We start from the raw sequence: 57671 nt of genomic DNA, 5'->3' as shown, positions 1-57671 counted from the left end.
AGTGAAATATCAAGCCTCTCTTCAGACTCATCCCAATCTAACGTGCACTCGACACCGCCACGTGCTAACAGCGGGCCCGCTGTTCCTTTCTTCCATCGGGTAGGCAGCGCAGGCAAAATATAAAGCTCCCCAGGAATTGAAAAGAGCAGCATCTCCTGGATGGCTGAAGTCCAGCCCATATTCGCATCGATCTGCACGGGCGCCCAATCCATATCGACACCGATTCCCATACTACGCCAGTCATTATGCAGGGTAATCAGATTGTTCATGACACAAGAGCGGCTCAAAGTCTCCAGACATGCAAGAGCTGAATCGCCTTGGCCCATACGGGCGTAATTGTTCGCCATATGCGCAAGCGACCAACCCGACTGTTCTTTAAGTCCAATAACCAAACGTTTCTCGATCGATTTGACGAAGGCTTTGAAGAGAACAGGATCTTTGTCCCGTGACACCTCGTTGCCTGGAAACACAGGGTATACATGGGATTCGTGACGGTGATGGTCATTATCTTCAAAGAAGGGATGCATCCATTCTCTGACAGCTCCATCTTCGGTGATCTGATATGGCGGAATTCGATCAAGCATCTCCCGCCATCTCGGAATGTCTTCCGTGTACATCCCAGCAGACTGGGCCCCTTCAATGAGGTGTGTCAGCAGTTCCTTGGCAATCGCAAAGTCCATCGTCGCATTCATGGTCGTGCCCATCGACATACCAGGTCCTTTCCAATAATTCCCGGGTGTATTCTCTGGTGAATTGGACGGGGAACTCATCAAATATCCGTCTTCATCCATCGTAAAAAAGTCTTCATAAAATAAAACAGCTTCTCGCATGAACGGCAGAGCCCGATCTTGCAGAAATTCCATATCACCGGTATGCAAATAATAATCATAATAATGTTGGCTAACCCACCCTGCCCCTCCGGTCCAATGAATGATGTGCGAAGAGGTATGCTTTAAAAGCCCCGAGCCGGGCACGCTTGGAGCGGGGATAAAGATTCCCCGACAGCCGTATAGCCGTCTTGCGTTGACACGGAAATCCTCCATCAGCGTTTCCATGTAGTTAAAAACCGCAAGCAGCAGTTCAGTCATGTTGCCTGACAATGCCTGCCAATAGATCATTTGCAGGTTTTCATTAACCATGTGAAACGCCCACACTGCATCATAATCACCGCACCACAAGCCGTATAAATGGCAGGGCTGACCCTCTGCACGTGAACTAGAGATCAGCAAATATCGTCCGTATGCCCACATTTTCTCCATAAGAGCATCCGGTGTCTCCCCTTGATAGGCTTGCAACAGAAGTTCCTCATTGGATAACTCCCGTGAAGCCGCATATAAGTCAAACTCCATCGACCTAAACAAGCGTCCATGCTCTGTTACGTGTCTGGAAAGCAAAGATTCATAACAAGAAGGAAGGAAGCTCAGCTCCTCTTTTAATCTGCGCCATTCATTGTTCCTTTTCCCATGAGTAAATAGCTTGACAATGACCAGAACAGAATCCGCTTCCTTCACAGTTAAACCAGCATGCCCAACTCCGGTTTGTCCGCCCCGGTTGATGACGCGAGCCACACCGCCGAAATCGTTCCCATCCGTATTTTGCGCTGCATAATAGATCGTATCTCCGGTACACTTCATTTCCTCGGAGTCGGGAAACACAATGCCTGGTTTCCGAAAGTCTCGTTGATCATGAAGCTGCATGCATAACCTCGCTTCAATGGTTTGCGGACCCGATTTACGAATTTCTAACACGACTGTATCATCTGTTCGGGATACAAACAGCCTCCGCTCATACTTGGTGTCTCCGTCTGTCCACACTACCGAAACTTCCCCCGTCTCCATCTGAAGCGATCGCTTGTAGGAACGAAATGCTTGGCAAAGAGGCATGAATATTTTCAGATCTCCTAACGGAAGCGGGAATGCCAGCTTGGGACTGTAGCCCTGCTCTTTAAGAGAATCAGGCAGCAATTTGTCAGCCTCGGATGCTTGACCTTCATTCAGCAAGCGACGCACCTCTGGCAATCGATCGCTAACATCCGGCAATGGCAAGGTTACACCGCCCCACCACAGGTTTTCATGGTTGAGCAAAATCGTCTCTTCATAAACCCCTCCATAGACAGCCGCACCCATCCTTCCGTTACCGGAAGGCAGTGCTTCCCTCCACAAAGAACGCCACCAAGACGCTGGATAGTTCATGGAGATGAGATGTTTCGTATTCATGTATTCGGCCCCTCCCTTGTCTATATGCATAAAGACCCTCTTCCTTAGAAAGAAACACACTGAATCGGCGAACTCACTAAACATCCACGTTCATCAGTGATTTGAATAAAATAAGCGCAGGTTCCATCTTCTAGGATGGCATGAATGTGATTAAAGTCGCTATCGATGTATGCTGGTTTGTTGAACCACTCCACCTCAAACCAGTTTGATGTGTCGAAAGAATAGCACAGTTCAGCCTTCATCACGGGAAGTTCTGAAGTAAACTCAACTTTTACATGAGTCTCGTTAACCTCTTGCCGCAAAACCTGAGGCAGCGCTTGACCTTCACGCGTTATTTGATCCGCGAACACATAAATTTCTTGCGGCTTCCATCCCGCTTTATGCGAATGTCTCAGACCGAAGTGAATGCTGAGACTCGATTGATTCACACACCTCTGCGCCGCTTGATACGACCTGCTGAACAAGTGAAGCGGAAAATGAGGATCGTGGCTCCAGTTTACCCAAAGCATCGGAATTGAAATACGATCGAAATAGGCCGACGGGTCCCATAATTGTTTCGTCTTACGGGCATACTCAGGGGGCATCTTGGCAAAACTTTCACCATATTGATTATTTGCCTCGAATAAATATCCACATCCATAGACAGGTATGGCAAACGATAACCGGTTATCCACTCCAGCAACGAGACTGGCGACGATTCCTCCCCATGAAATTCCGTTAACACCGATTTTATCTTTGTCAAGGATATCGAAGGAACGCAGAAAAGAGTGGGCAAGAATAACATCGGCAACAGCATGATACATCCATTGATCTTCCATTGGCAGCGCGAAGTCCGCGAATTCTCCATGCCGGGACGGACCGCTCCAATCGTGTCCTGACCATACGCCATCACTATTCTTCAGGGTAGCCACGTGCCCTTCAAGATCCATAGCAATAGCTGCATATCCCCTATCCACCCACATCCGCACCCATTCTTTGAATGCCGTGCCTCCTCCTCCATGCACTAAGACTATTCCAGGGACCTTGGCATCCAAAGTTGACTCGGGTATCGCGTAATAGGCAAAAATGCGAGTTGCCCGTCCTTGATAAGACAGACCTTCATAAAATATCCCCTTTATATCGCCTTCGTCCATGTCAGGAACAGGAAACACCCTGGGCGATTGATAAAGGGTTGCAAGATTCCATGGCAGAGAATGATTACTGTCGTTCCGTTTATTAGGTTCCATTCGATCTCCCCTTCCCCTGCGTAATCTTATTAACGAGCTTTCAACATTAACTTCGTCGAGCTCAGCCCAACCGATGTTCCAGTTACGGTAATCTCTCCGGAAATCGCCCCAGCTTGAATTAATACAAGACAATACCCGTTAAAGACTCGACGACGATTTGCTTTGTCTGGCTCATGGCTGCTAGGATTGCCATTTCCAACTCCCAAAATTTTTCCGGCTCCCTCCACAGCAAAAACCACTTCATGATCTGCGATTGGAACAACACAGCCGCGCTCATCACGAATCGATACTTTAACTAGGGCTACGTCCATTCCATCTGCATGAATCTCCATTCGATCAGGCTCCATATGAATGATATATGGAGTGCCAGCTGTTCGAACTTTTTTTACAGCGAAATTAACGCCTTCCTTGTAGGCAGTTGCGACAAGCTCGCCAGGTTCATAAGGGACCTTCCACTCCAAATGTCCGGCTCTGACCATTGGCTTAACGCCAAGGCTTCGTCCGTTCAACGTAAGTTCTACACGATCACCATTGGTATATACCCATACATCCACCCATTCGCCAACTTTTCCTTCCCAATTCCAATGCGGCAAGAGATGAACCATTGGCTCTTCCGTCCAGACAGATTTGAGATAATAGTAAACATCTTTCGGAAATCCACATATATCCATAATCCCAAAATGAGAATGAATGCAGGGCCATCTGTACGGGGAAGGTTCTCCCCTGTAATCGAAACCCGTCCAAAGAAAAATGCCGGTCAAAAATGGATGTTCAAGAAGGTCGTTCCAAGCCTTCTCCACCGTACATGACCATGAAGGCATATATAGGCCTTCATACGCTGGACAATATCCATGTTCCCTGTCGATCTCGTAGATGCCACGGGTCGTTGTGCTGCTAGCGCTCTCGCTTCCTATCATGATTCGTGACGGGTAGGTCAGATGATCCGTTATATCCTGATTATTTCTCTGACCGTAATTGTAGCCTACAATATCCACTTGCTCACTGTATCCCTCACCATTCCAGCCGTGATTCATAGCCGCAAGTGTAGGTCGAGTCGGATCCAGTTTGCGAGTAACATTGTGAAGCGAGCGAAGTATTCGCGCGCCCATGCGTTTTCCTTCCAGTATCTCTTCGTTTTCCATGCACCACAGGATAATCGAGGGATGATTGCGATCCCTCAAAATCATGCTCTGCAGATCGGCAATCCCGCTTGGCGAGCTATCCAGCTTGCGGTTCTCATCGATGACCATCATACCCAGTCTGTCGCAAATATCGAGCAATTCCGGAGTTGGCGGATGATGAGCGCTCCGGTACGCATTGCAACCCATTTCTTTCAGCAATTGAATCTTATATTCGATTACCCGATCTGGCAGCGCAACTCCGACGCCTGCGAAATCCTGATGATTGCAGGTGCCTTTAATCAGCGTCGTTTTTCCGTTTATTAGAAAACCGTCTCTTGTAAATGCAATCGTACGAATCCCGAAAGCCGACTCATACGTATCAACGATGTCGCCGCCTATGGACACTTCCGTAATCAGTTTATACATGTGCGGATGCTCTGGGGACCACTGCTTGGGATTGTTTACGGATAAAAACTGCTCGGTCTCTCTCTGATCAAGCCATGAAATGTTAAGCTTGTCGGAGATGGAAGCGATAATTTCACCTTCAGCATTCACAATTGTCGATTTGAGTTCGCATTCCCGCACTTCTTCGTATTCGTTTTGCAAGACGGTGCGGATAACAACATCCGCTGTCTGCTCCGTAACATGAGGCGTTGTCACGTAAGTACCCCAATGGGCTACGTGAATCCGATCCGTTTTCTGCAGCCAAGTATGCCGGTAAATGCCCCCGCCTTCATACCACCAGCCCTCATACCTTGCGGCATCCACCTTAACCACAATGACATTATTGCCTTCATCACCGTAACGGAGAACATCCGAAATATCATAATGAATACCCGTATATCCGCTCTCATGCGTCCCTAGCAGATGTCCGTTTAGCCATACAGTGCTTACACCCATAACCCCATCGAAATGAATGCTCATCTTCTTGCCAAAGTCCTGCGAAGAAATAGCGAACATTTTCCGGTAAAAACCGACGCCCGTCGGCAAATAGCCGTGGCTGCCCGGTCGGCTTCCGAGATTCGGGTCGTTCACGAAATTCCCTTCCACGACCCAGTCATGAGGTAGATTTACTCTGCTCCAATCCTTCGGAATTGCTATTTCTGCTGTCTCCCTGTCAACGTAAGCGATTTCAAGCCATTCCCCTTCTTCCCGCTTTCCACTGTCCGTAATACCTCCCGTCATCCCTGCTTTTACAGCATATTTTACCGGCAAGTCACCCTTGTGAAAAAACCAATCCTTGTCGAAAAGTTCTCTGACCCTCGATTGTTGATATCCCATTCATCCGCCTCTTCCTTAAAGGTTTACAGTTATCATATAACTTTATTAATAATTATATAATCGAAACAAACCTTCAACAATCAAAGGATATTTATGATAATATAACGATATTAATATTTTCTTAGAGTGGGTGATTAAGATAAAGAATTTTTTCTGGAATGTACTAACCGACATAGACTTTCATTTGCCCCTCTATATTGTCTCCACTGGATACTGGGCTCATCAGCCTCAGGTGGTAAGAAAAGAAGGATATAAGGGATTTCAATGGTTTCAATGCTTGGGTGGCCAAGGCATGCTGGAAATCGAAGGAAGGACCATCTCGCTATCCAAAGGTCAGGGAATGATTCTGTATCCAGGTATCCCTCACCGCTATTTTCCTATTATGGAGCCTTGGACGGTGCAATGGGTAGAATTTAACGGGAACTTTGCAGCGCCTTTCCTTCAATCTTTGGACTTCCACGAATCCACTGTATTTTTCATCACGAAACCTGAGATTTTCCAGGCACGAATCAATGAAATTAATCATTTGTTCAGCATCCGGAAACATGGATCGAGCTACGATGGCTCGCAGCTCCTTTACGGCTTGCTTCTGGATCTGTTTCGATATCATTCCTCTTCGGATACCCGCTCCAATCATGAGCAGTATGAGCACTTAAAACCGGTGATCGACTTTATAGAAAATCATTTTGACCAGCCGATTACGTTGCAAAATTTGGCGAATCAATTAGCCGTTACGCCTCATTATATGTGCGTCCTCTTTCAGCAAACGATTGGTGCAAGACCTTTTGAATACATCAATCGTTTTCGGATCCAAAGAGCAAAAGAGTATCTTCAGCAATTCCCTGAATGGGAAATCCAAACGATTACAAGGAAAGTCGGCTTTGAAAGCCCTAGTTATTTCATTAAAGTATTCAAAAAAAACGAGGGAATCACGCCGAATGATTTTAGAAAAATGCATACAATCAGGTAAGTCATTGGTTCTCTCGTCGTGCCATCTTAAAAAGACGGGCAAAGACCCCAGCTCTCTAAAGAGGACTGGGGCCTTATTTGTATGGATTATGATTTGATTGAGAACCGATCGAGAGCACATATCGCCCTTTTATCCTTACTATTTATCAATTCTCTGATAAAACCGCTCTCCACTATTGGGATTAAACCATACTTGCTGTTGGACACCAGTAGTTGGATCCATAAATATTTCATCGGTTTTCTGAAAACCGGATGGAGGCTGAGATGTTCGCTGCATCAAACGTCTGCGACGATAGATCCACGTACCCATTACAGCGATAATGACTACTAACAATTGGATGCCGAAGTATATGCTCATGAAATAGGACATAGCTAAATTTTTTGAGCCACAACCGCAGTACCGTAAGCGACGATCTCAGACATCGTTTGGCCGATTTCACCTGAATCAAAACGCATCATCACGATGGCATTCGCCCCCATTGCATGCGCATTTGAATCATACGGTCTATAGCAGCCTTACGAGCGTCTTCAATCATTTCCGTGTACTCCTTTATTTCACCTCCAAATATGCTGCGCAAAGAAGCAGTTATATTCCCCCCAATCCCGCGACTTCTTACTGTAACACCAAATGTTTGGCCTAATACTTTATCAATGTGATAGCCAGCAATATTTTCAGTCGTGACAACAAGCATGATGGTCCCTCCTCAGTCATTCTGCACTGAACATAGCATGATATGAGCAGAATTGTCAAAACATTGCGTCAACGATTACAACCGTTCGAAATAGCCTCCGATTTTATTCGTACTCCATGGTAACGACGCCGGCATACCGAGATACGTTTTCCTTTGTAACTTCCAACGTATTCACTGCGGTCGTCCGCTGTCCCTCTGCCTTTATGAACTTGTCTACCCTAGCGAAAACAATCCTTCCTAAAATGCCCAATGCTTTGGTACTGTAATGCATCGGAATCGCAACCGTCGCTTGCAATTGACGCATCACTTGAACAGCCTCTGCCCCATCGAGCGTCATTCTTCCTCCAATCGGAACTATGAGAACGTCCACTTTGCCGATTTCCTTCACTTGCTCCTCGCTCAACAGATGCCCCAGATCACCGCAGTGACAAATCGTCAGTCCATCCATCCGGAAGCGAAAAATAATATTGGGACCTTTTTTCTTCCCATTCACCTTGTCATGAAAAGTCTTGAACCCGGTAATACTCACATCGCCGCGGCTGTATTCCCTTGGCTCATTAACAAGCAAGTAGTCGCCTGATGCAGCCTCAATTTTATTGTGATCGGCATGATCATGCGTGACAACGACAATATCCGATTCAACCGGGACCGGCATGCGGTAACCAAGAAATTTATAGTAGGGATCGATGAGGACCCGCGTTCCGGCCTCCGACGTCAGTAAAAACGCAGAGTGACCAAACCATTTTATACGCATAATAAACACGCTCCTCTCATTTAACTAGCTATTACGTCGACTAATCGAGTACAAGTTGGAAAACCTCTCACATCATGAGCTTCTCCTTATTGCTGAGCTTCTTGTATACGTTAAAATAAACCCATACCGCATTCATCAGCAACAATGCACTGGTGATGAGAAATACATATTGAACACCAAACCAGGCTGCCACTTGTCCGCCTAGAACGGAACCTCCGAATACGCCTAAATACCCTGCTGACATGGCAAATCCAAAAACTCTACCTGTCAGGGGAGCCGGTGTTATTTTCTTAATCAGAACATTAACGGAAGGAGTCAACCCTGCCGCCGTTAATCCCAATAAGAAGCGAAGGCCCATTAACTGCCAAGGATTGCTCACGAAAGCTTGCGGTATAAAAATAATTCCTGCCGCTACAAGGGACACCAGCATGACTTTATGGACCCCAATTTTGTCAGATAACTTCCCTAGTCTTGGCGCCGCAATGATGTTGGCCAGCCCCGAAGCCGAGAAGGTTATTCCGGCCATTAGAGCAATATGACTGGAATCATGGGATAGGTGGGTAATATAAACAGTAATAATCGGTTCTACGGAATATAAAGCCACTGTTAATACAAAAAAGGTCACAAACATGGTAATCGTTAAACCGCATCCACCAATCGATCTAAATCTCGCACACAGAGTCCTCTCTATATCGAACTGCATCAATTATTAGTCCAACTCTTTGATGAAATGACAGCAACCGGGCAGAACCAGCTTAACAGCGTGTTCAAAGCTGATATGCTGTTGATCGCTTTAAGCAGCGAATCCTACTCCTTTCAAAGAGAGGAGCGCGGCTACTCGCTCGAAATGTTTTTGGAACAAATCTGGTTAACATTCAATTCACAACAATAAGTATGCCTACTCGTTTATTGTTCTTTAAACAATAAGGTTTAGACTGACTTGCTCCAAAAAAAGCGGCAGTCCCGGACATGTAAGAAATGTCCGAGACTGCCTCAGTTTAATGTGTTTTCTTGTCGTCATTTCCAATGTATTTGAATCGCTCAGGCCAGTTTGTATCTTCCGTATGTTTCAGGAATCGTTCAACCGCCAATCGTTTCACAAATCCAGCGAAAGCCATTCCATTCAGGACGCTTTCCTTCATAAGCCGATTCACTAATTTCAATTGCTTGTTTAATAAAATTCACATGATAACGTTCAATCTTCTCCTGTCGATCCGTGTAGCCAATATCCGTATGCAAATGATGAAGAACTTACATTTCCCAAGTTTTTTTGGGGTATGTCATTTCAAATCATCTCCTCTTTAGGCCAAATTTTGCTTAGCTATTATCAGATTCCAAATGCCTTTCATGGTGCAAGTCATCGTATCCGTTTGAATAAGCATGTCCATCGGCAGGTTTAAGGCAAGTGCAAGGGCAGGTTTAAATAATGGCATACTCTTACTGATTTGTCCGCCTATCACAATGGCATCCGGCTGAAATTGTTCCACGAACAGCAGCAGCGCACGTCCCAGCGCCTCGCCAAAATCGCTAAAAACCTGAACGGCTATTGGATCTCCGGCTTCTGCAAGCTCGCTTATTCCTTTGACGTCCAGTCTCTCTGCCTCCAAGCCTAATCGAGCAAATATTCGTAATATACCACGGCGAGAGAAATAATCGTCGAAGATACTGTCTTCATAAGGCACGTGATACAGATAGCCCTCCAACGGGATTCCCTGACCACCTTTAGTGACAATTTGCCCCTGATTAATAAAAGCAGACCCTAATCCGGTGCCTAATGTCAGAGCGATTAGCTTATTTACTCCTAACGATTTATATACAGCAGCTGCGCCTAATCCGAATATGCGAGCATCATTTTCAAATACAATTAAAAAATCGTTCGAAAACCGTTTAACCAATTGAGCATCTGCGGTAATAAAAGCTTGAATTGCCTCTTTCATATTTACACCGTAGATGGCGTCAAATTTCCCTATTCCCTGCATATAGCTGACTCCGGTTTCGTAATCAAACGGCCCAGGAAAGGCATATCCAATGCCTGAGAACTGATCTGCTTCTTCTGTAACGGTGTCCGCGAGCTCGCGGATCATATCATAGAAGTGTGCAAGCACCACATTCTTTGCTTCACCTGAGCGCGCAGGAAACTCCCTTTCACTTCCTTTAAGAGGCGTTCCGTTTGTAGTCAGTAAAACTGCTTTCACGAACGTACCCCCTATGTCAAATGCCATTACGTACTGTCGATTCATAGTTATCTTCACATCCATTCTAAGCGGAACCATTAGCGTACATATGCCTTCACTGTAGCCAATTTCAAACTTAAACCTTGAACTGCGGGGCGAATCGTATAAGGACCCACCGCAGCCGGAACGATGAATGTTTCTGCGTAATGGACAATAAAAGGCTCAAACTCACCAGTCGGACTCTCCACAACAACTTCTTCTCCCTCGACCAAGTTCAACATATGAACTTTTCCTTGTGTATGATGCGGTACCGTACCTTCGAACCAATGTCTCCTCGTTTCAATAAACTCAAGCTCATGCAGTCCGGTCTGTTCCTCTACCCAGCCTTCTCCTTCATCTACTGTTCGAATACAATTAACCAATTCCTTCTGCACCCATTCCGTCGTCCGATCCCATCGGATATTGCATTTGCCGTGTTCAATATGAATGGGACGAGGTCTCCGTCTAATCCTAAGCGATCCCAATCCCACAATTTAAAAGTAAAAATGTACGGTGTCGCACTGATTTCAAGCACCATCCCATTGCTGCCTGAACAATGAATTGTCCCTGCAGGAATGAGGAAATGATCATGTTTTTTAGCCGGAAATTGATTAATGTACGTATCAGCCGGAAAAGAAGACCCACCTTCCTGAGCCGCTGCTAGGTCGCGAATCATAGCATCCGGGTTAATTCCTTCCTTTAACCCTAAGTAAACGACAGCACCGGGCTCCACATCGAGCATGTAATAACTTTCATCTTGCGTGTAACTCATTCCGAACGTTTCACGAATATAATCCGTGAGCGGATGGACTTGCAAACTTAAGGGTTGACCGCCAATAGTATCCAGAAAATCAAAGCGAATCGGGAACTCTGTTCCGAAACGGGCATAAATCGCTTCTCCCATTAATGCAATCGGTTCAAACATCACCAGATTAATAGCCGGCAGCTCGATCCTTATAGCGCCATATTGGAAATACAGGCTGTTCTCCTCAGGCACACCATCAAAGCCCCAAGCATGCGGGTGACTTTTTTTCTCAAGACCTATATTCTTTTCTAACCATCGACCTCCCCAAACACCGGGATCAAAATAAGGCACTAACCGAAACGGCCTCTTGGTCGTTTGTTTGAAGCCATCGAACAAAGCTTCTCCCGTTATCATTTTGGATTATTCTTCATATTGGTGTCTAAGTAATAGTCCGCGTTTGGCAGTACGATACGCTTCAATCGATCCGCTGCACGCCATTCAATAAAAAAGCCGCGTTTATATTTCAGCAAAACATCCTCACTCTGATTATTCGTTAACCAATTGCCAAACTCTTGACTCCTGTAACGCTGTTGAATTTCCCACCGAGCCATATCGGCATAGATCAAAACATCAGCTTCCCCTACCAGCGATGCTCCCGTCCCAATGATCAGAATTACGCCTTCTTCTTGGGCACTAATTTCTTTGCGCATAGACTCAAGCCTTTCTTCTTCATAGAAATCCTGAATCTTAAATGGAGCCATATATCCAAATACTCTATCTTCCGTAAGGTACCGTTCCAACAACGTATGAATCTTAGCGGCATCTTTCACAGCTTGTTCGGAGTAAAAAATACGAGCAAGTGAAAGGCAAGAACTTAACCCTGTTACAATTTCACCTATACGTACGGCTGGATAACATTCAATTGAAATGACACATCGCTTGCTTTCTTTTGTTTTTATGTGAAGCTGCTTGGCAATATTTTCGTAGCCTGACCAAGCAGTCTGATCCCATCCCTTAATATCTACCGTCGGTTCTTTATCATAGCGAACATTCATGTTTATCCCCCTTTTTGATACTAGTATAATCCATATCATTCAAGCTGTATTTGAACAGGCGCGCCATTTTTTTGTCTTATCCGGACATAAAAAAACAAGCATCCATGATCATTCGGAATGCTTGTTCTTTCTTGGGTAAGCTGGGAAATTCCCTCTGCGATAGATGCCCGGAGGAATGCCCATTTTCTCTGTGAACACACGTGTAAAATAATGGACCGTCTTAAATCCTGTCTGCGCGGCTATTTCGGCGATCGAGAGCGAAGTCCTATCCATCAACTCTCTGGCTTTCTGAACACGTTTTTCCTGTAAGAAATGGGAGAAGGTCTGACCTGTTTCAGAAGAAAACAATCGCCCCAGATGCCTCTCTGAGATATGAAGATTTGCGGATAAGCTATGCATTGTTAAATGTTGATCCAAGTTATCTTCTATAAATAGCTTGGCCTGCTTCATCAACAAAGAACTGCTTTCCCGCTGCATCGATTTAGTTCCTAGGCTCAAACGGCTAATAAAACAATACGGGATCGAGTTCAGCAGCGAGCATGCCAACCTTTTAACATCTGCATCATCTGCCTTGATTGCGGCATCGGCTTCCTGCACCAAAGCTCTCCAAAGCAGGGCCGTAGTTTGATCCGTTGTCTCATAAACCACAGAGGATTCATTTTCAAGCAAAAGTGAGAAATCACGTTTCCGCTCATCCGAACATTGCTGCTTCAATTCAAAGGCCACGTATAGTAAATACATGCCATTTCCACTTCGAATTTGATGAAATGTCCCCGGTCTGGAGTAGAATATCGTGCCTTCCTTCAAAGGAAACACACTGCCTCTCTCTATATATGCCCCCTCGCCGCTAAGCACATAACAAACCTCGTAAAAGGAATGTTTATGTATAGAATTGTCATAATGCTCGGGTTGAATCCCCCAGTAATAAACAGAAAACGCTGCATCCTCAACCTCATGTAAAGTTACATATTGATTCAGGTATTTGCTGGCATTTTTAGCATTCCATTTGCTCATTATGTTGAACCTCTCTTGTTAGCGCATGTTTATATGTGACCCTATGTCTGGAGTACACTGTTTCTTACTCATTTTCCTTTTAAATGCTTCACGTGCTTCATCACCTGAGATACTTTGCCAAAATGTTCATGAATCTCTAGATACGCCTCGTATAGCCTTGAATAGACGACCTCATGCTCAGGAATTGGTATAAATGTTTCTTCCTTCAACCGAGCCATATGCAGTGCCGCTTGCTGAATCGTTTCATACCCTCCAACTGAGTCCCCTGCTGCAACAGCTGCAAACATAGCTGCGCCAACAGCAGGCGTCAGCATCGTATCCGATAACCGAATAGACATATTGGTGACATCCGCATAAATTTGCATGAGCAGCTTATTCTTTTGTGGAAGTCCCCCGCACGCATATAATTCACTGATTTCAAGACCGCCCCGGCGAAACGTGTCAATGATCGTCCGTGTACCAAACGCGGTTGCTTCCAGTAACGCTCTGTATATCTCCTCCGGCTTCGTACTTAGTGTAAGACCCAAAATTAAACCGGAGAGGTCCGCATCCATCAACACGGAACGATTGCCATTCAACCAGTCGAGTGCCAGAAGACCAGACTGTCCAGGTGAAAGTAGGGAAGCTTTCTCTTCCAGTTTGTTATGTATCGAAACACCCTCTACCGCTGCTTCCTGCAGCATGGCGGCCGGAATAGCCTGTTCAACGAACCAGGCAAAAATATCACCAACTGCGGATTGACCAGCTTCATACCCGTAATAACCAGGTATAATACCGTCCTTTACCACTCCGCATATACCTTCCATCACATGCTCTTCCTCCGAGAGCAGCATGTGGCAGGAGGACGTTCCCATGACCATCACCATTTTGCCAGGTGTTACAACACCAACAGCGGGCACTGCTGCATGGGCATCCACATTCCCTATGGCTACAGCGATCCCAGGAAGAAGCCCCATTTGCTCCGCTAGTGGAGCCAGCAAGCACCCAGCCTTGTCGCCGAGTGGGATGATAGGGCCCCGCAGCTTCGTCTCATAAATATCACCGAAATCAGGGTGCAGCTCCGTCAGGAACTCCTTAGATGGATAACCTTGCTTGTCATGCCAGTTTGATTTGTAGCCTGCTGCGCAGCTGTTTCGGGCTAGCTGACCGGTCATCTGCATGACAACCCAATCACTAGCCTCAAGGAACAAGTCTGAGGCCTGATAAATGTCAGGAGCGTCATGCAAAATTTCCAGGCTTTTGGGAAGCATCCATTCCGAGGAAATCTTGCCCCCATACCTTTTTAACCATGCTTCGCCTTTTGCTTGAGCCAAATTATTTATTTGAGTAGCTTCGGTCTGTGCGGCATGATGCTTCCAGAGTTTCACCCACGCATGAGGATGGTACTTCCACTCATCCTGCAAGCAAAGCGGATTAAAATGACCATCCACAGGCAGCATCGTGCAAGCTGTGAAGTCAATACCTATCCCGATAATCTGGTCAGCTTGAACACCGCTTTGAGTTAATACCGCTGGTACGGATTGGCGCAGCACCTCCAGATAATCATCCGGATGCTGTAGTGCCCAATCCAGTTCTAACCGTATATTACCGCTTGGGAGCATCTGATCTATGACACCATGAGGGTAGGGTGTTACATGAACAGCCTTCTCTGTGCCATCTTGAATATTTACCAATACAGCTCTTCCAGACTCTGTCCCATAGTCGACGCCGATCGTATAAAGTTGTTTATCCATACAATTATAATCTTCCTCCCTGTTCATTGTTACTGGATTCGTCCATCCATTGGATAACAGGTCGATATATGATATTTTGCGGCGGATAGAGTTGTAAATCCGTTTCCTGAAGTCTTTTTAAAAGAAGATCACCCGTTCGTTGTCCCATTTCATAGGGTTGTTGGCTTGCATAAACAATGCCTGGATTGTGCAGAAGTAATGCGGCATCAACAACACCATACGAAGCCAACATCATGTCATCAGGCAGCTTGATCCCATATTGAATAAGCCCTTGCAAAGCCCCGAAGGACATTTTGTTATTGAAAGAGATGATCGCAGTGGGTTGGTAGGGATTCTGCATGAAATATTCGACAGCCTTACATCCCCCATCCACTGAAAATTCTCCGTCAAATACTAGCTGTTCTTCAACCGGTAAACCTGCATCAGCAATCGCCTGTAAAAAACCTTGATAACGACCTGCTCCAGTACTAACATCCAGAAAACCATTAATTGCACCGATGCGTCTATGGCCTTTGTTTAAAACGCTTTGAGTAAGTTCATAAGCCACCTGAAAATTATCTTCAGCTACGATATCCAGCATCCCATCCAAACCACCAGGCAGTCTGTCAAGCAGAATAACCGGCGTGCCGAATTGTGCCATTTTCAGGATTCGTTCATCGTTCCCTCCAGCGCTTGCCAGAATTAGGGCATCTACCCGTTTCTCCTGAAGAAGATGAAGGAGTTCTTCTTCCTTCTGTGGATCCTCATCAGAACTTGCAAAAAGCAGATTGTAGCCTTCCCCATGCACACTGTCCTCAATGCCCTTAGACACAGTCATGAAAAATGGATTAGAAATATCAGGAATAATAACCCCGATTGTTTTCGTCTTATCTTGCTTTAAACTTCTTGCCACAGCATTCGGCTGGTAGTGCAGCTTATCGACTGCCGCCATGACCAATACCTTTACATCCTCACTGACGAATCCACTTCCCGTTAATGCTCTCGACACCGTTGCAGTTGAGACACCTGCTTCTTTGGCGACTTGCTTGATCGTTGTCTTCATTGGGTGTCGACAATCTCCTCTACACGGAAAAATCTGTTCAAGAATGATTAATGTAATCGATTACGTAATCGATTACATTAGTATCATACTTATATTAGGCAGCTATTGTCAATATGTAGAATTCTTAAAGTCAAAGATCATATCTCCACATAATACCATCGGGTCCTTCCCATAAAAAATTAGCAGCTTCTTTGCGTCGTCAATGACAACTCCGCCCTCGGACCAAATATCGTCTAACCAATCTCTACGATCATCCTAGGAGTTCAATACAACCAAACAAGGCTGTCCTGGGAAGAATGCTCTTCTTTGGGACAGCCTTGCTATATAAATTTAACATACATTCCATTGCAGAGAGAGTCTCTTCGCCTTATTATAGTTCTACTTTTTAGCTGCGGCGGAACCGGGATCATATTTTACCGTCTTCTTGATCGTATCGCTCATTTTGCCAAAATTATTGCCTGCCTTGATCTCAATGGGATTCTCCCCTGCGACCAGATTGATCGTTTGGGAAATGCTGCCCTGACCGACAGATTGGCCGTTAATATAAATCGTTGGACTCGGATCATTAGTATCCTTGGCACTGACAGAGATCGTAATCGAGCTGTTTTTCGTTGTCTCCGGTATAGGACCGTGAGTTAAGGTTGGGATCGGCATACTGTACATCACTTTTTGCCTAATGATCTCAGACGATTTGCCGCCGCGGTTCACTCCCGTAATATCAAATAGATTCTCGCCGTCATGGAGCATCACTGTAGTATCGACTGCACCATTGGATATGTATTGTCCATTGACATACATTTTTACATTCAGGCCATTTTTTGCAGTTCCCTTGACGGTTGCTTTCAAGGCGAGATTCATCGTAGGTGATTTCTCCGGCAGTGGTTCGACGACAATTATGGGTGGAGGACCAAAGCTGGCCATCCAATTCATCATCGGGTTCCAAAAAACAAACAGCAGAATAATAATAAAAGGAGCTGCGATAAGTCCGTTCCTCACAAGCCTCCGTTTATTACGAACGAAAAAACGAACAAATTTCCCCGATTGCTTCAGCTTGATCGTCCGGAACAATACAGCAAAGGACTCATTGTTTATCGCAAGCAGCTTTTGCCGCACGAGTTTGTCCTTAAAGGCGCGCGTATCGCGCAGTTGAAAATATTTGCTAATCGAAGCTTTATAGTGCGGATTAATGCCACCCTTAAGGTCCAAGAATCTGCTGTCTGAGGCCGACCATATTATAAAGTCATGTACCCTGTCGGTTTCAACGCTGCTGCCCCTTATAAATTCAAGTAGTCCCTCATAATTGTACGCTAACGAATGGTACAAGCCCTGTTCGGCCTGTGGCTTATAAAAAGCAAGCGGAATGGAGCTAAATCGGGTAAGGTCGATGCGGTCGGCCAACAGCCTTTTGATCGACTCCTGCACATTTTCCAGTTCCACAGGTCCGAGGCCTCGCAGTGCTTCCACCGCATCATTCTCCTCACCCGGACGCAGCATAAGCACACAATAAAGGATACCAATAAGAATTAACAGCTGTTTCTTGCTTTTATCCGCATGCCTGTACAAGTCCTCATCCAAAGGATCGACAACAAAACCAAGAGCAATGACATCTTCATAGCTTAACTGAGCTAAATTCAGTTCTTCCAGCAACTTTAGCTTGATTTCCAGCTTCAATTGATTGCAGAAATCTTCATAACGCTTTTTGCCGTAAAGCGAAGGCAGCTCTGCAAAGTAGCCGTGCAGAGAGACAGCCGCTTCAATTCGTTTACGCGTATCCCTTTGCAGTAATTGATTGCTTTTTTTCAGTACCTCATTGGTAAAAAAGCGCTGGAGCGATACATTCTCAGACTCCGTCAGCCAAAAACCGACCTCTTTCTTAAGCTGATCTACGGAGCTGACCTGCTTCATCCGATAGATGACATACTGCTCGGCTGTAGCAGCGGATTGCTTTTGCAGCTCTTTCATGACCAGCCCAAACAGGGAACTCTGCTGGAGAAGCAGATCGAACAGTGGTGCCGCCTTTTCTATTCCTTCTCCGGTACGTGCTGCCACCCGGTTCAAAAAGATCATGAAGCATTGAATGAGCAGCGCCTGTTCACCTTCTTCGGCGAGTGCGTAATAAGCAATCAGGCTTTTAAAGTAGTCTGCAGTTGGCAAACCCTCCACATCCGACACATCCTTACGCAGCAATCGTATGAACAGCTCCTTGAACCGTGGCTTTTGCCGCACCGTACCCTTATCCAAATACATCAAAAGAGAGTTCATCGTGCCTGCACGGTTCTTCTCGTACAGCCCATCGTTTCCCTGCTCGATCTCATACAATGTGCCCAACTGATAATACGTCGGTATCGCCAGCGCTACTGGCTCCACCGCTCCTTGCAGCGCTTGTTCGCAGAAGTCGAACAGCTCATCCAGTCGTCCCTTATCGTTGCGGAATTTCCATATCCAGTCTAATAAGGGATGATCCTGACCCGGAAGCTCTGAATTCACGAATCTTTGATTTGCAAAATCGAACACATAGTCCTTTTCGATCCGACGATCCGGCAAACGAAGTCCACCTTGCTCCACAAAAACGATATGTATGTTTTGCTTGGCCTCCGGCTCGCTGTTAAAGGTCATAAAACCGAGCTGACGACGGAACGCATAAGGCACGCAGCGGTAGATGATTTCAAGCAGCCGCTTCGCCTTCTCGGCGCTTTCCGATACGTCAGATGCCAAAACGATATAAACTTTCCTTTTGTTGGTGGCAGACGACATAATCGTATAGATAAGTTGTTGGAACAGCCGAGAATCGATCCCTTGCTCTGCAAGCAGTCTGTCCTGCTCTTCCTGCCTATAGACCGGGTCAAAATCAATATCTTCCAGCTCAGGGATCGACTTGCCGTCGCGAATATCATAGCTGCTGCGGAAACCGCGAATGCAGAACAGCCGGTTCGGTTCGCGCAGGAAGGGCTCCTGCAGCTCTTTGGGAATGATGAATTGATGTGTGAATGAGGCGCTGCGCTGTCCCGTGAAATCCGTCCCTATATAGACATTACGTCCGATCACGAGCTCACCGCTATCGGCATGAAACACAAGCAGCGTCTTCGGATACAGCTCGCTGTTCGACTCGTCCCTCGCAAGAAGCTCCTGGGGAGCTTTGTATACGCAATACGGATGCAAGACAGATTTAATGAAGGCGTTATCCAAGCCCTGGGATTTGGCCACCGTATCGAAGCCTTCGCTTGTTCGGAAGATCCCTTCCCGGTCTCTTGTAAAATATTGCTGCTGAATTTTATTATGCGCCGTCACGTAGCATCTCTCCTGACTACGTAATCCAGCTGGTGAAGCAGCCAAATGAAGGGCTCATCGACACGAATCGGATTGATGACATTGGTTACTTGTTTGTTTATGGGATTAGTCCCAAGCGCAGACACGGCAAAATACGCCGTATTCGTAAAGTAAACGTCTATCGCATCCTTGAACGGCCGATCCACTCTTTCGATAAACCGGCTGATTTCCCCATTGATGTTCTGAAATTCCGTTTGATTCAAATAACCCTTATGAACGACATTGCGAAATACATTGCTGTTCGGTTGAATATATTCGCTATCTTCTTCCTTCAAATATTGCAGCATGTCGCTCTTCGTAAGCACGATAGCCGTTGGGATATCCGTCTTGCTGTTATGCTGATGCGCAATGAAATTTTCAAATAAACTGATTACAACCTCGCGCGGCTCATCATATCGATTGGCGAATTCGCCCTCCTCTTCCCCCAGGTTAAGATGAATTCGGTCTCGAATCGTGCGAATTTGCAGCGGATCGACCAGGAACAGTATACCGGAGGAATTTTTAATATGCGCAGCATAAATGTCCAGATAATCTCGTTCCACCATACCTTCACCCGCCACATCAAAAAAGACGAGCATCAAAGGAGCCTGCTCCGGGTCTTTGAACACAAACTGGAAGATAAACGGCTCCTGCTGCTCGTTCGGGTTTGTGGACTGAAGCATACTGCCTCTCTCGAAGATAGGCTCATGATAATTTTGCCGGTATTTTTGGCTGATTTCAGCGCTTAGCGGCATGCAGGCCGCATTGAAGTTCGAAGCGGTCGTCTGTTGCAGCGTATGAATTAACGAGGTCATGTAGACGGATTTACCTACCTGAGATGCGCCCACAATAGAAATGATGTTGCTCGGCACCTTGCCGGAGGAAATCGGAAGCTCGTTGTGGCAATTCGGACACAGCCGCCGTTTGGTCGTTTCACCATAACGATCGGATACGGCTATCAGCACATTGTGCGAATAATGCTTGTAATCGTCGGGAATCGTGTCCGGATCGATCACCGCCTCCACATCAACCTCAGACAAATGAAATTTCCGTCGCCAATCGTTCAGCCTGCGGTCCTCTTGAAGCATAAACTCATCATCATTGTCTTTGGTGTGATTGGCCCGGAATACCACCTCTTCCGGCTCGAATTTGCTGAAACAAAACGGACAAACGATGCTGTAATAAGGGGGCCTTTCCTTGACAGGCGGTTTTTTTTCAAACAAGCTTTTGATATAACCTAGCATGTGGTTCCCTCCTTAGCGTTTTCGAAGAAAACTTAATTCGTAAAGCGAGCTTGACCTTTGCGTAAGCTCAAGCCTCAAGTATAAGCTCATATTGCTCACCGAATTGCCGGTTATCCGTAAAAAACAGGCGGAGATAATCTTTCTTCCCGATCTGTATCTCAGGCAGCACGCAGCGACCAATGGAAAAATCATTCATGAACGGATAGACGATACCGTCATCCTTGTTTACTGGGATCGCTCCTTCCTTCTTCACGTAGCAGAGCGCTTCCTTTGGCACCGCGATTTCGCTGAATAGCTGAATGCGGGCCGTTTTATATTTGCTGAACAGCTTGCTGCCATATTTAATCGAACAACGTATTTGGGCTCGTCCTCCACTAACACGAATGATATTATCCGCATCGGTCTGTTGGTATGCCGTTAACGCGCCGTTCAGCCGGATGCATGGAAATATTCGGTAACCGTGCGCCCCGATATAGCCAACGCGCTCCCTATAGCCACCCTTCGCCTTGTACTCTTCCCTGGTAAACAGTTTGAGCTGATGGGAATCCAGAAGCTGTGGAGACTGCTCCGCTCCATAATCGAAGCTATACATATATACATAATCGACATCCTTTGGCCACTGCCAGGTCAACATGCATTCCCCGTCATGAAGCTGGCATTCTACCTTGCGGATGCGATAAAATTCGTTCGGTTCTTCCCACTGGAGCCGCATTGAATGATCCTCCCTCCGTCTGTATTTCGCTCGCTAACGGAATCGCTTGCCGACAGGTCCGTTGCCGCGGCTGCCGAATCGGCTCTGTTCCTTCTCAGTACGCGCTCTTCTGCCACGGTTCAGGCCAGAGTGCCCATTCGTATCCTGGTGAACCGCCACAATCAAGGTAGATAAGGACAGCACGAACGCGAGGAGCAAATCAGCGATCGCGCGATAGAGGGAAGGGAAGGCCGCTCCTTGAATCCCCGTCTCTATGATAATACCCGCTAGCAGCCCCGCTACCGTACCTCCGATAGAGAAACTGGAAGCCAGGTACCGATTGTCGAAAACAATCCCCAGCGACAAGCCAAGCAGCGTTCCAACCAGCATGATCAGCACTACTCGCAACAAACCGTGGTAACCGTCGGACGACGACGCTCCAGTACGCTCATTCATCAAATGCCGGTGATGCTCCTGCGAATAAATTTGATTAAATGCATCCGTGATCCGGTCTGCGTGCTGCACGTCGTAATACGTGCCACCTGTTTCATCCGCAATCCGCTGTAGCAGTTGTCTCCCCTCTTCTTGCGTGGAGTCAATGCCAATCGTATGCACTCGAACCTGCTCTTGAACATAAGGAGCAAGCACCTTTGCTGTATCGACATCGCTGTATCCGTCGGAGATTAAGATAACCGCTGCGCTTCGGCCAGATCTGCCTACCTTCTTCAAATGCTCCATAGCCGCATTCAATGCTTTGCCGATATCCGTCCCTCCGTGAGGCTCATATGTCGCCCTCAGCTTGGACGTGAGTTCATCCTTGACGCCCGAACTAATCAGTTGAGTCAGCGGAAAGATCGGCTGCGTCTCATCATTGAACGTAAACAGAGCCACCCGCTTTCTGCTGTCCATTTTGGCAATTAATGACTGTGCAGCCTGAATGCTTTGCTTTCCCGGATCCGTATCGTTCATACTCTCAGACATATCCAGCAAAAGCACATAATCTTGCGGCTTATCATTCTTGCCTGGAGAAAATCCATATACGAATTGAAACAGCATCCCAGCTGCGAACAGCAACACCAAAGTACCAGGAACCAGAAGCTTCCAGCCGTCGCTTGCATAGCGGAGCCTCCAATTGTTCCCGTTCAGCTTAGGTGAGATCATCTCTGCAAGGAGACAGCATAAGCCGACAATCAGAGCGAACTGACCGAAATACAATCCCATCAGCAGCGTCTCATTCATCGTCCCTTCCCAGCGCGCCAATACCCACTCTCCTGTGAAAAAGCCGATACAACCGCCGACTAAACTAAATATCGTCAGCAGCCCGTTCCATTTTCGCTGTTTCACCGTCTCCCCCTCTTTCTGCATGGCAAAGCCTTCCTATATCCTATCCCTGTCTGGTAAGTCGATTGAATGAAACTGGTACCCATTCTGAACATACGTATCGTAATACAACTTGCCGTTTCGGTAATACATGAGGTCCTCCAGACGAAAGCCTCCCATCAGATTGAGCTTTTCGATCCCGTTTAGCTTCTTCTCGTGGATACAGCCGAGCTTGTAAGTCCGGCTACCATGATCGACGGAGAAAGCATACTGAATGAATTCACTTTGATAATCGCCGAATATATATTTCTCTTCATAACGGTGTCGGTGAGTGGAACGATAGACATCAGCACGGATCGCAGCCTCGTTCTCCAAGGTGGCATATAAATCGCGGAACAAATCCTCCTTGGAAAGTACCTCGCGGTTATCATAGTTTGCAACCACATTCGCCCGCTTCAACAGCTCGTCTTCGAAGGTTCGGTTGAACAACCGATGAGCGAACACATCCTTGCGCGCGGCCATTATCAGCTTATGAATAAGCTTCTCTTCACCCTTCACCAGCAGTTCCGAAAGATTGCCAAGACAACGGTCATCCCAATAAAACTGGAGGCCGTAGCGCTCTTCAAGCTCCGAAACGATTTCCTTTACCCCTTGTTCGTAGAACTCATTAATGTTTCGGCCCAGATAATCGTTCGTATGAGAGATGCTGCTCCGACTCGTATCGCGGAGCAGCATCTCCAGTTGATGAAATCGCTCCACGAATGGTACCATCTGCGCATGCAGCTCTTCCAGCTTGCTTATGTACTGGGCCACCAGCCGCTGTTTCATATCAAGATACAGCAATTCCAGCTTTATACCGTAGACCTCATCGACGACGTGACGAACGATATGTTTCACCGGGATCTGGTTCGTTAACCGGCTCCACAAGGTCGCTTGGCCGAACGATTGCACTTCGACGCGTTCGTCGTATTTCTGCTTCAGCTCCTCCCGGCATTGCTCCAGAAGCGCCGCCGTTTCCTTAGCTTGCTGACGCAGCTCGCTCATCACGCCGTTCTCTTGCGTATCCGCCGTCCATGCGCTGCCGCAGAGGAAGCCGTAAGACGGATTGTCCAGGATTCGCTGCCGGAAGCGCCGCTCCAGCTCACGCGCCATGTCTCGCTGCATAAGTGTCGATTCTACCCGATGAACGACATTCGTTTCAAAAAACGACTGCGCGTTGCCGCCGAATAAAGCCGCTTCGGCTTCACGAAGCGTCATCGACCTAAGCTGAGCAGATGACAACGGATGATACAGCATGCCATACATCCCTTCCACCGCTTTCGCGGGCTCAGTCATCAGATCTTCGACCAGGCGTGCGGAGCGTTCGGCTTCCAGTTCGAGCTCGTGAAGCACGTCTTGACTCTCTACGCTGGTACGGTTATCCTTCAGCCGCTGTAAAGCAAATCGATACCAATGATAGAGCACCGTCAACGCAATTGCCTGATCCGGACGCTTCACCGTGGACAGTCCGGCTGATGCATAGCATCGTCCATCTGTATCGGGCGGTATCATATTTTGCTTGAACTGCTGGTTGTTGTAGGCCCCGTGCTGCGGATCGAGCTCATTTAAAGCCCTCCGGTTTTTGAGCAAATTAAGACTGCTGATCAATTCATAAGTGCCCTGCATCCCGCTATCCGCAAAAATTCCTCTTTCGTCTTTGTTGCCCAGAAAGTAAACCATATCGAACAGCGGCGCAGGACCGTGTTGAACCGGCATACGGATGCCTTCCCCGGTCACCTGCAGATTAGCATCGAAGCGGTAGCTTCGGTCCTGATACTGATCGGCTTCCCGCAAAAAGCTGACTCCGAGCGAAGAGGAGAAGGCATAAGTCTCCGCGACCTGCTTCTCCTCCAAAAGCCCGTACAGATCGATCATCACCGAACGAAAATGTTCCCCAAAGACCGATTTCACCAGCACCGTCAATTCAGGAAGCAGTACGTTGCAAGGATCATCCAGCTCCGTTACGACGGCTATGTTCAAGCGCTGCATATGCGAATACATTCGGCCGAATTCAGCGATATGGCTGTTCATTCTGCGCAAAGTGACATTCAACTCCAGCAACTTCGACTCATCCTTGTAAAACTGCTTGTAGATATCGGAGCGCAGGCTCTTCTTGTCTCCTTGCACAGAAGGCAGCGTCCATCCATACTGGTTTTCAGTCATCTCGACAGGTTTGGTACCAACATGCAAATAGACGACACCTGCGCTGTTAGTCCACTTCTTGCGGTTTAACGCCGCCACTTCCATTAAAGCCTCCACCGACTGATCGCCAAGGAAAAGGAACACAAGCGGATGGTTGATGCTGCGCAGCTCATCGCCGTCATTGCCCGTGTTGTCCATTTCCGCTGCATAATCATTTGCGAACGAGAGCAGCTGTTCCCGCATGCCTCCTTACACCTCTTTCCTTCGCTTCGCCATTATTTCAGGCTTTTCACCATATCATTCACTTTGACCGCTACTTGTTTGTAGAAGCGGTACATGTCTTCTCCGTTCTCCCATTCGACATGGTCGTAATCCAGAGCAGTCTTCGCCTCCTGATAATTGTCCGCCATCTCACGCAGCTTCGCAACCAATTCGCCGATCTCGGCGGAAGCCGTTAGCTGTTGTATCCGCTTGGCGGATTTTCGTTGTAGCAGAGCCCGTTTCTTTTCGTCCAGCTCGCGGATTTGACTGTAAATCTCATACTCGACGAACTTATTCACCTGCATCAGATTAACGAAGGCATCCCAAGGATCTTCTTCCGCATCATGATCGTAGACGTACAAAGCTCCTTTTTTGCTAATCGTGCCCGTATACATCGTCTCGATGAACAACTGCATCAGCTTTTCCTCATCTTTTTGAGCACTGAGCAGCTTCTCCAGCTCTTCGATCTTCCGAACGAGCTGATCGTATTTGCGGCCTTCTTCCTTCACACGTTTCAGCAGTTCCGGCGAGCGGATGAGATTTTCCTTAGCCAGCTCTTCGTTCACGCTGCCGAAAATATCCTTTGTGCTTTCAACGGGAAGCCCCTGCTGAACGAATGCCTTGAGCTCATTTACACAGCGTTGCACTTCCCCCAGATTCGGCCTTTGTGAGCTGAGCTGCATGTTGAACGAATCCAGATGCTTCTGCAGGTCAAAAGACTTCGTAAAGTTGCATTCATAGCGGTTGATCGTACCGCTGTCTTCGCCTTTTAACCGGATGACACGGTATTCAAGCAGCTTTTCGAACAGCGTCCGAACTTCGGCATTGTATTTTTTAACGCGCGTATTGTCGTACGTATCACCCCAGGACTTTTCGGGAATCGGAGACGGCAAGTAGGTCCAATTGATTTTGTCCGTCTGCACCAGATGACGGCCGATCCCTTCCGGCTCGAGAATGGTGTTCTCGTAGCTCGTCTCATACACCTTGAGCGGCGTATACAAAAACAGCGGAATCCCGTTCTGAGTATTCAACCAGAAGATCCGGTTCTTCACTTCACTTTCCTTGATCGTGAAACGAGAATTGGCAATCGCATTGTCTTGGAAATTGCGGATGCCCTTAAAGATACTAGGCGCCTTGACCGGAACAGACACGAAGCCCCACGACGGGAAGTTGAAGTGCCCTGAGCTGTTGCTCAAATGAAAGACCGGCTTTGCTTCCTCGTAGAGGCGGTTGGCAATGTTCTGCTCCACCAGCTTTTCTATTGAATCGTCCTGACCATACTTGATGAGGAGAAACTCCTCCATCGACTTCGTGATCAGATCGCCGAAATGGTCGCTCAAAAACTCTGAAATTGCACTAATGACATCCACTTCCTGCTCCTTGATCCACTGATTCGATTTAAGCAGCAGCTCGTTCGTAAAATCACGGATCAGGTCATTCACATTTTTCTCGTCGGTCACTTCCCCGATTAGCTTGGCCATGTCCGGCACACTGACGACATTCCAGTAATAGGTCCGGTTCCCTTTATGATCGACCTCTTCCTCACCGTTCGTAAGAATATCGCCGTTTTTCTCAAAAATTTTATTGAGCTCGTTGAGCAGCTCTGTAAATACCTGATATATCCGGGAGTTTTCCTGATTGATAAGGTTGTACAAATCCTCGTAAAACTCGACCATCTGTTCCATCCGCTCGCGGTCGGCGTGCAGTAAAGACTCCTGGATTTTGGCTTCGATGTACGCATCCTTCTTCTTGTCCTTGGAAATGAACGCGCTTCTTGCTTCATTCATTTTCAGCTCCGAATTTTCTTCGGCCGATTCAATATCGCGAGGAATGCGGTAAATGCTTTCCTTAAGCGATTCGATATACGAAGATATCAGCTTGAGCAAGCAGAAGCCTTTGTCCTGCAAAATAATTCGCGAGACGTAGAACGGTCCTTGCTCGGGATTCCGGAAAATTTTGGTTACCTGTTCGGAGAACAGCTCCTTCTTCACTCCAGGCAGTTGCTTGCGGCATTTGATATATTCCTCTCGCGCTTTGGACAGGAAGCTTTGCTCCAGCTCAGTGTCGATGTTGATTGTCTGCTGCTTCACCACGTTACTGTAGCTCAACCGCTCGCTGTTCTGATAGCCGGGAATCGGCTCAGGGACGCGTTCACCAAATTCTCTGTGGACAGAGTCAGGGTCGATGCCGAGCTTGTGAGCAAGCTTCTCCACTTCTTCCTGGGACGGACCAGCATGGAACATTTTTTCCATCCGTTGAAACATTTTGAAAGCCAGGTAGGTGGTCATTTCCTCGATAGGCAATACGGCTGACGATGCGCCCAAAATATTGTATTGATAGTTGGCCGCATAGGCCTTTGGCATCTGATTAATATTAGTGCGGATGTTGCTTATATAGTCATGGATCGCGAACTCCTCTCCTGAGCTCTTGTCTTCGCTCGCCATGAAGTTCGTGATGTTCTCTGCCGTTACGTTCATGCAGTAATCATAAGCATTTTCGAGCAGCTTGCCCTCCAGGTTCGTGGCGGATATGAGATGGGCCAGATTGAAAGGCGGCATCGGCGAGTTGACGTTCAGGATGCTGGCATATTGCTGCCGGAACCGCTCGCCGCGCTCGTCGACGTTCATCCAGTAATCAAGCTCTTTGAGCGCTGCATAGCCGTTCTTCTTGATATATTCACGGGAATGCTCGGACAGACTCTTGTTCGCCAGGTTCACATCCGGAGTGAACAGATAGCCGAGCAGATTGACTTTGTCGACGCCTGCCGAGCCGAAGTCGCGTTCGATAATGCCCCGCACGATATAGGCGATGTCCAGAAAACAGCCGCTGCCCGTACCGCCGGACAAACCGGTCAACAGGAACACCATAAGCTTCTTGTTCGTACCGACTGACAGTGTCTTGATCTTACGTTCGATCGTCTGCACAACCTGCACGATCTTCGTAAACAGCAGCAGCCGGCCCGCCTGCCTGACTCCTGAGGCGCCATTGATCCCATCCGTAATGGTAAGCTCCGGCGAAAGCCATTCCTTGATGTAAGACTCGAGCACGCTGCGGTTTTGCAGCACGCTGCCGACTTCCGGGTTCGACAACAGTACGAATTCTGTTAGCGGATCGAGGCCGACGCCTTTATATTTCTTATTGCGATCATGCTCGTTCGTCTCCAGAGCAAGAAACTCAACATTGTTCGGCTTCTCTTTCTTTTTCTTCGTAAAAGGATCTTCCGGAAGCTTGAACCGGCGGTTAATCTGATATTTCAAGCGGAGCAGCGCATCGATCCCGGTACCGCCTAGGCCGATGATCAGCATCGGGTTGTCGATCGCATCGACCCGAATTTTATCGCTGATAATACCGCCGCCTAAAGAAACATCCAATTGTTGTATATGCTCTCTGACCACTGCTTTCATGTGTACTTCCTCCGTTAAGGTTATTTTATATATTCCAGCGAAATCGATTTATTTACGTTTTGAAGCGAAATTTTGATTCGATCGTTGTTCTTCAATTCCTTGCCCTTCACAGCATCAAACACGCGGCCGCCTTTCTCGATCACACAGCCCGATTCGTTGAGCAGAAGCACGGTATCCCCTGCCCCTGGCTTAAACACGATCTTCTGCGTCTCTGCGAATTCAGGAGCGAGCTGCAGAAGTTGATGAAGCTGGAATTTGCCTTTAAACGCAGTCAGCTTCTTGTATTGAGGCGTTGTCCGTTCTCCGGTGTCCTCATCCTTGATTTCGACAACAAGCTGTCCTACAAAGCCTTTGTTCACTTTTTTCCAGTAAGTTAAGGCATACAAAGCTGCTGCTAGCAGCACAAGAGCTGCGGCTATCGATCCACCGGTGACGGCCCAATTGATCTGCGGCTTCGTTTGAATCCCTGAAGCTTCAGTAGGGGCTTTCGTCCCTGTCTTGGCTGAGAGGGTCGCCGCCTGAGATTCACGGACGAAATTCGTGTTTTCCACCTTCACCTTCAGCGAGTACTCGTGAGCTTCAGCTACCTTCATCGAGCCTTCAAAGCCTTGTGCTGACGTAGTGAGCGGTAATTCCTCTGTTTTCTTCGTATCTAAATCGGTTACCACAAGGGTAGACTTGGCATTTTTGTAGAGCTCTGCATCATTTGCCTTCTGTCCGTTCGACTGTAAATAAGCTTTTACAGCGACGGTGTCCCCAGGCCTATAAGACATAGACGAAGGAAGTTCCATCGACACCTGCAAATCGTAGTTATAGATTAAATTAATGTCGATTTTTTCTTTGGGAACCCCCTTGACCTTCAGCTTCCATTCACCCTGTGCCGGGTTCAAAATTTTGACCAGCGAGTATGCATTTGAGGTCGAATAGACGATGCTATCGGATGGGATCGGCTGCTCCTGCCCTGCCGGATTGAACAATTTGACCTCCACGGGCTTCGATGACATGATCGAAATGTTCGCCTCCTGCACGCTGGAGTTCGGGATTTTCACAGGTACCTCCTGGAACTGCCCGTTCGCCGTTATCCCCGTCAGAGGTACAACCTTCAGCTTCAAATGGCTCGCATAAATCTCGCTCAAAATTTGCGGCAAATTGTCGGCTGTGCTGGTTATGAACAGCTTGCCGTTCGTTTCAGTCGAAATGCGCTCGAGCACATCCTTGTTCAGTTGTCCGTCGGCATTCAAACCAATCGTATAAATCGGAATCCCTTTGTCCTTCGCCTTCTTAAGGGCATCGTTCAGCACTTTGTCCGACTGTTCCTGCGTCTTGCCAGAGTCGAGCGAGTTGTTGCCGTCCGTGAGCAGGACGATCAGAGGGATATGTCCCTTCTCAGTGCCGGATTCCAGCACTTTGACCGCCTCGCTAACGCCAACGCCAATATCCGTATAGGGCCCGCGGCTTAGCTGGTCGATGAACGACTTGAGATCCTTTTTATCTTGGACACTGTTCATCTTCAGAAGCGCTTTTTCGCGAAGCACCTGATCCGTGTAAGCTACAACACCGATTTTGTCTCCTTGTACCGAGGACATGTCGACAAACATTTTCATCGCTTCGTAGCTGACTTTATTGACGTCGCTCTCGTTCATAGACATGCTGACATCGACCGATAGCACAGCATCCATGTTGATATTGCTGCTCGTATCGGCTGCCAAGCGCTTGCGAGATCGATAGAAGCATAATAAGCATTACAGGAAGCAAGCGGAAGATGGATGTGATATGATTCATTGTATTGATTCCTCCAAAGCATGATGTGTTCAGAAATTGTCTAATACTGTCGTAAAGATGACAAATTTCTATTATAAATTGAAAAATGTGGGATCACTGTTGTATATTGTGTCTACTATCCATATTAACTTTTTAGTATGTAATATGCCACTACTAGAATCTAAAATTAGGAGAAACTGATGCCGACATTTATTGGAATTGCTTTTGCCGCCGTGTTTGTCGTCGCAAGATGGATTTATTTTCATACCAGTAGAAAGCAAGAAATAAAGCCCCGAGACGTGGATGCCGAGTTTATGAGTCTATTGAATAGCGGTGAGCGCCATGAGTAAGAAGATTCCCGTACAGTTCCGCAAAAGCATGCGAACCCGCCATGCTTTCGGACGTTTTGAAACACTGCAAAAGGTTGCGGCAATTATACAGTTCTTTGGAACGAGCAATGTCTGAAGTGCGGAGCCGAAGGAAAATTCCAATCCTGCAGCGAGATCGTACGCTCGATTCAACGCCGCAATACGGTAAGGGACGCCATGATCGTCTTCGCTATCAGCCTCGTTGCTTTTTTCCTGGCGGATACTTTCATGCAAATGATAGCTTCGGCGCTGGCCAGCGCCGCACTCGTGATCGGTTATTGGCTGCTTAGCAGGCGTTATTCCTCCGCGGTCGAAAATCGACTGCTTCATCAGATGCTGATGACTGAAAATCAGGCTATTCGCGAAGGGCTGCTGCTGGACATTGAGAATGCCGTGAACGATTTGAAATTAGACGATTTCAAATCCGCCTATGAGAAGCTGCGGGAGATCGGTTATCTCATTACCGGTAATCAGGTCAAGGTGCTGAAGCTCATGTGCCTGAGCCACTTCATCTTGCGCAGCGATATGGATCTGGAACTTGCGACGCTGATTCCGACGGGCTTTGAGCCTGATTTTGTCAGGTATTTGCATGAAGTAAGCAAAATCAGCCCTCAATTGGTCCGTCGCGATGTACTCGATTATGTAATTAAACACCGTAAAGCGATAGAAGATTTCCCTGATGGCAGAGAGACGCTTGCTCTAATAGCAGGCGCAGCGCTGCGGGTAAAGGGTTATGTGCTGCAATACCACGACTTCATAGCCGATTTCATCGAAGCATTTCCAAGAAATCGGCTGCTGCGTCTATGCCGACTGCTTCAAGGCAGCTATAGCGAGGTTCCCGCGCTTTACGACCAAGCAAAGGACAAGGTTAAGTTAAAGTATGATTTTGATCCCGAATTTCAAGGGTTATTGTAGGAGGGCCGGCGATGTCAACTTCAATGTACAGCCGATCGAAACAAAAGCGTAACTTGGCTGCGCTGCTGCTTGCCGTCATGCTCATTTCTGCCTGTTACAAATGCTACGCCAGCTGGTTAAAGGCTGATCTGTACGGCCAGGCAGCAAAGGCGCAGGCGGAAGGGCACGAACTGGAAGCCGAAACCTTATACTTGCGTGCCAGGGATAACACGTCCATTCGATATAAAAACCATGAGATCGACGAAGCACTGAACAAGCTTCGCCCCGCAACGGAGCTAAAGCGCACGCTCGCTTCCATTTCCGATAAGATACGAGCCGCCGCTGCAGTCAACGATGTTCCGACACTGCTAAAAGCATATGAATCGTTCCAAAGCGCCAAGGCGGACTATGCGGGCATGGATGACACCGCTCAGAAACGTTTTGCCGATGCAGAAGCTGTCTATCGTATCGATGAGGGGTTGGCGCAATCGTTCGCCGACGTCCTAGCCAGACTGGAACAAAGCCTGGAGAAGAGCAGCACCAACAAAACGTTCGACAACAACAATTCGATTCAATACCTCCTGCAAATTCCCGCCATCTACTACAAGGATGAAAAAACGAAAAAACAGCAGTTGAACGATCGGTTTAAAGCATACGATCAGGCGCGCATGGATTCCCTGTTCAAAACCAAGAGCTTCCTCGAAGTCGTGAACGAAACTACGCTCATCCGTAAGTTTTACAACGCGAACGGCGTACAAGCCGAATGGCTTGTACCCATGTTGGAAACTTATGCGCAGAATACGCTCGCATCACTGCTAAAGAAGAATGATTTAAGCACGTTTATTTCTTATGCCAACAAGGTTCAGGAAACAACAAAGGAGCTCGCAGACAGCCGCTCCAAGATCAACACCTATATCCAGACTTCGATCAAGGCGCAGTTCACTCGTGCCGAGAAGCTCGTCGCCACCAAGAAATATGCAGAATCCATCGAGCTGTATACCATATTGAACAGCTACAAGGATACCAGCAAGGAAATCCGTGATACGGAGCAGCGCTGGCTCGAGGCCGATCCGGTGCAACTGTTGCGCAAAGCAATGAATACGAGCACGGACGCCCCTTTCACGAATGTCATAAACGGAAAAAGCTTGTGGGGCTCAAAAATGGCCTCGGTGGGCCTTACGGGCAGCAGTTCCCTTGCAGTAGCGCGTCTGATGCCTGATGAGCAGCTCGATTATGTCGAAAGCGCACTCAGTAAGCAGATCTCCGTCAAATCGGTGAAGCTCTCCGACTCACTCAGCAGCAGCGATCAACCGGCCATCGTAGTCGAAGCCGCAGCCAAGACGCGTAAAGCTAGATATATCGTCTTCGCTTACGATGTGAAGTCAAAAGAACTTAGAACCATTCTCGATGTGGAAGGGGATAGCTTCACCCCAGACCGCAGTCGTCCTGGTGTGCTGATCGTCGATAACCCTGCTGGAGAAGCCGAAGGGCAGCAAGCCTACTACGAGTATCGGGGCGGTCAATATACAGTTGTGAAGGTGAAGTCCGACGTCCTCGACATCACACTATCCGAGCTGCCGAAGCAGAAGCCGGGTGCCATCGTTCGTTTTCAATGCCAGATTATGTCCTTGGACGGCAATACGGCCATAGTCGCCTTGGGTAACGACTACGTGCAGCTGAGCGGTAATGTCCGGTTTAAAACAGGATCTGCCGTAGTGACTGGAACCTTCGTGGAGAAGAACAAAGTTACCTTTGGCCAAGGTCAAAGCTCAGGTAAAGGTACGGGGCAGAATAAAGAGGCTGGCTCAGGTGTCGAGACAGGCACAAGCACAGGTTCAGCTTCTGGCGCAAGCGGAAATAACGGTAAAGAACCCGGTGGAGCAGCAACAGAAGCGCAGGTCGTAACGGCATACAAGATCGCTGTCACGGATCTGTCGCAGGGAGATGCTGCATCATCCGATAACGCCGCGAATCGCCGATTGCAACCATGAATTTTCACACAAAAAACATTTACAAACACTCCGCTTCCCATCACAATTATTTTTTCTCAATAATTGGAATCGGAGGACAATAGTTGTCATCCATTTTATTGTTCAACAAACGTTTCGCCATAAAAAGTGTGGGAGTCGCAGTATCGGATGAACGTCCATCCTGACGCTTTCGAAGCCGCTTTGTTTCAGAGCGCTCCCGTGCGAAGACTGAAGCATCTGCATCATTTTGGTGCAGGTGCTTTAATAGGTTGTGCAAGAAACCACTAATTTTTGTATCTTTTATCTGTTAATTGCATTAATCATAACTTTACTTTTTTGCTTTTATGGCGGTTACGTTGCCGCCAAAGATTGCAAAATCTTCAAAATAAAAAACGCAGTCATCATAGCCTTATTTTTTGAGATATTTATTTATAATCCATTGGTTGGACAAACCGCCTTTCCTACTTGGTATATCATAGTGGTGCTCCTTTTGAATATTCCAATAACGGTATTGGGTGCTAGGCTTGCAATTAAAAAGTGAAACAAACCTTACATATATAAGTCTTTTGGATAGTCTAGTCATGAAGTTGTTTGATAAAATTCACACAGATAGAATGTGTTAAACTCATAACACCGAGTCGCTTCTCTTTATTGATTGCTAATTTATGCAAACGTAAAATATTTCATCTTTCTTTAAGGAACAGCGTTTATAATAAATCTCACACCTTTGTCAAAAAGGTTATTTTTTCTGATTCTTATTGGGAGGATAGGGAATGAAGAAAGCAGCGGTCATCATCGTTATGCTCGCATTTATGTTAACACAGGCAGGAGTCGCTTATGGAGAAGACAAGCAACCAGCTATTTCCAGTGGAACAGGTATTGTAATTGATAGCTCGACAGGCGAGATCCTCTATCAAAAAAACAAAGATGAACAAGCGTACCCTGCCAGCTTAACAAAACTGATTACCGCCATCCTTCTTGAAGAACATAGCGTGAACGGAGAATGGATGACAGCAAGCAAAAAAGCCACGCAACAAGAAGCCAGCAATTATGTATTTAATTTAAAAATCGGCGAGAAGATGCAGAAAGAAGAGGCCTTGAAGGCGCTGCTCGTGATCTCGGCCAATGATGTGGCGATGATGATTGGGGAGCATATCGGAGGCGATGGGGCCGCTTTTGCCGCGATGATGAATGACAAAGCTGCATCGATCGGAATGACGCACACCCATTTTGTCACACCTAACGGTCTGCACGATCCCCAGCATTATACGACTGCATATGACTTGGCTCTGCTTGCCAAAGAAGCCATGAAGTACCCTGCCATTATGGAAGCTATGGGAACCGAAAAGACTATGGTTATTACGGATCAGCGGCAGGTGCAGATAAAAGATCGAAGCCTCATCTTTCAGAATCCATTAGCGTTGGGCGGCAAAACCGGATTTACTGACCAAGCGCATAATACATTAATCGAATATATGAAAAAAGACAATAAAACGGTTATTGCGGTAGTGATGAAATCGACGCGACAAAAAGAATATTCCGATGTGCAAACAATCGGCAATTATGGACTCGACCATCTGGAAGTGCAGCGAATGTTTCAAAAAGACGAAACCATAGGAGAAACGACCTTTAATGGCGAAACCGTTAAAGGCGTGCTGGGCGATTCCTTTGTGTTGACCAAATTAAAAAACAATCCGGCTGATTTTACATACACTCCTTTATTCACAAAATGGCAAAGCGGACAAGCATCGATCAAAGTCGGCGAGGTTATCGGTGCTTATCAAATTAAAAAAAACGGGGAACTCCTAACGCAAATCCCTATAGTCTCAGCCAAAGAAGTCATTCGTTCTGAACCTTTCACAAGCAGCAGTGAAAAGAGCAACGCCTCATCAAATTGGCCTTTCTGGACTGCGGCTGTCCTATTACTTATTGGATATGCCTCATTTCGCCGAATGAAAAAGAGACGACAACGAGCGCAAGTGTCGACGTTCTCCCAGCAAGAATACGATGCCTGAATTCTCTCACCTCATTTTATGTAGATTATTAAGCAAAATAAATAGCAAAAAGACACATCCTTCAATAGAGACTACTGAAAAATTATAGTTTTTGATTTTGTAAAATGCACTTAAATAGATAAAGGGGAAATCTCATTCAATTTGAATGGGAATTCCCCTTTATTCTATGGTTTTTCTCATGCATAAACTTTCTGTTCGATATGTAAAATGATGTAATCCCCTCAGGTGCTTTTCCAAAAGCAATATATTCGAATCTAGTCGTTCTATTGGAACACGTGAGCAAGCCATCAAGAACCAAGCCTGGGTCGTAAACAAGAAACAGAAACAGATACTTAAAATTTAGATCAATTCACCATTGATCAATGACCATTGTACTTGGAATTGTTCATCTAACAAGACAAGATCAGCATCAAAACCAGTTGAAATCCTACCTTTAGTGTCAAGACCAAGTATTCTTGCAGGCGTGGTTGACGCCATTTGTACAGCGTCTTTTAATGAAATGCCGGTTTCTATCGTTAGACGTAGTGCCTCATTCATCGTAACTGTACTAGAGGCTAATGTCCCATCCTCTAGTCTGGCAATACCCCCGGCAACTGTAACAAGATGGCCACCAAATATATAATTTCCATCACCTAGTCCCATCGCTTGTAAGGCATCCGTGATGAGCACGATGCCATCAGGTCCTTTCAAACGATGCATCATTCGAATAATGGCAGGATGCAAATGAATGCCATCCACAATGGCTTGGAGGCTCACATGTCCTTCTTCAAAAGCAGCTACAATTAGACCGGGATCCCGATGATGAATCGGTCTCATGCCATTAAAACAATGTGTAACGTGACTTGCACCTGCTTCAAATGCTTGCTTTGCCTCCTCGTACGTGGCATCAGAATGAGCAACGGCGATAATGACTCCCTTATCCTTCAAATAAGAAATGAGCTCCATACCGCCGGGTAATTCGGGGGCAATTGTAACCATCTTAATCAGCCCGTCTGCTTCATTGAAAATGTCTTCCATTTCCTTCAGATTAGGATGCCGTAAAAATCGTTCATTTTGCATGCCTTTACGTTTCGGATTCAGATAAGGACCCTCTAGATGAAGCCCCGCAATTTTGGCCCCGGCTTCATGCCCGATTACACGTTTCACACTCCGAATCATAGCTAGTAAATCTTCAATTGTAGAACTTACAGAGGTAACAAGAAACGAGGTGCAGCCTGTTGCAGCGCAAGCTCGCGAAACCTCCTGAATACTTGCCTCACTGCCATCCATCATATCAAACCCGTTAGCACCGTGAATATGCACATCAATCATGCCGGGTATTAATAAGTGTCCTTGACCATCCACAAGTTCATAATTGCCCTTAGGAAGAGCAGTATTCCCATTTTCTAACTTTTCAATGATGCCATTCCTTATCCAGAGAGTGGCAAGCTGAACGATGTCATTTGGTTGAACGACATTCACGTTATGCAAAATTTTAAGACTCATTTCTGATTTCCTCCTCGCTTTTTCCTTCCTCTTCGCATTGAATAATCGTGATATTTTTATTGTAGAGTACTTCTCTTATTTCGTTAGGTACCTCTTGATCGGTAATTAGAATATCCACAAAATCAAAATCAAAACGGTAGACTGACTTGCTTTTAAACTTTGAAAAATCGGCCACGACAATCACTTGATCCGATCTACGGGCCATCTCTTTTTTAACTGAAACATCATCTTCGTAAGGGAAGTAAAGCCCATCGGTTCGTATAGCCGCAGCCCCGATAAAAACTTTATCAGCTCTTAATTCTCCTAGCTTTTCAATGACGGAGGGTCCATATAGCAATCGATTTTTGGCATGCAGATAACCCCCAAGCACATATACCTGGAGGTCCTCTCTACCTGCAAGAATACTTACAATATCGATAGAATGTGTAATAACGGAAATATCTTTAGCAGAAATTTGTTCAGCTACAGCTTGCACAGTAGTCGATACATCCAAAATAACCGTCTCCCGATCCTTGATCAGTTGTGCTGCTAACTTCCCAATTTTCCTTTTGGTTTCTGGCGCATCAATGAGTCGTTCCTGATAAGTAGCTATCTCCCTTTGTAATTGAGGTAACGCTACACCTCCATGCGTTCGTATCACGACCCCCTCTTGCACGAGTTTAACAATGTCTCTTCGAGCTGTGTCCCTGGATACATCTAAAAGTGAGCAGATATCCATAACACTCATTGCATGGTGCTCGTTTAAGTAATTGAGTATTTTCAGTAATCGTTCTTCTTGATACATAATTTTCACCCCTTTTAAGTAATTTTATCACATTATTTAAGTTAATTAAATATAAAATTAAGCAATTATAAGTAATTCAAGCAATTGAAACTGGTGGATATTTGAGTTTTTTGGGATACTGGCTGATCTTTATACAGGAAAACAGGACACCCTCTCTCGAAATGGAGATAAGGTATCCTGTTTATAAAGAAAGCTGGATAGTCAAAGTTTATAATCCTGAAGAAGTCCGAAACGATTCATTTCAAAATTTTTAAATCCAAGCTTTAAGGCTGGAGACTCATCCTTCACTCTATAATCGCCTTGCTCGGGATCGACGAATAAAGGATCGCCATATACCGAGTTTCGATCAAGCCCAAGTGTTTGCCATTCCTCCAGCGTAAAGGTTTTGCTGCTGCTGCCAAGCGGCCGGAAATGAACAGTGGCTAGGAAATGGCCCAAATCGTTATAAAACAAATTGCTGTCCATTTCTTCTACCCAACTGCCTTGTAAAGGAGGCCCGATAAATTCGTACAACTTCCCTTTGGAATCGCCTTTTTGAAAATCGATATCGGTCTCGGGGTTGTCGAATTGCGAATTTGCGACAATAATGTTGTGTACAAATCTGTCGTGATTAGCCTCATAACCGATATGGATCCCTGGAGGATTAGCTCCGTTAACGAAAATGTTGTTTTCCACGGTACGGTAATCCCCCTCGCGTAATTTAATGCTCACGCCGATGCAGAGATTGTTATAGATATGATAGTTGGAAGATCCGTCATCCAGATCGATCGCCCCATCCTTTGTGGTCCCTAAAGCGATTATTCCTGATAATAACCGTCTGCTGAGCATCCCGCTTTACATCACCGGCGCAGTGCGAGGAAGGGCCGTGCGATTGATTTAGACACCAAAAGCGGTCGCGTCCCCATGAATTAAACGGACCGTGATCGCCAGTTTCCCGCACCGTATCGTGGATGTCATTGAATGCAATGACATGACCTCCCCATGTCCCATCATTGATGCAAATTGCCGCACGGGGCACATGGCATATATGATTATGGCTGACCGTGTTCTCCTTGCTAACCGACATGAAAACGCCCGCCGTTTGTTTGCCGAATGTACCGATATCGTGGATTAAATTGTTGCAAACCTCAATTTTGGATGAGTAAGCATGATTGCTGCCTAACGTAAGATGCTTGGAACCGACAATGCAGACGCCGCTTTCCCCAGCCTCCGTGATTTTATTCCCATATAAGATATTTCCAAGATTATAGTTGCTTAAAAAAATGGCATTTCCGCCGACGGCATCAAAAAAACAGTGCTCAACCACACAGTGCTCGCTGCCTTCGAAATAGACCGCTCCCCCTCGGTGAATGGTCCAGTCCCCTAAGGAAGGTGCCTCGTAAGCTTCAAGAAACGTCGTTTCCGTATGAGCGATCTGAAATCCCGACAGGCGAATGTGATGCACAGGAGTTTCTTGGGAACCTTTGAATTGCAACAACCTTTTAAGACCCGACACCTCCACTACGGTGTTATGAATATCAACGTCCTCCTGAGGCATCCAATAAAGCTTTTTTTCCTGCCTATTGCAATACCATTCCCCTGGGCTGTCCAACTCCTCAAATACATTCTCGATATAATAAAGAGACCGTTCGTCGATCCCCGTAGCATCTTCACCTTGCATGATATCGTTAATCTGATACCCGCCTTTTCCCAAATAAACCGTATTCGCATCCCAATCGATATCCGCCACCTGCCACTGAAGGTTTCCCCAATAGTTCTTCGCCAAAATATGCACAATTGCTTCCTGGGGATTGCTCCATCTCTTCTTCGTGAAAGTGGCAGGGTCAAACTTAAACTGTGTGTGCGGCCACACAAGCTTAGATGCAGCGGGGTGAAGCATCCCGCCTGCTTTCGTACCTGCCGTATCTGCTTTCGGATATCTGGCACGCGTTTGCCTTCTGCCATCGACAAATAACTGAGTAAAGCTAATATCGGTTTCTGCCCAATCGGATAATTCGCATACAACGATTCCATCCCGATAAGGCCGCCATTCTCCTACAATTCTCCGCCCCCCGCTCAAGATGACCTTTTCCCCCGGATAAGCTTGATACGTAATAACGACTCCTTCACTGCCGGAATCCTCAGGCTCGAAGGTCAGTGTGTTTTCGAAATAATACGTCCCTTCGCGAACCAACACAGTGAACTGTCCGTTTACCTGCTGTTTGAATTGTCGGATTGCCTGTCGTGCATGTTCTAACGTAGCGAATGGTTCATCTAATGTGCCTGGATTCGTATCCTTCCCATTATTGCCTACATAAAACGTATAAGTTTCGTAAGATTTCTTTTCCATGATATCCTCCGCGATGCATCTTATTGGTTACCATACCGTTACTGCCGATTGCCCGCTTCCTGCTTCATAAACTCAGTCGGACTTTGGCCAGTCACATCCTTAAAAACTCGGCTGAAGTAAAAAGCGTCATCATATCCTACCATCGAAGCGACCTTCTTTAGCGCGATACCCGGGCAGGCTGCCATACATTCTTTCGCTTTGTCTATCCGGAGCTTGGTGACATATTTGTTCGGTGTAATTCCTTTACTCAGTTTGAATACATGGCTCAAGTACGTTTCGTTATAGCCAAAAAGGTCATAAAACATTTTATAGGAAATTGGCTGAGTAAAGCTGGCCTTCAGAAACTGCTCCATACGGTCAACGATTTCCGCGATAGATAAGTTAAGGGAAGAGGTCCCTTCTGAATGCTCATAGACCATATCGATCATACGACCATAGCGCACATACAGATCCTGGTAGCCAGTAGCCCCCGAGACGATCTCTGAAATTTCCATGGAAAGATCTGATATCCCCTTATAGTTCTTAAGCCAATGGATAAGCTTCAAAACCAACTGCTTAAGTAATTCCTCAACAGCATCCTGCGTATATCCCTTGGTTTCCCACTCTTTCAGCAAGCCTTGCAGATTTTTTTTGACTTCATTCATCGTCATGCCATTAAAAAGCGCATCGTATCTTTTCTCGAACTCTTCTGTCATTATGAATGGAGTCGAATTCGTTTTTTCTTCGATATATAGCCCTGAATGACCAAATACGATTGTTTTGCTTAAAAGGGTCCTAAGTTTTTTGATTGCTTTGGGAAGCTCTCTTACATCCAATATCATCTTCCCCACAATCATTTGTATAGGAAGAACATCATTCATTAAACGTTGTTTTAACCCGTGCGAAACTCTCTCTATTCGGTTTTCCTCCAGGTCATCCCCTCCAACAATGACAATTTTTTCATTTAAAGCGAAGCCATTCAACACCCAAACACGGGCTTCGCCCAGTTCATGTTCCAATTGTTTCCGAAGATCTACTTGTTCCCAAAACTCACGACCCGGATGATCAGAATCTTGTACAGAATTGCCGGCATAATGACCCGAACAAACGATCGTCGGAATAAATTTCAGCGAACCGAAATCGATATCCCCAATACCAGAGTAATCCTCGAAATAAACCGCTTGGCTGATCGCCGCTTGTTCCTCTACTGATTTTCTAGTATCTAATGAATGCTTTAACCCCTGCAGCATGCTTTGCAGCTTCTCCATTTGAATCGGCTTTAAAAGGTAGTCAAAAGCATGGCTACGCAGCGCTTTGACAGCGTATTCAAAATCGTTATGGCCACTCATGATGACGCAAGCGACCCCTATATACTTTTGACTTACCTCTTCGAGAAGGGTAAGCCCATCAACGAAAGGCATGCGTATATCCGTCAGGATGACGTCAGGAACATCATCGTTCAGCATCTGCAATGCGTCTCTGCCATTCCGGGCGACTGCGCTGACTTGGAAGCCATAATTTCCTGTATCAATGAGATGCTTTACCGCATAAAGAATCGGTGGTTCGTCTTCTACCAGCATTATTTGTACATACTCTCACCTCACTCGCCGATAGGTCCCCCAATAATTACGATGGCTCCGCCTTGTTCTGAATTATAAAACTCAATCGTTTCCTGGCCTTTATAGAATAAACGCAGCCTCATAAACGTATTGATCATTCCAATGCCGCCTTTGCTTTTGTCGAAAAAATCGCCAGCTTGCAGCAAGTATCGGTCTGCTTCCATTTTGTGTTTAATTTGCCTGATCGCCTCGGCTTCAAATCCTCTTCCGTTATCCTTTATTTCAATGGTCCATCGTCCATTCCTGACCGTTCCCTTCATCTTTAAGATCCACGGAGGTTCGATATCCATAAAGGCATGACGGAATATATTTTCCACTAAAGGCTCTAATGTAAGCTTAGGAATGGGGACCTCCATCAAAGCTTCATCCATGTCGATCTCAACTTGCAAATCATTCTCGAAACGAAGCGACATCAGCTTCAAATAGTTCTGCATATGGAGCACTTCAGATCGCAGCGTCGTTTTCCCATTGTCCGAATCGATCGTATACCGCAGCATATCTGATAAATCGGCGCACATTTGCATGACTTCGATGTTTCCCTTTTTAATACCGTAAGCTCCGATGACAGCAAGCGTGTTGTATAAGAAATGAGGATTCATCTGCGCTTGCATGGCCGACATATGTGCACTCATCTCCCGTGAACGGGACTCCACCATAAGGTCCATTGTCCCCTTTACTTCGTCCAGTAAATCCTGAAATGCTTGTGCGAGCAGCGTGATTTCATTCCTTTGGCCTGTTTTGAGCCTAAGTCTAAGGCTATCCATATTAACCGATAATACAGACTGTTTTAAGCTGCGGATCGGTCGGGTAATATTCCTCGTGTAAATATAGAGAATAATTAAGAAGATTGCAAAGATAGAGAAATAGGATACCCATGTCATCGTGCGCAAAATCGTGATCGGCCGCTCAAACTCGGCATTATCTTCCAGCAGCAGCATGCCCCAATCAACTACAGCCAACTTGTTGAACGTCACGAGATAATTGCGGTGGTTTTCCGGATTTGTCACTTGATAATTTCCGTATTTGGCTGTGCCGAGAAGACCATCATAGAGCCAATCGCCACTCGAATCGATATTAAAATTGTGGTAGATGAGTGTTTGATTTTGGTCAAATATAGCCCCTTGGAGCACACGGGAATTCCCTTCAACTTCAAACAAACGGTCGATTTTCTCTAAATTGTAACTGACTTCTATGAGCCCTTGTATCTCGTAATTCGTGCTCCTCAAAGGTCGAACGACGGAAAAAACAGATTTTCCTTTTGAAGTCCATTCATCTTGGTGCGGCGGCAAGAAAAATTTGTAGCGATCCGTCTGCATAGCTTCTTTAACAAATGCAAATTTCCGTACATCGTTCTTCGTGATGTTTTGCGTATCGCTTTGATTGCTGAAGTCTAAAAAATCTTGATACTTAGAAACAATACTAATTCTGCCATTCAACGGCTTCAATGCGGTCAAGGAGAACAAATAATTTCGGATTTCCTCGCTAATCTTCGGGTACGTATCAAAATAATTCTCATCCGGTATTTCAGGTATATTTTCCAACACATTCATGATCATATCCGACGAGTTCACGGAAATCGTCATATTGTCAATTTGGGCTAGGAGAAGATCAAGCTGCTCTTGAATTTTTTGCACGGTGTGCTGCTGTGTGACCACCACATTTTTTTGGACAATCGAACCTGTATACAAGTAAAATAGCCCGGTAGAAACGGAAAGCAGCACAGATGTAAGGACAGAAAAAGAGATGAACAACTTATATTGGAATTGCATGCCTTTAAACAATGACTTCACTCCAGAGCACATCGCAGTTTTACATCCAGTATAACATAACAGATCAAGGATCAGCCTTTTACCGCGCCAGCCGTCATACCAGAGATGATATACTTTTGAGCGAACAAATAGGCGATTACAACTGGCATGGAAACGATGACCATGTTAGCTGAAACCAAATGCCAACTGCGGTTGAAACGCCCGAAGAAGTTATATACCGTTAACGGCAGTGTCCACATCGATGATTTATTCACTAGGAATAGTGGGTAGTAGAACTCGTTCCACACCCACATGAAGTTTAGGATGGCAACGGTTACCGTAATCGGAAGCAGCAGAGGCAGGATGACCTTATAAAACAAGGAGAATCCGATACACCCGTCTATAATCCCCGCTTCGTCTAATTCTTTGGGCACAGTTAACATAAATCCACTGAACAGCATGGTCGCAAAAGACATGAATAACGCCGTGTACACAAGAATGACAGAGGTGTATGTCCCATAAATATGTAGGAATTGCAACGTTTTAATGGTCGGCAATGCGGCAAATGGAGCGATTAAGCCTAGCGTCATCATACTGTAGATGGCTCTATTCAGGGTGCTTCGATTCCTCATGATGGTAAAACTAAGCGTACCGCTAAGAATAACGATGAGCAGCACGGAACAACCCGTGATAAGCATGCTGTTCATTAGCGCCTGAAGCATCTTCCCTTGCACGAAAACCGTTTTATAATTTTCAAAATGAAAATGCTCGGGCAGCGAAATGCTGAGCTGGCTGGCTTCGCCAAGCGATTTGAATGAGGTCATAACCACCATGGCAAGCGGATAAAGAATCGTTAAACTCAGCAGCCACAAAATAACTTCCCAAACGATTGGATATCTCCTGCTTGTAGTCATAGCTCCACCTCTGTTTTTTGAGAAAACTTTTGGTACGTGAAAGCTATGGCGACAAGGAGTAAGCAAAATACGAGATTAATCGCCGTAGATTGTGCATACCGATCTTGCGAGAATTCGTTGAGGATTAATGTGCTGAACGTTTCCGTATCATGACCTGGTCCTCCGCCAGTTAGAATATACACGATATCGAACACCCTTAGCCCGTAAATGATGCTTAATAAGATATTAATATGAATGGCCGGCATTAACAGCGGGATCGTCACGCTTTTAAATCGTTGCCAAGCGCTGGCGCCATCAATCATCGCAGCTTCATAGTAATCTTTGGGGATCACTTGTAAACCGGCTAGAAGAATCACGACTGCATACCCTGTAGATCTCCAAATTTCGGCTAAATTGATGACGAATAACGCAGGCAAGCGACGTCCCAACCATTCAGGTTCCCACGCTTCGAGTCCAATTTGAGTGACGAAACGGTGGATAACACCGCCTTGTGCATCAAAGATCGCATTAAATAACAACCCGACAACCAATGCTGACAAATGATAGGCAAAAAATAGATGGTCCGAAGCAAATTTTGGCTCTTTAGTTGCTGATTTAAAATAATCGCAATGAGGAGACCAAAGCCATTTTTCAAAATCGTCGTGATGACTGTGAAGCTAATCGTATTCCAAGCGGCGCCGCCAAGCGACTTGTTGGTTAAGATTTCAGCAAAATTGGCGAAGCCTACGAAATGAATACCTTCGATAAATGGGTTCCAATCCGTGAAAGCAAAGTAAAAGCCCACTAGAGAAGGCACAATGAAGAACAGTAAGTAGACGCCTAATGGGAGAAACGTTAAATATTGCGGATAGATTCGTTTTAAGTTCATAGTCACTCACCTGCCTGGCTTAATAATGAGGGAAGACCTCTAAAAAGGTCTTCCCTAAGGGCACCGTTACATTTAGAAACCAGGAATTTTTTGTGCTTTAGCTGCTTTGATGCGCTCATCGTCCATGGCTTTAATCGCCTGCTCTGCTGTTTTCCCGCCCAGCATCAAATCCTGCAGCGGTTTTACCATCTCTACTTGGCTGTAGCCGATGATGTTTTGCTGGACGGATGCATTCATCAATTTATCAACGGATTCCTTGGCTGCTCTATATTGTGCTGTTGGTTTGTTCGACGTTACGCTTTTGAAGTACGTTTGCGTAGGCTGATCTTTATAGATCTCATTCAGGTTTTCAGGCTTCGCCATGAATGCAATAAAAGCTTTCGCTTGCTCGACGTTTTTGCTGTTCTTGTTCACATAGGTCCCGATCGCATTCGGTCCCTCGTACGTGCCCTCCTCATTGACCCCGAGGTACATCGGCATAAGGCCAAATTTACTGGATGCTCCTTTGGCTTTCGGCTCGATATCCGATTCCAGATACGTATCCCAAGCATAAACCATCGCATATTTCTCGCTTGTTAATGCCGCGGGCTGACCATCCCAAGTATTCGTTGAGAACTTCGTTCCCAGATAACCCTTGTCAGCAAGCATCTTATACCAGTCGACTAAGCTGTTCAGTTCTTTAACATCAGCGAACTTCGTCTGATTGGAATTTAATCTATCCAGCAGGTCCGGCGTTTTCTTGAGGACTGGATCGAAACCGAATTGCGGCAGAAGCGGCCAAATATCTTTGAATGCCATGTAAATCGGTGTGATGCCATTCTTTTTCAGCGTCTCGCAGGCTGCTAAGAACTCATCTTGTGTTTTGGGAACCGCGATATTATATTTCTGGAAAATGTCTTTGTTATACAGCATGCCGCTGACAGACCCCTCCCAGAGAGGGAATCCATAGACCTTGTTATTTACTTTTACTTGTGGCAATACGAAATCTTTCAGATCAGCAGCCCACGGCTCTGCGCTCATATCCACGAAGTTTTTATCAGGTTGGATCGCAGATAGTTGATAACCGCCATAGTACATCACGATATCCGTCATCTCGCCCGTGGCGAACTTCGTTTTCATAACTTTTTCCCAGCTATCGATAGGAACCGCTTGAATGTCCAGCTTATTTCCCGTTTTCTCTTCATACATTTTCCAAGCCTTTTGCGTCAGCGGTTTATTAACCCAATCTTGATTAGCCATCAAGGTCAATGTCACTTTTTCAGCCGTCTTTTCAGGCGCTTTTGTTGCCGCAGCGGATGCTTTCGGAGTAGCCGCCAAGTCCGCTGCAGGAGATGTAGTTTTCGTACCGCAGCCTGCTAATAAGGAAACAGTCATGAGACCGGAAATCATCGAAAACAAAATTTTCTTATTTTTCATTGCATGTTTATCCCCTTTATCGCTATTTATAAAACGTTTTCATTTCACCCTGCATTTCTCAGGCCTTTCATGATTACCCGGAATAATCATACCCTTATACTAATCAATTACTGACATTTGTAAAATAGAGCATTCATATGAGTTGCATGGACGATCTATAGAAAAATATAACCTGCGGAGACTTTTTAGAAGCTGCCGCAGGTTTATTCAAAAGAATCAGCGTCTAGTTGCTAGTCGATCATTTTTAATACATGCAGAAGTCTGTCGAGCATAACAGCGGCTTCCCCGCGAGTCGCATTGGCTCCGGGAATGATCATCTGCTCCGTCACTCCTTGGATAATCCCTTCATCAGCACATAACGCTAACGATTCTTTAGCCCAAGCGCTGATCGATTGTTGATCCAAAAACTTCGATAGTGCTTGATCGGAGTTTTGCTGTGCGTTTACAGATTTGCCTGCATATTTCATCATTCTGACAATCATTACTGCCATTTGCTCACGTGTCATGTTCCCATTCGGATTAAACGAGCCATCTTCATATCCGTTTATGAGTCCAGCTTTAGCTGCGGCACTAATAGGACCTGCAAACCAATCCTCATTCTTTACGTCAGAGAACGCAAGCGCGGCTTGCTCCGTTTTTAATCCTAATACCCTTACCAATAATGTGGTGAATTCTGCGCGGGTAATCGGTTCATTCGGTGCAAAACTGTCCTTCGTTATCCCTTCAAAAACGGAGAATGAAAGCAGTAAGTCAATTTCCTTTTTTGCCCAATGACCTTTAATATCATTGAATTCAGGCACCGGCCCAGCCATCTTTGTTAGTTTGGCAATTGGCTTTAGATCCGGTTTTTCTGTCCCTCCTGGGGTTGGTTTCGAATCTGGTGTACCTGATGAATCCGGTTTCGGATTCGGCGTTGGCGTTGAATCTGGTCCTGGATCCGATGGCGTAACCGATTTTGCAGACGTTGTAAACGAAAAGCGATACTCGCTTCTCATACCGTTCCCCATCTCCCCTTTAATCGCAGAGGCTGGAATTATCAATTCATACCTTGTTGACGGATTGAAGCCCCCCTCCGGATAAACGGACAAAGTATGTTCACTTATGGAAGCGACTGCTTGCACCGTTGTCCCTCCAGATTTTAACTCAATAAGATCGAAGTTAGCTCCTTGCTGCACCGGTTGGTCAAATGAAACTTTAGCGGCCGCAAGATTATAGGGCACGTTTATGGCTTGATTCGAAGGTTCGCTTGAGACAATGGCAACCGGCTCGACGAACTGCACGGTTACCGTTGCGAGCTCGGAAACCTTATTCCCGTCATCTATGACATAAGTAAAGGTGTCGGTTCCGCTTGCTCCCGCATTCGGGGTATAGCTGAACTTTCCGGTTTGGTAATCGATGGCGGCCGTCCCCTTTTGACCGTTCTTCTTGATTCGGAACGTTAACATCCCGTCATTTTCACTCACCGTCGACAATTGACCTAAGATATCCTCATTGGAAGTGCCTTTGGCCGAATAATCGCTGGCTGCAGGGTTATCGTTCCCTTCCTGTCCGGAGACGATTCTAAAGGCGTCTACGAGCATGTAATCGCCGTCTTTCTTGACGAGCTTAATCGTGTGCGAAACGTTGGGAGACAATTCTCGTTTCGTAAACAGAACTTGATTCGTCTTCCGGGATGCGGAATAGGAATTCACAGTTCCTGCGCTATTTCCGTCCACGAATACTTCGATATTGCCTTGGTTGGTATCTGTCTCCGTAATAAACTGGACTTCCGTTCCTTTGAACATAAACTCCGCGCTATCCCCGTTGGTCATTGTGTAATGCACGTCCGTCCGATACGTACCGCCACCGGCGCGTCCCGAGCTCACGTCCCAACCTCCCGCATAAACAATGCGCGGGTCCGAATCGTTATACATGTCAGGCTGGTCTCTCGGTTCGTCGGTTCCGACGATGCCGTATCTGGCCGCGTTTTTAACATGGATCATCATTTGGGTGGAGGACGGATTCAACGAACCGTCTTCATACATCATCAGGTTATAGCTCAGTACTTGTTTGTAGCGCGTCGCTTCAACGATGCGAGATACCGCTTCGCTAGCGGACAACAAAGGAACGATAGGCTGATTGGGCAGATGGATTCCCCAGTCGTCCTCAGTGATAAACGCCGTGTGAGCTTGCAATCCCTTATACCTGCCGTCGCGCATGATCCCGTTATCGTTATTGGGCAAAGGCATCCACCATTCGGAGGAAACGTAATCCTGGAAGTCCGTTCCTCTCGGTCCTCTCGCGTTGTTATAGGTAATGATCCGGTCGGCGTTACCCGCTTTGGCCGCCGCCCCCAGCTCCTCGTAGTCTGCCGGATAGTAGATGCAATCGTCGTCGATATACCACCCCGCCAGTTTCGTCCCGTAACGGTTTCCGACTTCGGTCATAATGTTTTTCCAATTGGTCAGAAACTTCGTCTTATCGTCCATGGATACCCAATTCGTGTCCCACCAATCTTTCGTTTCACTTCCCGTGTGATAATAGAGCATCAGTCGAATGCCCTTCTTGTTCAACGCATTCACCAACTCTCCGATCAAATCGCGCTGAGAAGTGTGCCCTGGGAGAATGTTATCGATCGATTGAATCGGGGCAGGAAAATAATAACTCCACCACGAGACCGACCAAACGACGTACCCGGCCCCCATCTTTGCCACCTGATCAGCGAAAGCGTTCACATCGAAATCGTCGATCTGCTTAGGCCATTGTTTTTTGTCGCCAGATTGCGGATAACCCCATTCCCCCCACTGAAAGAACACGCCATATTTGGCATCCTTAAACCACTGCGTATCCGAACGGAAGCTAGTAATTCTTTGTTCCATCGCTGGAACTTCAGCAGCTGGGATTAATTCAAGCGATTTGAACTCATTAGAATTCGGGTTCGTGGCAGTCACCAAGATTTCGCATAGCCCTTTAGGAAGCGTTAACGTACCTGTAGCTCTGATCTTATCCCAGTCACCAGTACCCGTGAACTGAACACTGCCGTATGTGACGCTTGACACCGTGACGACCGAGTTCGTCGGGGCCTTTATTAATGCGTCGACCACATATTCTCCTGCGATAGGAACGTTAATGTTCCATTTGAAGAAATCGGTTTGGGCATTCCAATTGGTAACCCAGAATCGCTTATCTTTCTCATGCCCATGATCGATGAATTGCCCGAGTGAACCGGAACGTTCAGCCCTGTCAGCCATCAAATAAGTAATCTTTTTGGCTAGTATTGGAATGGCTTCCAACATATCAATGGCATATTTCGCATCTGTTAGTTTCGTAATGCCCCCGACCAATGCTTTTTGCGCCTCCGTCAAGAGGTTATAATGCTGCTGTACTGTTTGCACGGCCTGTTTGTCTGCCAGCGTCACCGACGCTTTGTCGGGCAGCAACTGAATTTCGGCTTGTACATGGTCGGCAAGCTCTTGGTCCGTAAGCGTATCATCGACATATTTGATAAATGCATCAAGCTGCAAATATGAACCGCTTTCTTTAATCAATCTAATCGTATGTATTCCATTTGGCAACTCCTTATTACTATATACAACTTGCTTGGCTACGTAATCCGAAGCCCCTATGGCTGTGTCTGCGAGACCTTGTGACACCCCATCAACAGATACGCTAATTTTTCCGTAATTGGGATTATTACTTGCCGGAGCGACTACTTCAATCCCAGTGCCGATAAACGTATACTCTGCCGAATCGCCGTTACTAGAGGTATAGTGTATATCATTCTGAAAATCCCCGGCCCCCCTGCCGCTTGAATACCCCCACACTCCACTGTATATGATCGATGAATCTGTATCGTTGATATATACCGCAGTAGTTACCGCCATGGTGCCCGCCGTTGCTCCGGCTGCAGCTTCTGCTCTATTTATTGAGGTAAAATTGACCATACTGCATAATAGCGTAAAGACTAGTGATAGCACTATAAATCTCATTTTTTTGTTGGAAGACATCGTTCTTTACCCACCACCCATTTATATTTTTCTTAGGACTACTCCTTGTTCCCTTTCATTTGTTTCATCGATTGCTTATAACGTGTCCACCTCCACTCGCCTTTTTTTAACATTAAACCAATAAAACCACTTTTGAGAGCGGTTTCAATTTAGTCATAGCTTTATATTCGCTTAATTTTACAGCCAACAGAATGGATAAAGTATAGAATATACATAGAGAATCCATAGAAGATACAATATTCAACCTGAATTTTCGACAGCCTATAATCGTGGTTCCCAAATGACATGCAAAAAGCCAGCAAACTCAAGCTCAAAGTTTGCTGGTTTTATGAAGTCGTACTCCACGGCAATAAACAGAAATACCCATTCCTTCGAATAGAGTATTTTCATTATGGAAGTTTCTCTAAATTTTCTCGCATTAGCTTAGCAATCTATTTCGAATTTGTCATCTTCTTGCAATTCCAATGCGTTTATTACATGTTCTTGTCTTTCCTTTGAATGGTTTTGGCTTAGCTTCCACTTCCCCTCTATTTTAGATATTTGAATTTTAAATCCGACAATAGCTTTTGACAAATTATCAATGAAATTAGTACCTGCTTTGCTCATATCCCAAGCATTCGGGTTTCCTGTTTCATAATAAGTTACCGAATCATCTAAAATTCGCATTAAACTTTGGTTATCTTCAATTAATTCCAGATTCCCATAGACATGGACAGCAACATAATTCCAAGTGGGTACAGATTGCGGCGTTTCATACCAAGAAGGCGATATGTATGAATGGGCTCCAGAGAAAACAACCAACACTTCATTTTTGACGTTTTCCCATTGCGTATTTGCTTTTGCCATATGACCATATAAGCATCCCTCATGTCTATCTAAAAACAAGGGCAAATGAGTGGCAAATGGTTTTTCATCCTTCTGGGAGAATAAAATGGCAAAACCATTTTTTTCAATAAAGTCATAAATGATTGCGTTTTCATTCATCTCAAATGTTTTAGGTATGTACATAAAAACCTCCAATTAATATTTTGTATATTTATACTATAATATCCGGCATTAAAGACTCTGTTATAACTTGAGGCAAAGACGATCAATAATTTGCAGGGGATCTTTACTAATTTCTTCAATAAAAGCTTTGACTGCACTTCGTATTTCCTCGACCGTGGCGAAAAAAACATTATAGATGACCGACTTTTTCAACCATGCCCATAAGCCCTCAATTAAGTTTAACTGCGGACTGTAGGGAGGTAGAAAAAAGAGTTCAAGTTGCTGCACATGAGCTTTCAGGAACGGTTGGATCAGTTTTGCATGATGGATCCGGGCGTTGTCCAGAATCATCACGGTCTTTCCTTCAGGATATTTGGCAACGATGTTTTCCAGGAAAGAAAGGAATACTTGGGCATCATACTGACTATGTTCTTCCCAATAGATTTCACCTGCTTCATAGTCGAGTGTGCCCATCAGTTTTGCACCATGATGTTTTCCGTAAGTTGGAATTACTATCTGTTGCCCCTTGGGAAACCACGTATTAGCCAAGGCTTGATAATCTCGAATCATACATTCATCTTCAAACAGGATTCGATCAATTTCGCGACGAAGCAATTTTTTTTATCTCTTCGAATTCTTGTTTGAATGCTTCCTGTTTCTTGGGATCAGCTTTTGCTAAGGTATACGTGGGTTTCGTGTAACTAAAGCCTAAACGGTAAAGCAGTTGCCTTGTCCCTCGGTCGGAGTAATTAACTTGGTATTCTTTCTTAACCCATTGTCTGACCAATCCCGATGTCCAGTTCATATTCGCTGGAAACCCAACATCGGCGGGTATTTTATTGACGATGGTTTGATATAATTCTTGTTCTTGTATAGGTGTGAGACGAGTCGGGCGTCCGGGTGAGTGATCTAATTGCAGTCCCATTAACCCATCTGAACAATATGTCCGAATATACGCGCCAACAGTATCGATATTTCGATCTAGAATGGCAGCAATACGAATTCGGCTTTCACCGGAAAGAAATAAGAAAATGCACTGATAGCGTTCGTATAACCGTTTATCACTTGTTTCTCTCATAGCCATTTTAACTTCTTCTAATCGCGTTGCTTTATCGTCAAATTGAACTGTTTTTGTTCTCGCCATTAACTTCACTCTCCCCATAGGGGTAATACCAGCGTAGCTGACACCACCCGCAAACGTATGGATTAAATTGGAAATTTATTAATAACCTCGTTATATTCATTTTGAGCATCGGTAATTGCCAGCTTTGAGTATACTTCCAAAGATTTTCTGCTTTCATGTCCGGAATAAGGTTGAATAAGTGCGTCATCGATGCCCTGCTTTTTTAGCCAGGTTAATAGAAAGTGACGCAGTTTATGAGGAGAAAGGTTTTGAGATAAATTGGCCTCCTCTGAATATTTAGCCAAAATCTTGCGGATTCCCCTGTCTGTGTACTTTTTCTTCCATGAGGACTCAAACAAATAGGCCGCTTGCTTCTTTTTCATCGTATCTGCATGCATGGCCAGCAGCTCTTTGAAACTCTGAGGAAATGGAACAATGCGGTCTTTGCTACCCTTTCCTTTGTTGATCCGGATCTGGCAGTAAATAAAATCGATGTCCGAAAGCTTGATTCTGATTAACTCACTGACCCTGACACCTGTATACATGAGGGTTTTCACGATCATCATGTCCTGAAAATTCTTAGCCTTCCAAACCACTTCATAGTATCTTTTTAATTCTTCCTCTGTGGGCACGTAAGGCAGCTTCTTTGATGAATTTGGAGCCGTAAAGCTGTTGCATACTTCATCATTTGATCATATTGCTGACGGATCAGTTCCCAATTAATCGGACGCGTGAGTACATGCTGCAGGTTCGCATATGCATCAGTCATTCCCGGCTCCGGACGGTATAACTTTTGTGTATGAATAGCTTTTAATCGAGGCATGAGTTTGTAACCAAGTAAATGACAGAAGGCAAATGCAACCTCACTTTGTCCATGAGAATCAACATAATTTTTCTCCACTTCCATATCGGTGCAGTGGCGCAACAACCCTTCCATCATCGCGGCGACTTCTGATGAAGAACACGATTTAAGCTGCGAGTAGATGCAAGTCGAATTTCTCTCTACGTGCCAATAAATCATAACACCGCGGCCGCGGTACCGGATATGCCATTCCGTCATAAGGTTCTGATCCCACGCCCCGAATTTCTTTGAATCGGAGGCGCAAGAGGTTGTTCCTTCACCCCATATTTCCTGCATACGAACTTTGAAAATAGCGTTCACAACCTCGGAAATCGCGTTGCGAAGGTTATCCTTGTGAATGAATTTGCGTCGGACGTAAAGGAGATCTTTATAGCTTTCACCGTGATCACCGGCGCTTACACGTTTTAAACCGGTATTCGTTCCCAAACCGTAAAGAGATAAGATCAACCGCTTTTGCAGCGTATCCCGGTCTAATATCTCTCGATGTGCCACCGTCTTGAACATTTCTGTAAACGAAATACGTAAATCGGTTTCCTTTAAGATATCCAGCAAGCTGGTCATTGGCCAGCGGCGCGTAATTTCAGGGAGTCTAGCAGAGTTAAAGATGCGGAAGGCAGCTTTTGATATGTCGCTTGGAAGAAGGATTCTTCATATGTGTGAATGGCTGAACGGATCAAACGCTCAATGCGGTCCGGTGAAGGAGGCACGATTTATAATTCATGAAATCGACGGTAAACGCGTTCCTTTAAATGCTCAAATTCATGATCGTGGTGCAGAACATGTTGGCATAGCCATTCTGTCATTGCCTGAGCGTCCTCTATTGTATCCTCTCGGAACCCGAAGAATTCCCGGATCTGCGTTCGGTGGTAGGTGATCGAACGACCGGTCCAATCGTACTGAGCATATAATTCGGGCTCAGAGAAGATTTGTTTTGCAATGTATGCGATAACCGCTTTGGGAACTTCGTATTTATGGGTTGGAAAACGGGCTTCATTTTGAAAAAACTTGAGTAGTACGGCAAATCCAATCCTGGTTTCCCCAGTCTTGTTCTCGATCAACCTCATCTCGTTCGGTAGGATCGTAAAATGTTCGATTAATTCGTCCAGTTCCCAATTCCGTTTCATGTTATTTCCTCCAATTGAAAGTTTCTATAACGGTGAGTATCGGAACTTAGTACTTGGAATAAGTATATCCAAACTGTATATTTTAGACAATAAGAGTCTCAAATAGCTCGAAGTTCCGTATACAAAAATAAATTCGGTACTTATTTTATTAATGGGGACGGGCAGTTAAGTTTAGCGGATACAGATGTTTTTTTGTACGCATTTTTTAACAAGAACATATGTTTGTTTTTTCCTTTTCTTTTGAGCAAATATTTTGTATGATAAAAGAGACGTGAATGATAGAGGAGGAGTTTGGATGTATCGACAAGTGGATGATTTTTTAAAGGAATGGGCAGTGGCTGTGAAAGGGACATTGCAAGTATTACAAGCCGTAACAGATGACAAATTAGGACAAAGTATTTTTGAAGAGCATAGTACACTAGGTTGGTTAGGCTGGCATTTAGTAGAAACAACAGGTTATTTTAGTCATTTAGCAGGTTTAACTGTACCAATGATTGGTCAAGATGAACCAGTTCCAGCGACAGCAAGAGAAATTGTAGCAGCTTACGAAAAAGCAGCAGAGGCGGTCAAGGAAGAGGTAGCCAAGCTATCAAATGAGGACTTGCTAACAGAAACAGGCTTAGAAAGTCTTGCAACAAAAGGTTCATTATTACGTTTCTTAATTGACCACCAAACACATCACCGCGGCCAAATGATGGTGCTATTACGTCAAGCAGGCTTACCAGTACCGCCTGTGATGGGTCCAACAAAAGAAATGCAATAACGAATAGATGTCTTCCTTGGTAGTGGCTCCTCAAAGTTAGAGTTTTTAATATGCGGCTGATTGGTTGGTTTGAGTTCGGTATTGCATTGGACTCACCCAGCCAATAAAAAGTACAAGAAACACCCTCAGCGAGTACGTGAACAAATTCCCCTTCACGCCTTCGTTTTTATTTTCCCCTCCATCTTCGACTGTACTAAACTAGAGGTAGGTGCAAACATGATCCAATTAACAAACCGCCAGGCACGGCAATTTCTGTTGTTGAAGCATGGACTTTTGGGCGAATATAAATTTAGTGAGAAGCAGGGCGTATTGGACTTTGCTCGGCAGGTCAGCTGCATTCAATACGACCCCATCGATGTTTGCGGAAAAAACGCCGAATTGGTGCTACAGTCGCGAATCAAGGGATTTACCAAGGGAATGCTCGCCGAGTTGCTGTATGAGGATAGAAGCCTTGTCGATTATCCCGACAAGAACCTGGCCATTATCTCTGTCGAGGACTGGCCGTATTTTGAGCGATACAGGCAAGCCGCCCGACAACATGCCGAACGCTATCCCGAAATGGAAGCGTTGACAGCGCAAGTACGGGCTCATATCCAAAATCACGGTACACTAAGTTCGGATGATTTAAAATTGGATGGAGATTTCTCTTGGCAATCGGCCATCCACTGGAGCGGTGGAAACAATTCATCTCGATCGGTGCTGGAACAGATGTATTCGACGGGTGAGTTGATTATCCATCATAAAAAAGGAACGCGTAAATATTACGATATAGCCAAGAAGTACATACAGCCAAATCTGCTGAATGCATCAGAGCCGCTGGAGGATGAGCTTGAGCATCATAAGTGGCGGGTACTGCGTCGAATCGGCTCTGTTGGTCTCTTATGGAATCGTGCGTCAGATGCATGGCTGAATATATGGGGGTTGAAAGCAGCACAGCGCACCGAGGTTTTTCGCCAGCTATTACACGAAGCTCGCATTGTTGCTGTTGCCGTGGAACAAATGAAGGATATGCTGTACTGCCTCGCGGAGGATTTACTGCTTATTGAAGCCGTTCTGCAAAATCAGGAGCCGAAATTGCGTTGCGAGCTTATTGCCCCTCTAGATAATTTCATATGGGACAGAAAACTTATCAACGAATTGTTTGGCTTCGATTACACCTGGGAGATTTACACGCCTGCAATCAAACGAAAATTCGGCTATTATGTGCTGCCTCTATTATATGGAGAAAGCTTCATTGGACGAGCCGAGATAATCGTGGAGCGAAAAACTGGAACGCTCGTTCTTAAAAACATCTGGTACGAGAACGGTGTGAAGCAAACAACGCAATTGCGAACAGCCTTGAACAGTTGTTTCCAAAAGTTTGCGATATTCAACGGGTGTGAGACGATTTCGGCAGAGTCTATGAACTGATATTTCCTGTATTTGTATAGGGATAATAAAGTTGTTTACTTTTGAAGCAGGCCTGTTGATTACCAAATTATGTAACACAAATAACCCACCGGGGGTCGTATATCTGAATAATTTGTTGAATGGCTACATCCCATTCAACAGGGGGTAGTTTCAGGCTAAATAAACGTGTAAATCGAGCAAATGAAAAAATTGCATGGTTGGCAACTACTGAATTCGTAGTGTCAAACAACCATTTTAGCAGGACATAGACGATTAAAGCTACAAACAGTTGACCATACACGGCATTCTCTGTTGTACCGAACAAAGTAGGAATGTTTAAATGTTGCTTAATCCAACGAAAGAACACCTCAATTTGCCAACGGGCTTTGTAAATCTGTGCGATTTGTTCTGCCGTAACTTGCATCAGATCTGTAACAACACGGATCTCTCGACCCTCAAAATCCTGAAACATAACAACACGATGACGTTTATTAGTGGAGACATCGCATCGATACCGTTCTGAATCGACATCCTCACCAACCATAAATTAAAAGAGGTCATTCCGCTAACGGATAACGTTAGTTTAACAAACAGGCCGCAATTGGTACATTTATCACTCATAAAAAGAACTCTTCAGACTCGGAGGGTTCTTACATTTTTATCCATGTGTTTGCGGGTGGTGTCAGCTACGCTGGTATTACCCCCCATAGGTAATTTTCTACCAATGGAAATCTTACGCTGTATAACAAAATGGATCGTCAGTTATCATGTGAGCTTAATAGGATCGAAAGCCTATTTTGATGACGACTCTATCAAATG

General features: G+C 45.7%; 43 protein-coding genes and 3 pseudogenes (1 of these 46 running past the window's edge). 7 read left to right on the top strand and 39 right to left on the bottom strand.

Annotation, left to right across the window (positions count from 1 at the left end):
• The 3 genes in view from FU659_RS12005 to galA are tightly spaced (at most 44 nt apart) and all read right to left on the bottom strand, a layout consistent with a single transcriptional unit that may run on beyond the window.
• Nucleotides 1-2216 carry the 5' portion of a glycoside hydrolase family 95 protein gene (locus FU659_RS12005; protein ID WP_147947800.1) on the bottom strand. 160 nt of this gene lie to the left of the window's left edge, so only the first 2216 of its 2376 coding nucleotides appear in the window; its start codon is at nucleotides 2214-2216; its stop codon lies beyond the left edge, outside the window.
• A 44-nt stretch (nucleotides 2217-2260) separates the two neighbouring features.
• On the bottom strand, nucleotides 2261-3442 hold the full coding sequence (locus tag FU659_RS12000; protein ID WP_147947799.1) for an alpha/beta hydrolase family protein: 1182 nt from the start codon (nucleotides 3440-3442) through the stop codon (nucleotides 2261-2263).
• 29 nt (nucleotides 3443-3471) lie between these two features.
• On the bottom strand, nucleotides 3472-5844 hold the full coding sequence (gene galA / locus FU659_RS11995; protein WP_147947798.1) for a beta-galactosidase GalA: 2373 nt from the start codon (nucleotides 5842-5844) through the stop codon (nucleotides 3472-3474).
• Between the two features lie 130 nt (nucleotides 5845-5974).
• On the opposite strand from galA, the gene FU659_RS11990 reads away from it, so the two are divergent.
• The gene (locus FU659_RS11990) at nucleotides 5975-6814 is read left to right on the top strand and encodes an AraC family transcriptional regulator (protein WP_187274102.1); all 840 of its coding nucleotides are present in this window, start codon (nucleotides 5975-5977) and stop codon (nucleotides 6812-6814) included.
• Nucleotides 6815-6952: 138 nt separating this feature from the next.
• Here the strand turns inward: FU659_RS11990 and FU659_RS35420 are convergent, their stop codons facing one another.
• From FU659_RS35420 to FU659_RS11975, 4 genes and pseudogenes are all read right to left on the bottom strand, one after another.
• On the bottom strand, nucleotides 6953-7171 hold the full coding sequence (locus FU659_RS35420; protein WP_187274101.1) for a hypothetical protein: 219 nt from the start codon (nucleotides 7169-7171) through the stop codon (nucleotides 6953-6955).
• A gap of 14 nt (nucleotides 7172-7185) precedes the next feature.
• Nucleotides 7186-7505 (bottom strand): annotated as a pseudogene (locus FU659_RS11985) (heavy metal-binding domain-containing protein).
• Nucleotides 7506-7608: 103 nt separating this feature from the next.
• Complete coding sequence (locus FU659_RS11980) at nucleotides 7609-8259, bottom strand: MBL fold metallo-hydrolase (RefSeq protein ID WP_147947796.1); 651 nt, start codon at nucleotides 8257-8259, stop codon at nucleotides 7609-7611.
• Between the two features lie 67 nt (nucleotides 8260-8326).
• Nucleotides 8327-8962: an MFS transporter gene (locus FU659_RS11975; RefSeq protein ID WP_147947834.1), complete on the bottom strand. Its 636-nt coding sequence runs from the start codon at nucleotides 8960-8962 to the stop codon at nucleotides 8327-8329.
• 27 nt (nucleotides 8963-8989) lie between these two features.
• On the opposite strand from FU659_RS11975, the gene FU659_RS35415 reads away from it, so the two are divergent.
• A complete protein-coding gene (locus tag FU659_RS35415) occupies nucleotides 8990-9151 on the top strand; it encodes a hypothetical protein (RefSeq protein ID WP_187274100.1) in 162 nt (53 codons plus the stop codon).
• Nucleotides 9152-9339: 188 nt separating this feature from the next.
• On the opposite strand, the gene FU659_RS35410 is transcribed toward FU659_RS35415, so the two are convergent.
• From FU659_RS35410 to FU659_RS11910, 15 genes and pseudogenes are all read right to left on the bottom strand, one after another.
• Entirely contained in the window at nucleotides 9340-9498 is a 159-nt protein-coding gene (locus FU659_RS35410; RefSeq protein WP_187274099.1) for a hypothetical protein, read from the bottom strand.
• A gap of 62 nt (nucleotides 9499-9560) precedes the next feature.
• Nucleotides 9561-10481 carry an ROK family protein gene (locus FU659_RS11970; RefSeq protein WP_261807780.1) on the bottom strand — a complete coding sequence of 307 codons (921 nt, stop codon included), beginning with the start codon at nucleotides 10479-10481 and terminating at the stop codon, nucleotides 9561-9563.
• 50 nt (nucleotides 10482-10531) lie between these two features.
• Nucleotides 10532-12272, bottom strand: a pseudogene (locus tag FU659_RS38265) (class I mannose-6-phosphate isomerase).
• Nucleotides 12273-12380: 108 nt separating this feature from the next.
• On the bottom strand, nucleotides 12381-13286 hold the full coding sequence (locus FU659_RS11960; protein WP_147947794.1) for an AraC family transcriptional regulator: 906 nt from the start codon (nucleotides 13284-13286) through the stop codon (nucleotides 12381-12383).
• Nucleotides 13287-13354: 68 nt separating this feature from the next.
• Entirely contained in the window at nucleotides 13355-15019 is a 1665-nt protein-coding gene (locus tag FU659_RS11955; RefSeq protein ID WP_147947793.1) for a ribulokinase, read from the bottom strand.
• Nucleotides 15020-15023: 4 nt separating this feature from the next.
• Nucleotides 15024-16061, bottom strand: coding sequence for a LacI family DNA-binding transcriptional regulator (locus FU659_RS11950; RefSeq protein ID WP_147947792.1), 1038 nt, complete (start codon nucleotides 16059-16061; stop codon nucleotides 15024-15026).
• 378 nt (nucleotides 16062-16439) lie between these two features.
• Nucleotides 16440-19349, bottom strand: coding sequence for a GAP1-N2 domain-containing protein (locus FU659_RS11945; protein ID WP_147947791.1), 2910 nt, complete (start codon nucleotides 19347-19349; stop codon nucleotides 16440-16442).
• The gene (locus FU659_RS11940) at nucleotides 19346-20611 is read right to left on the bottom strand and encodes a TRAFAC clade GTPase domain-containing protein (protein WP_147947790.1); all 1266 of its coding nucleotides are present in this window, start codon (nucleotides 20609-20611) and stop codon (nucleotides 19346-19348) included. Before FU659_RS11940 ends, FU659_RS11945 begins: the two co-directional genes overlap by 4 nt.
• Before the next feature lie 67 nt (nucleotides 20612-20678).
• The gene (locus FU659_RS11935) at nucleotides 20679-21323 is read right to left on the bottom strand and encodes a hypothetical protein (RefSeq protein WP_147947789.1); all 645 of its coding nucleotides are present in this window, start codon (nucleotides 21321-21323) and stop codon (nucleotides 20679-20681) included.
• A gap of 33 nt (nucleotides 21324-21356) precedes the next feature.
• On the bottom strand, nucleotides 21357-22667 hold the full coding sequence (locus FU659_RS11930; RefSeq protein WP_261807776.1) for a vWA domain-containing protein: 1311 nt from the start codon (nucleotides 22665-22667) through the stop codon (nucleotides 21357-21359).
• Between the two features lie 12 nt (nucleotides 22668-22679).
• Complete coding sequence (locus FU659_RS11925) at nucleotides 22680-25046, bottom strand: hypothetical protein (protein ID WP_147947788.1); 2367 nt, start codon at nucleotides 25044-25046, stop codon at nucleotides 22680-22682.
• 32 nt (nucleotides 25047-25078) lie between these two features.
• On the bottom strand, nucleotides 25079-28468 hold the full coding sequence (locus FU659_RS11920) for a tubulin-like doman-containing protein (RefSeq protein WP_147947787.1): 3390 nt from the start codon (nucleotides 28466-28468) through the stop codon (nucleotides 25079-25081).
• A 20-nt stretch (nucleotides 28469-28488) separates the two neighbouring features.
• On the bottom strand, nucleotides 28489-30117 hold the full coding sequence (locus FU659_RS11915; protein ID WP_261807775.1) for a VWA domain-containing protein: 1629 nt from the start codon (nucleotides 30115-30117) through the stop codon (nucleotides 28489-28491).
• The gene (locus tag FU659_RS35405; protein ID WP_187274097.1) at nucleotides 30089-30250 is read right to left on the bottom strand and encodes a hypothetical protein; all 162 of its coding nucleotides are present in this window, start codon (nucleotides 30248-30250) and stop codon (nucleotides 30089-30091) included. The genes FU659_RS11915 and FU659_RS35405 overlap by 29 nt, the downstream gene beginning before the upstream one ends.
• 299 nt (nucleotides 30251-30549) lie before the next feature.
• The gene (locus tag FU659_RS11910) at nucleotides 30550-30831 is read right to left on the bottom strand and encodes a hypothetical protein (RefSeq protein WP_147947785.1); all 282 of its coding nucleotides are present in this window, start codon (nucleotides 30829-30831) and stop codon (nucleotides 30550-30552) included.
• Here FU659_RS11910 and FU659_RS11905 point away from each other — a divergent pair.
• The 3 genes from FU659_RS11905 (at nucleotide 30826) to FU659_RS11895 (ending at nucleotide 35476) form a co-directional block, all read left to right on the top strand.
• Nucleotides 30826-31512 (top strand): hypothetical protein, encoded by a 687-nt coding sequence (locus FU659_RS11905; protein ID WP_147947784.1) that lies wholly within the window; start codon nucleotides 30826-30828, stop codon nucleotides 31510-31512. The two genes, FU659_RS11910 and FU659_RS11905, sit on opposite strands and share 6 nt — an antisense overlap.
• Before the next feature lie 11 nt (nucleotides 31513-31523).
• Nucleotides 31524-33482 (top strand): hypothetical protein, encoded by a 1959-nt coding sequence (locus FU659_RS11900; RefSeq protein ID WP_147947783.1) that lies wholly within the window; start codon nucleotides 31524-31526, stop codon nucleotides 33480-33482.
• A 752-nt stretch (nucleotides 33483-34234) separates the two neighbouring features.
• Complete coding sequence (locus FU659_RS11895; RefSeq protein ID WP_147947782.1) at nucleotides 34235-35476, top strand: D-alanyl-D-alanine carboxypeptidase family protein; 1242 nt, start codon at nucleotides 34235-34237, stop codon at nucleotides 35474-35476.
• 339 nt (nucleotides 35477-35815) lie between these two features.
• Here FU659_RS11895 and nagA read toward each other — a convergent pair whose 3' ends face one another.
• The 16 genes and pseudogenes from nagA to FU659_RS38785 all read right to left on the bottom strand — a co-directional run bounded on the left by nagA (nucleotide 35816) and on the right by FU659_RS38785 (nucleotide 54700).
• A complete protein-coding gene (gene nagA, locus FU659_RS11890; RefSeq protein ID WP_147947781.1) occupies nucleotides 35816-36961 on the bottom strand; it encodes an N-acetylglucosamine-6-phosphate deacetylase in 1146 nt (381 codons plus the stop codon).
• The gene (locus FU659_RS11885; RefSeq protein WP_187274096.1) at nucleotides 36951-37745 is read right to left on the bottom strand and encodes a DeoR/GlpR family DNA-binding transcription regulator; all 795 of its coding nucleotides are present in this window, start codon (nucleotides 37743-37745) and stop codon (nucleotides 36951-36953) included. Before FU659_RS11885 ends, nagA begins: the two co-directional genes overlap by 11 nt.
• A gap of 201 nt (nucleotides 37746-37946) precedes the next feature.
• The gene (locus FU659_RS11880; protein WP_147947780.1) at nucleotides 37947-38420 is read right to left on the bottom strand and encodes a hypothetical protein; all 474 of its coding nucleotides are present in this window, start codon (nucleotides 38418-38420) and stop codon (nucleotides 37947-37949) included.
• Between the two features lie 79 nt (nucleotides 38421-38499).
• Nucleotides 38500-40074 carry a right-handed parallel beta-helix repeat-containing protein gene (locus FU659_RS11875; RefSeq protein ID WP_147947779.1) on the bottom strand — a complete coding sequence of 525 codons (1575 nt, stop codon included), beginning with the start codon at nucleotides 40072-40074 and terminating at the stop codon, nucleotides 38500-38502.
• Nucleotides 40075-40112: 38 nt separating this feature from the next.
• Nucleotides 40113-41633, bottom strand: a complete 1521-nt coding sequence (locus tag FU659_RS11870) for a response regulator (protein ID WP_147947778.1) — start codon at nucleotides 41631-41633, stop codon at nucleotides 40113-40115.
• 20 nt (nucleotides 41634-41653) lie between these two features.
• Nucleotides 41654-43453, bottom strand: coding sequence for a cache domain-containing sensor histidine kinase (locus FU659_RS11865; protein ID WP_187274095.1), 1800 nt, complete (start codon nucleotides 43451-43453; stop codon nucleotides 41654-41656).
• 59 nt (nucleotides 43454-43512) lie between these two features.
• Nucleotides 43513-44334, bottom strand: a complete 822-nt coding sequence (locus FU659_RS11860) for a carbohydrate ABC transporter permease (RefSeq protein ID WP_147947776.1) — start codon at nucleotides 44332-44334, stop codon at nucleotides 43513-43515.
• Nucleotides 44331-44813 carry a carbohydrate ABC transporter permease gene (locus tag FU659_RS11855; protein ID WP_261807784.1) on the bottom strand — a complete coding sequence of 161 codons (483 nt, stop codon included), beginning with the start codon at nucleotides 44811-44813 and terminating at the stop codon, nucleotides 44331-44333. Before FU659_RS11855 ends, FU659_RS11860 begins: the two co-directional genes overlap by 4 nt.
• Nucleotides 44723-45202 (bottom strand): carbohydrate ABC transporter permease, encoded by a 480-nt coding sequence (locus tag FU659_RS37075; RefSeq protein WP_261807774.1) that lies wholly within the window; start codon nucleotides 45200-45202, stop codon nucleotides 44723-44725. Before FU659_RS37075 ends, FU659_RS11855 begins: the two co-directional genes overlap by 91 nt.
• Nucleotides 45203-45274: 72 nt before the next feature.
• Complete coding sequence (locus FU659_RS11850) at nucleotides 45275-46618, bottom strand: ABC transporter substrate-binding protein (RefSeq protein WP_147947774.1); 1344 nt, start codon at nucleotides 46616-46618, stop codon at nucleotides 45275-45277.
• 230 nt (nucleotides 46619-46848) lie between these two features.
• Nucleotides 46849-50586: an S-layer homology domain-containing protein gene (locus FU659_RS11845; protein WP_187274093.1), complete on the bottom strand. Its 3738-nt coding sequence runs from the start codon at nucleotides 50584-50586 to the stop codon at nucleotides 46849-46851.
• A 441-nt stretch (nucleotides 50587-51027) separates the two neighbouring features.
• Complete coding sequence (locus FU659_RS11840) at nucleotides 51028-51612, bottom strand: FMN-binding negative transcriptional regulator (RefSeq protein WP_315971307.1); 585 nt, start codon at nucleotides 51610-51612, stop codon at nucleotides 51028-51030.
• A 60-nt stretch (nucleotides 51613-51672) separates the two neighbouring features.
• Nucleotides 51673-52735, bottom strand: a protein-coding gene (locus FU659_RS11835) for an IS630 family transposase (protein ID WP_261807783.1) whose coding sequence is annotated in 2 segments (ribosomal slippage) — nucleotides 51673-52194 and nucleotides 52196-52735 — 1062 coding nt in all. Because the reading frame shifts where the segments join, the coding sequence is not laid out codon by codon here.
• A 62-nt stretch (nucleotides 52736-52797) separates the two neighbouring features.
• Nucleotides 52798-53280, bottom strand: a complete 483-nt coding sequence (locus FU659_RS35400; RefSeq protein WP_261807782.1) for a tyrosine-type recombinase/integrase — start codon at nucleotides 53278-53280, stop codon at nucleotides 52798-52800.
• 92 nt (nucleotides 53281-53372) lie between these two features.
• Nucleotides 53373-54158, bottom strand: a pseudogene (locus tag FU659_RS38790) (Tn3 family transposase); the annotation flags it as partial.
• Nucleotides 54159-54286: 128 nt separating this feature from the next.
• Nucleotides 54287-54700, bottom strand: a complete 414-nt coding sequence (locus FU659_RS38785) for a DUF4158 domain-containing protein (protein WP_397355565.1) — start codon at nucleotides 54698-54700, stop codon at nucleotides 54287-54289.
• Nucleotides 54701-54995: 295 nt separating this feature from the next.
• Here FU659_RS38785 and FU659_RS11825 point away from each other — a divergent pair, with 295 nt between their 5' ends.
• Entirely contained in the window at nucleotides 54996-55463 is a 468-nt protein-coding gene (locus FU659_RS11825; RefSeq protein ID WP_147947772.1) for a DinB family protein, read from the top strand.
• A gap of 216 nt (nucleotides 55464-55679) precedes the next feature.
• Nucleotides 55680-56873, top strand: a complete 1194-nt coding sequence (locus FU659_RS11820) for a winged helix-turn-helix domain-containing protein (protein WP_147947771.1) — start codon at nucleotides 55680-55682, stop codon at nucleotides 56871-56873.
• A gap of 67 nt (nucleotides 56874-56940) precedes the next feature.
• On the opposite strand, the gene FU659_RS11815 is transcribed toward FU659_RS11820, so the two are convergent.
• Nucleotides 56941-57396, bottom strand: coding sequence for a transposase (locus FU659_RS11815; protein ID WP_397355562.1), 456 nt, complete (start codon nucleotides 57394-57396; stop codon nucleotides 56941-56943).
• Nucleotides 57397-57671: the final 275 nt, after the last annotated feature.

Origin of the sequence: Paenibacillus sp. N3.4, assembly GCF_008017805.1 — a bacterium.
GTDB lineage: Bacteria > Bacillota > Bacilli > Paenibacillales > NBRC-103111 > Paenibacillus_E.
This window is presented reverse-complemented; position numbering and strand designations above follow the sequence as displayed.

Bases quoted from the DNA above. Each gene is read 5' to 3' on its own strand.
- FU659_RS12000 (WP_147947799.1), bottom strand. From the start codon at position 3,442: ATGGAACCTAATAAACGGAACGACAGTAATCATTCTCTGCCATGGAAT.
- galA (WP_147947798.1), bottom strand. From the start codon at position 5,844: ATGGGATATCAACAATCGAGGGTCAGAGAACTTTTCGACAAGGATTGG.
- FU659_RS35420 (WP_187274101.1), bottom strand. From the start codon at position 7,171: ATGAGCATATACTTCGGCATCCAATTGTTAGTAGTCATTATCGCTGTA.
- FU659_RS11980 (WP_147947796.1), bottom strand. From the start codon at position 8,259: ATGCGTATAAAATGGTTTGGTCACTCTGCGTTTTTACTGACGTCGGAG.
- FU659_RS11975 (WP_147947834.1), bottom strand. From the start codon at position 8,962: ATGCAGTTCGATATAGAGAGGACTCTGTGTGCGAGATTTAGATCGATT.
- FU659_RS35415 (WP_187274100.1), top strand. From the start codon at position 8,990: ATGACAGCAACCGGGCAGAACCAGCTTAACAGCGTGTTCAAAGCTGAT.
- FU659_RS11970 (WP_261807780.1), bottom strand. From the start codon at position 10,481: ATGGCATTTGACATAGGGGGTACGTTCGTGAAAGCAGTTTTACTGACT.
- FU659_RS11960 (WP_147947794.1), bottom strand. From the start codon at position 13,286: ATGAGCAAATGGAATGCTAAAAATGCCAGCAAATACCTGAATCAATAT.
- FU659_RS11955 (WP_147947793.1), bottom strand. From the start codon at position 15,019: ATGGATAAACAACTTTATACGATCGGCGTCGACTATGGGACAGAGTCT.
- FU659_RS11950 (WP_147947792.1), bottom strand. From the start codon at position 16,061: ATGAAGACAACGATCAAGCAAGTCGCCAAAGAAGCAGGTGTCTCAACT.
- FU659_RS11940 (WP_147947790.1), bottom strand. From the start codon at position 20,611: ATGCTAGGTTATATCAAAAGCTTGTTTGAAAAAAAACCGCCTGTCAAG.
- FU659_RS11935 (WP_147947789.1), bottom strand. From the start codon at position 21,323: ATGCGGCTCCAGTGGGAAGAACCGAACGAATTTTATCGCATCCGCAAG.
- FU659_RS11930 (WP_261807776.1), bottom strand. From the start codon at position 22,667: ATGCAGAAAGAGGGGGAGACGGTGAAACAGCGAAAATGGAACGGGCTG.
- FU659_RS11925 (WP_147947788.1), bottom strand. From the start codon at position 25,046: ATGCGGGAACAGCTGCTCTCGTTCGCAAATGATTATGCAGCGGAAATG.
- FU659_RS11920 (WP_147947787.1), bottom strand. From the start codon at position 28,468: ATGAAAGCAGTGGTCAGAGAGCATATACAACAATTGGATGTTTCTTTA.
- FU659_RS11915 (WP_261807775.1), bottom strand. From the start codon at position 30,117: ATGTCTATGAACGAGAGCGACGTCAATAAAGTCAGCTACGAAGCGATG.
- FU659_RS35405 (WP_187274097.1), bottom strand. From the start codon at position 30,250: ATGAATCATATCACATCCATCTTCCGCTTGCTTCCTGTAATGCTTATT.
- FU659_RS11905 (WP_147947784.1), top strand. From the start codon at position 30,826: ATGCAAATGATAGCTTCGGCGCTGGCCAGCGCCGCACTCGTGATCGGT.
- FU659_RS11900 (WP_147947783.1), top strand. From the start codon at position 31,524: ATGTCAACTTCAATGTACAGCCGATCGAAACAAAAGCGTAACTTGGCT.
- FU659_RS11895 (WP_147947782.1), top strand. From the start codon at position 34,235: ATGAAGAAAGCAGCGGTCATCATCGTTATGCTCGCATTTATGTTAACA.
- nagA (WP_147947781.1), bottom strand. From the start codon at position 36,961: ATGAGTCTTAAAATTTTGCATAACGTGAATGTCGTTCAACCAAATGAC.
- FU659_RS11885 (WP_187274096.1), bottom strand. From the start codon at position 37,745: ATGTATCAAGAAGAACGATTACTGAAAATACTCAATTACTTAAACGAG.
- FU659_RS11875 (WP_147947779.1), bottom strand. From the start codon at position 40,074: ATGGAAAAGAAATCTTACGAAACTTATACGTTTTATGTAGGCAATAAT.
- FU659_RS11870 (WP_147947778.1), bottom strand. From the start codon at position 41,633: ATGCTGGTAGAAGACGAACCACCGATTCTTTATGCGGTAAAGCATCTC.
- FU659_RS11860 (WP_147947776.1), bottom strand. From the start codon at position 44,334: ATGACTACAAGCAGGAGATATCCAATCGTTTGGGAAGTTATTTTGTGG.
- FU659_RS37075 (WP_261807774.1), bottom strand. From the start codon at position 45,202: ATGAACTTAAAACGAATCTATCCGCAATATTTAACGTTTCTCCCATTA.
- FU659_RS11850 (WP_147947774.1), bottom strand. From the start codon at position 46,618: ATGAAAAATAAGAAAATTTTGTTTTCGATGATTTCCGGTCTCATGACT.
- FU659_RS11845 (WP_187274093.1), bottom strand. From the start codon at position 50,586: ATGAGATTTATAGTGCTATCACTAGTCTTTACGCTATTATGCAGTATG.
- FU659_RS11840 (WP_315971307.1), bottom strand. From the start codon at position 51,612: ATGTACATACCTAAAACATTTGAGATGAATGAAAACGCAATCATTTAT.
- FU659_RS35400 (WP_261807782.1), bottom strand. From the start codon at position 53,280: ATGATGATCGTGAAAACCCTCATGTATACAGGTGTCAGGGTCAGTGAG.
- FU659_RS38785 (WP_397355565.1), bottom strand. From the start codon at position 54,700: ATGAAACGGAATTGGGAACTGGACGAATTAATCGAACATTTTACGATC.
- FU659_RS11825 (WP_147947772.1), top strand. From the start codon at position 54,996: ATGTATCGACAAGTGGATGATTTTTTAAAGGAATGGGCAGTGGCTGTG.
- FU659_RS11820 (WP_147947771.1), top strand. From the start codon at position 55,680: ATGATCCAATTAACAAACCGCCAGGCACGGCAATTTCTGTTGTTGAAG.
- FU659_RS11815 (WP_397355562.1), bottom strand. From the start codon at position 57,396: ATGGTTGGTGAGGATGTCGATTCAGAACGGTATCGATGCGATGTCTCC.